Annotated in this window: 61 protein-coding genes, 1 tRNA gene and 2 pseudogenes (2 of these 64 running past the window's edge); 23 read left to right on the forward strand and 41 right to left on the reverse strand. The window is 64.3% G+C overall.

Going from position 1 to position 54,105, the window contains the following annotated elements; translation table 11 throughout:
• From AAFG16_RS20440 to AAFG16_RS20465, 6 genes are all read right to left on the reverse strand, one after another.
• Positions 1-49 carry the beginning of a peptidase gene (locus AAFG16_RS20440; protein WP_283086071.1) on the reverse strand. It extends 710 nt beyond the left edge of the window, so the window shows 49 of its 759 coding nt (coding positions 1-49); the start codon lies at positions 47-49; its stop codon lies beyond the left edge, outside the window.
• Between the two features lie 138 nt (positions 50-187).
• The gene (locus AAFG16_RS20445; protein ID WP_283086072.1) at positions 188-595 is read right to left on the reverse strand and encodes a carboxymuconolactone decarboxylase family protein; all 408 of its coding nucleotides are present in this window, start codon (positions 593-595) and stop codon (positions 188-190) included.
• Between the two features lie 54 nt (positions 596-649).
• Entirely contained in the window at positions 650-1,849 is a 1,200-nt protein-coding gene (locus AAFG16_RS20450) for an acyl-CoA dehydrogenase family protein (protein WP_283086073.1), read from the reverse strand.
• A gap of 106 nt (positions 1,850-1,955) precedes the next feature.
• Entirely contained in the window at positions 1,956-2,804 is an 849-nt protein-coding gene (locus AAFG16_RS20455) for a transglutaminase family protein (protein WP_283086074.1), read from the reverse strand.
• A gap of 115 nt (positions 2,805-2,919) precedes the next feature.
• A complete protein-coding gene (locus AAFG16_RS20460; RefSeq protein ID WP_342740337.1) occupies positions 2,920-3,864 on the reverse strand; it encodes an alpha-E domain-containing protein in 945 nt (314 codons plus the stop codon).
• Between the two features lie 5 nt (positions 3,865-3,869).
• Entirely contained in the window at positions 3,870-5,288 is a 1,419-nt protein-coding gene (locus tag AAFG16_RS20465) for a circularly permuted type 2 ATP-grasp protein (RefSeq protein WP_283086075.1), read from the reverse strand.
• Positions 5,289-5,370: 82 nt separating this feature from the next.
• Here AAFG16_RS20465 and AAFG16_RS20470 point away from each other — a divergent pair, with 82 nt between their 5' ends.
• The 4 genes from AAFG16_RS20470 to AAFG16_RS20485 all read left to right on the forward strand — a co-directional run bounded on the left by AAFG16_RS20470 (position 5,371) and on the right by AAFG16_RS20485 (position 7,712).
• On the forward strand, positions 5,371-5,514 hold the full coding sequence (locus tag AAFG16_RS20470; RefSeq protein ID WP_283086076.1) for a hypothetical protein: 144 nt from the start codon (positions 5,371-5,373) through the stop codon (positions 5,512-5,514).
• Positions 5,511-6,248, forward strand: coding sequence for a molybdopterin-binding protein (locus AAFG16_RS20475; protein WP_283086077.1), 738 nt, complete (start codon positions 5,511-5,513; stop codon positions 6,246-6,248). Before AAFG16_RS20470 ends, AAFG16_RS20475 begins: the two co-directional genes overlap by 4 nt.
• 125 nt (positions 6,249-6,373) lie before the next feature.
• Entirely contained in the window at positions 6,374-6,901 is a 528-nt protein-coding gene (gene gpt / locus AAFG16_RS20480) for a xanthine phosphoribosyltransferase (protein WP_211414695.1), read from the forward strand.
• A 154-nt stretch (positions 6,902-7,055) separates the two neighbouring features.
• On the forward strand, positions 7,056-7,712 hold the full coding sequence (locus AAFG16_RS20485) for a hypothetical protein (RefSeq protein WP_283086078.1): 657 nt from the start codon (positions 7,056-7,058) through the stop codon (positions 7,710-7,712).
• Between the two features lie 82 nt (positions 7,713-7,794).
• Here the strand turns inward: AAFG16_RS20485 and AAFG16_RS20490 are convergent, their stop codons facing one another.
• Positions 7,795-8,031: a hypothetical protein gene (locus AAFG16_RS20490; RefSeq protein WP_342740338.1), complete on the reverse strand. Its 237-nt coding sequence runs from the start codon at positions 8,029-8,031 to the stop codon at positions 7,795-7,797.
• A complete protein-coding gene (locus AAFG16_RS20495; protein ID WP_283086080.1) occupies positions 8,028-9,050 on the reverse strand; it encodes a methionine synthase in 1,023 nt (340 codons plus the stop codon). Before AAFG16_RS20495 ends, AAFG16_RS20490 begins: the two co-directional genes overlap by 4 nt.
• A gap of 147 nt (positions 9,051-9,197) precedes the next feature.
• On the opposite strand from AAFG16_RS20495, the gene AAFG16_RS20500 reads away from it, so the two are divergent.
• The 3 genes from AAFG16_RS20500 (at position 9,198) to AAFG16_RS20510 (ending at position 11,624) form a co-directional block, all read left to right on the forward strand.
• Positions 9,198-9,899, forward strand: coding sequence for a glutathione S-transferase N-terminal domain-containing protein (locus tag AAFG16_RS20500; RefSeq protein WP_283086081.1), 702 nt, complete (start codon positions 9,198-9,200; stop codon positions 9,897-9,899).
• Positions 9,900-10,038: 139 nt separating this feature from the next.
• Positions 10,039-10,647, forward strand: coding sequence for a 2-hydroxychromene-2-carboxylate isomerase (locus AAFG16_RS20505; protein WP_342740339.1), 609 nt, complete (start codon positions 10,039-10,041; stop codon positions 10,645-10,647).
• Positions 10,647-11,624, forward strand: a complete 978-nt coding sequence (locus tag AAFG16_RS20510) for an NADPH:quinone oxidoreductase family protein (RefSeq protein WP_342740340.1) — start codon at positions 10,647-10,649, stop codon at positions 11,622-11,624. Before AAFG16_RS20505 ends, AAFG16_RS20510 begins: the two co-directional genes overlap by 1 nt.
• 105 nt (positions 11,625-11,729) lie before the next feature.
• Here AAFG16_RS20510 and AAFG16_RS20515 read toward each other — a convergent pair whose 3' ends face one another.
• From AAFG16_RS20515 to AAFG16_RS20555, 9 genes and pseudogenes are all read right to left on the reverse strand, one after another.
• Positions 11,730-12,620 (reverse strand): crotonase/enoyl-CoA hydratase family protein, encoded by an 891-nt coding sequence (locus AAFG16_RS20515; protein ID WP_342740341.1) that lies wholly within the window; start codon positions 12,618-12,620, stop codon positions 11,730-11,732.
• Positions 12,621-12,770: 150 nt separating this feature from the next.
• A complete protein-coding gene (locus AAFG16_RS20520) occupies positions 12,771-14,189 on the reverse strand; it encodes an amidase (RefSeq protein ID WP_342740342.1) in 1,419 nt (472 codons plus the stop codon).
• A 2-nt stretch (positions 14,190-14,191) separates the two neighbouring features.
• A complete protein-coding gene (locus AAFG16_RS20525) occupies positions 14,192-15,355 on the reverse strand; it encodes a M20 aminoacylase family protein (RefSeq protein ID WP_342740343.1) in 1,164 nt (387 codons plus the stop codon).
• A gap of 92 nt (positions 15,356-15,447) precedes the next feature.
• Positions 15,448-15,792: pseudogene (locus AAFG16_RS20530) on the reverse strand (M20/M25/M40 family metallo-hydrolase); the annotation flags it as partial.
• Between the two features lie 14 nt (positions 15,793-15,806).
• Positions 15,807-17,312: a M81 family metallopeptidase gene (locus tag AAFG16_RS20535; RefSeq protein ID WP_342740344.1), complete on the reverse strand. Its 1,506-nt coding sequence runs from the start codon at positions 17,310-17,312 to the stop codon at positions 15,807-15,809.
• Between the two features lie 295 nt (positions 17,313-17,607).
• On the reverse strand, positions 17,608-19,257 hold the full coding sequence (locus AAFG16_RS20540) for an ABC transporter ATP-binding protein (protein WP_342740345.1): 1,650 nt from the start codon (positions 19,255-19,257) through the stop codon (positions 17,608-17,610).
• Positions 19,258-19,384: 127 nt separating this feature from the next.
• On the reverse strand, positions 19,385-20,272 hold the full coding sequence (locus AAFG16_RS20545; RefSeq protein WP_283086088.1) for an ABC transporter permease: 888 nt from the start codon (positions 20,270-20,272) through the stop codon (positions 19,385-19,387).
• Positions 20,273-20,289: 17 nt separating this feature from the next.
• Entirely contained in the window at positions 20,290-21,231 is a 942-nt protein-coding gene (locus AAFG16_RS20550; protein ID WP_283086089.1) for an ABC transporter permease, read from the reverse strand.
• 222 nt (positions 21,232-21,453) lie between these two features.
• A complete protein-coding gene (locus tag AAFG16_RS20555; RefSeq protein ID WP_342740346.1) occupies positions 21,454-22,584 on the reverse strand; it encodes a M20/M25/M40 family metallo-hydrolase in 1,131 nt (376 codons plus the stop codon).
• A gap of 267 nt (positions 22,585-22,851) precedes the next feature.
• Between AAFG16_RS20555 and AAFG16_RS20560 the strand changes: the two genes are divergently transcribed.
• Positions 22,852-24,459, forward strand: coding sequence for an ABC transporter substrate-binding protein (locus AAFG16_RS20560; protein WP_342740347.1), 1,608 nt, complete (start codon positions 22,852-22,854; stop codon positions 24,457-24,459).
• A gap of 147 nt (positions 24,460-24,606) precedes the next feature.
• Entirely contained in the window at positions 24,607-26,214 is a 1,608-nt protein-coding gene (locus tag AAFG16_RS20565) for an ABC transporter substrate-binding protein (protein WP_342740348.1), read from the forward strand.
• A gap of 34 nt (positions 26,215-26,248) precedes the next feature.
• Here AAFG16_RS20565 and AAFG16_RS20570 read toward each other — a convergent pair.
• The 3 genes and pseudogenes from AAFG16_RS20570 to AAFG16_RS20580 form a co-directional block, all read right to left on the reverse strand.
• A pseudogene (locus tag AAFG16_RS20570) lies at positions 26,249-26,371 on the reverse strand (IS5/IS1182 family transposase); the annotation flags it as partial.
• A 66-nt stretch (positions 26,372-26,437) separates the two neighbouring features.
• Positions 26,438-26,857: a Rid family hydrolase gene (locus AAFG16_RS20575; protein ID WP_342740349.1), complete on the reverse strand. Its 420-nt coding sequence runs from the start codon at positions 26,855-26,857 to the stop codon at positions 26,438-26,440.
• A gap of 36 nt (positions 26,858-26,893) precedes the next feature.
• Complete coding sequence (locus AAFG16_RS20580) at positions 26,894-27,859, reverse strand: hydrolase (RefSeq protein WP_283086094.1); 966 nt, start codon at positions 27,857-27,859, stop codon at positions 26,894-26,896.
• Positions 27,860-28,113: 254 nt separating this feature from the next.
• Between AAFG16_RS20580 and AAFG16_RS20585 the strand changes: the two genes are divergently transcribed.
• Positions 28,114-29,709, forward strand: coding sequence for a glycosyltransferase family 39 protein (locus AAFG16_RS20585; protein WP_342740943.1), 1,596 nt, complete (start codon positions 28,114-28,116; stop codon positions 29,707-29,709).
• A gap of 3 nt (positions 29,710-29,712) precedes the next feature.
• On the opposite strand, the gene AAFG16_RS20590 is transcribed toward AAFG16_RS20585, so the two are convergent.
• The 3 genes from AAFG16_RS20590 to AAFG16_RS20600 form a co-directional block, all read right to left on the reverse strand.
• Positions 29,713-29,853, reverse strand: coding sequence for a hypothetical protein (locus tag AAFG16_RS20590; protein WP_342740350.1), 141 nt, complete (start codon positions 29,851-29,853; stop codon positions 29,713-29,715).
• Between the two features lie 54 nt (positions 29,854-29,907).
• Entirely contained in the window at positions 29,908-31,158 is a 1,251-nt protein-coding gene (locus AAFG16_RS20595; protein ID WP_283086095.1) for a multidrug effflux MFS transporter, read from the reverse strand.
• A gap of 115 nt (positions 31,159-31,273) precedes the next feature.
• The gene (locus AAFG16_RS20600) at positions 31,274-31,861 is read right to left on the reverse strand and encodes a TetR/AcrR family transcriptional regulator (protein WP_342740351.1); all 588 of its coding nucleotides are present in this window, start codon (positions 31,859-31,861) and stop codon (positions 31,274-31,276) included.
• A gap of 86 nt (positions 31,862-31,947) precedes the next feature.
• Here AAFG16_RS20600 and AAFG16_RS20605 point away from each other — a divergent pair, with 86 nt between their 5' ends.
• Positions 31,948-32,727, forward strand: a complete 780-nt coding sequence (locus AAFG16_RS20605; RefSeq protein ID WP_342740352.1) for a crotonase/enoyl-CoA hydratase family protein — start codon at positions 31,948-31,950, stop codon at positions 32,725-32,727.
• Between the two features lie 99 nt (positions 32,728-32,826).
• On the opposite strand, the gene AAFG16_RS20610 is transcribed toward AAFG16_RS20605, so the two are convergent.
• The 3 genes from AAFG16_RS20610 to AAFG16_RS20620 form a co-directional block, all read right to left on the reverse strand.
• On the reverse strand, positions 32,827-33,258 hold the full coding sequence (locus AAFG16_RS20610; RefSeq protein WP_283086098.1) for a hypothetical protein: 432 nt from the start codon (positions 33,256-33,258) through the stop codon (positions 32,827-32,829).
• Between the two features lie 339 nt (positions 33,259-33,597).
• On the reverse strand, positions 33,598-34,230 hold the full coding sequence (locus tag AAFG16_RS20615; protein ID WP_342740353.1) for a hypothetical protein: 633 nt from the start codon (positions 34,228-34,230) through the stop codon (positions 33,598-33,600).
• 19 nt (positions 34,231-34,249) lie between these two features.
• A tRNA-Leu gene (locus AAFG16_RS20620) sits at positions 34,250-34,338 on the reverse strand.
• A 173-nt stretch (positions 34,339-34,511) separates the two neighbouring features.
• Between AAFG16_RS20620 and AAFG16_RS20625 the strand changes: the two genes are divergently transcribed.
• Positions 34,512-34,937 carry a twin-arginine translocation pathway signal gene (locus AAFG16_RS20625; RefSeq protein ID WP_283086100.1) on the forward strand — a complete coding sequence of 142 codons (426 nt, stop codon included), beginning with the start codon at positions 34,512-34,514 and terminating at the stop codon, positions 34,935-34,937.
• Positions 34,938-34,958: 21 nt separating this feature from the next.
• Here the strand turns inward: AAFG16_RS20625 and AAFG16_RS20630 are convergent, their stop codons facing one another.
• Together AAFG16_RS20630 and AAFG16_RS20635 are read right to left on the reverse strand one after the other, a co-directional pair.
• Positions 34,959-36,161, reverse strand: a complete 1,203-nt coding sequence (locus AAFG16_RS20630) for an FAD-dependent monooxygenase (RefSeq protein ID WP_283086101.1) — start codon at positions 36,159-36,161, stop codon at positions 34,959-34,961.
• Between the two features lie 19 nt (positions 36,162-36,180).
• Positions 36,181-36,426, reverse strand: a complete 246-nt coding sequence (locus tag AAFG16_RS20635; RefSeq protein ID WP_007602543.1) for a zinc-finger domain-containing protein — start codon at positions 36,424-36,426, stop codon at positions 36,181-36,183.
• Positions 36,427-36,745: 319 nt separating this feature from the next.
• Here AAFG16_RS20635 and AAFG16_RS20640 point away from each other — a divergent pair, with 319 nt between their 5' ends.
• Positions 36,746-37,882, forward strand: a complete 1,137-nt coding sequence (locus tag AAFG16_RS20640; RefSeq protein ID WP_342740355.1) for a hypothetical protein — start codon at positions 36,746-36,748, stop codon at positions 37,880-37,882.
• 116 nt (positions 37,883-37,998) lie between these two features.
• Positions 37,999-38,754 (forward strand): alpha/beta hydrolase, encoded by a 756-nt coding sequence (locus AAFG16_RS20645; RefSeq protein ID WP_342740356.1) that lies wholly within the window; start codon positions 37,999-38,001, stop codon positions 38,752-38,754.
• Here the strand turns inward: AAFG16_RS20645 and AAFG16_RS20650 are convergent.
• On the reverse strand, positions 38,740-40,128 hold the full coding sequence (locus AAFG16_RS20650; RefSeq protein ID WP_342740357.1) for a hypothetical protein: 1,389 nt from the start codon (positions 40,126-40,128) through the stop codon (positions 38,740-38,742). The genes AAFG16_RS20645 and AAFG16_RS20650 overlap by 15 nt on opposite strands.
• Positions 40,129-40,417: 289 nt before the next feature.
• On the opposite strand from AAFG16_RS20650, the gene cysE reads away from it, so the two are divergent.
• Both cysE and AAFG16_RS20660 read left to right on the forward strand, forming a co-directional pair.
• Complete coding sequence (gene cysE, locus AAFG16_RS20655) at positions 40,418-41,242, forward strand: serine O-acetyltransferase (protein WP_027560093.1); 825 nt, start codon at positions 40,418-40,420, stop codon at positions 41,240-41,242.
• Between the two features lie 122 nt (positions 41,243-41,364).
• Complete coding sequence (locus AAFG16_RS20660; RefSeq protein ID WP_007602550.1) at positions 41,365-41,583, forward strand: DUF3126 family protein; 219 nt, start codon at positions 41,365-41,367, stop codon at positions 41,581-41,583.
• Between the two features lie 126 nt (positions 41,584-41,709).
• On the opposite strand, the gene AAFG16_RS20665 is transcribed toward AAFG16_RS20660, so the two are convergent.
• Positions 41,710-42,105: a PaaI family thioesterase gene (locus AAFG16_RS20665; RefSeq protein WP_342740358.1), complete on the reverse strand. Its 396-nt coding sequence runs from the start codon at positions 42,103-42,105 to the stop codon at positions 41,710-41,712.
• A 126-nt stretch (positions 42,106-42,231) separates the two neighbouring features.
• Here AAFG16_RS20665 and AAFG16_RS20670 point away from each other — a divergent pair, with 126 nt between their 5' ends.
• Positions 42,232-42,741 carry a GNAT family N-acetyltransferase gene (locus AAFG16_RS20670; RefSeq protein ID WP_342740359.1) on the forward strand — a complete coding sequence of 170 codons (510 nt, stop codon included), beginning with the start codon at positions 42,232-42,234 and terminating at the stop codon, positions 42,739-42,741.
• Between the two features lie 271 nt (positions 42,742-43,012).
• On the opposite strand, the gene AAFG16_RS20675 is transcribed toward AAFG16_RS20670, so the two are convergent.
• Positions 43,013-43,354, reverse strand: coding sequence for a cupin domain-containing protein (locus AAFG16_RS20675; RefSeq protein WP_342740360.1), 342 nt, complete (start codon positions 43,352-43,354; stop codon positions 43,013-43,015).
• Between the two features lie 676 nt (positions 43,355-44,030).
• On the opposite strand from AAFG16_RS20675, the gene AAFG16_RS20680 reads away from it, so the two are divergent.
• Positions 44,031-44,219 carry a hypothetical protein gene (locus AAFG16_RS20680; protein ID WP_342740361.1) on the forward strand — a complete coding sequence of 63 codons (189 nt, stop codon included), beginning with the start codon at positions 44,031-44,033 and terminating at the stop codon, positions 44,217-44,219.
• Positions 44,220-44,500: 281 nt separating this feature from the next.
• Positions 44,501-44,836: an ABC transporter substrate binding protein gene (locus tag AAFG16_RS20685; protein ID WP_342740362.1), complete on the forward strand. Its 336-nt coding sequence runs from the start codon at positions 44,501-44,503 to the stop codon at positions 44,834-44,836.
• A gap of 250 nt (positions 44,837-45,086) precedes the next feature.
• Here the strand turns inward: AAFG16_RS20685 and AAFG16_RS20690 are convergent, their stop codons facing one another.
• From AAFG16_RS20690 to AAFG16_RS20700, 3 genes are all read right to left on the reverse strand, one after another.
• Complete coding sequence (locus tag AAFG16_RS20690; RefSeq protein WP_283086110.1) at positions 45,087-45,485, reverse strand: VOC family protein; 399 nt, start codon at positions 45,483-45,485, stop codon at positions 45,087-45,089.
• 86 nt (positions 45,486-45,571) lie between these two features.
• On the reverse strand, positions 45,572-46,066 hold the full coding sequence (locus AAFG16_RS20695) for a PaaI family thioesterase (protein WP_342740363.1): 495 nt from the start codon (positions 46,064-46,066) through the stop codon (positions 45,572-45,574).
• 194 nt (positions 46,067-46,260) lie between these two features.
• Positions 46,261-46,968 carry a hypothetical protein gene (locus AAFG16_RS20700; protein WP_342740364.1) on the reverse strand — a complete coding sequence of 236 codons (708 nt, stop codon included), beginning with the start codon at positions 46,966-46,968 and terminating at the stop codon, positions 46,261-46,263.
• 218 nt (positions 46,969-47,186) lie between these two features.
• Here AAFG16_RS20700 and AAFG16_RS20705 point away from each other — a divergent pair, with 218 nt between their 5' ends.
• A complete protein-coding gene (locus tag AAFG16_RS20705; protein WP_235545387.1) occupies positions 47,187-47,516 on the forward strand; it encodes a hypothetical protein in 330 nt (109 codons plus the stop codon).
• Positions 47,517-47,602: 86 nt separating this feature from the next.
• Complete coding sequence (locus tag AAFG16_RS20710) at positions 47,603-48,133, forward strand: gamma carbonic anhydrase family protein (RefSeq protein WP_247327069.1); 531 nt, start codon at positions 47,603-47,605, stop codon at positions 48,131-48,133.
• Here the strand turns inward: AAFG16_RS20710 and AAFG16_RS20715 are convergent.
• Positions 48,130-48,345, reverse strand: coding sequence for a hypothetical protein (locus tag AAFG16_RS20715; protein WP_283087171.1), 216 nt, complete (start codon positions 48,343-48,345; stop codon positions 48,130-48,132). The genes AAFG16_RS20710 and AAFG16_RS20715 overlap by 4 nt on opposite strands.
• A 96-nt stretch (positions 48,346-48,441) precedes the next feature.
• Between AAFG16_RS20715 and AAFG16_RS20720 the strand changes: the two genes are divergently transcribed.
• Both AAFG16_RS20720 and AAFG16_RS20725 read left to right on the forward strand, forming a co-directional pair.
• A complete protein-coding gene (locus AAFG16_RS20720; RefSeq protein ID WP_283086114.1) occupies positions 48,442-48,741 on the forward strand; it encodes a hypothetical protein in 300 nt (99 codons plus the stop codon).
• A 103-nt stretch (positions 48,742-48,844) separates the two neighbouring features.
• Positions 48,845-49,264 (forward strand): hypothetical protein, encoded by a 420-nt coding sequence (locus AAFG16_RS20725; protein ID WP_283086115.1) that lies wholly within the window; start codon positions 48,845-48,847, stop codon positions 49,262-49,264.
• A 183-nt stretch (positions 49,265-49,447) separates the two neighbouring features.
• Here AAFG16_RS20725 and AAFG16_RS20730 read toward each other — a convergent pair whose 3' ends face one another.
• From AAFG16_RS20730 to AAFG16_RS20755, 6 genes are all read right to left on the reverse strand, one after another.
• Positions 49,448-49,942 (reverse strand): hypothetical protein, encoded by a 495-nt coding sequence (locus AAFG16_RS20730; protein WP_283086116.1) that lies wholly within the window; start codon positions 49,940-49,942, stop codon positions 49,448-49,450.
• A 286-nt stretch (positions 49,943-50,228) separates the two neighbouring features.
• Positions 50,229-50,420: a hypothetical protein gene (locus AAFG16_RS20735; RefSeq protein WP_027560085.1), complete on the reverse strand. Its 192-nt coding sequence runs from the start codon at positions 50,418-50,420 to the stop codon at positions 50,229-50,231.
• Between the two features lie 114 nt (positions 50,421-50,534).
• On the reverse strand, positions 50,535-51,266 hold the full coding sequence (locus AAFG16_RS20740; RefSeq protein WP_283086117.1) for an aspartate/glutamate racemase family protein: 732 nt from the start codon (positions 51,264-51,266) through the stop codon (positions 50,535-50,537).
• Between the two features lie 11 nt (positions 51,267-51,277).
• A complete protein-coding gene (locus AAFG16_RS20745) occupies positions 51,278-52,156 on the reverse strand; it encodes an ABC transporter permease (protein WP_342740365.1) in 879 nt (292 codons plus the stop codon).
• A 3-nt stretch (positions 52,157-52,159) separates the two neighbouring features.
• On the reverse strand, positions 52,160-53,119 hold the full coding sequence (locus AAFG16_RS20750) for an ABC transporter permease (RefSeq protein ID WP_342740944.1): 960 nt from the start codon (positions 53,117-53,119) through the stop codon (positions 52,160-52,162).
• A protein-coding gene (locus AAFG16_RS20755; protein ID WP_342740366.1) for a PotD/PotF family extracellular solute-binding protein crosses the window boundary here: on the reverse strand, positions 53,119-54,105 show its 3' portion. 300 nt of this gene lie beyond the right edge of the window; the window shows 987 of its 1,287 coding nt (coding positions 301-1,287); its start codon lies off the right edge, out of view — the gene reads right to left on this strand; the stop codon is at positions 53,119-53,121. Before AAFG16_RS20755 ends, AAFG16_RS20750 begins: the two co-directional genes overlap by 1 nt.

Below are 54,105 nucleotides of genomic sequence, written 5' to 3' on the forward strand. Positions count from 1 at the left end.
CGATCATCACCAGACCGTCCCGAACCAGGATTCCGCAGCAATAGGTCATTTCCAGTCCCCGAACGCGTTTGCGCGGAATTACTAACCAATTTCGGGGAGGCATGAAACCCCCGATTCCCGGGGGATAGGCCGTCATTCCGGGCGCGCGTCAGCGCGAGCCCGGAATGACAGCAGCTAGCTCTGTCGCTCAGTCCGCTGCATCCACCAGAAACGCCGCATCGACGGGGACGCCGAGCGCCGTGACCAGCCGGTTCGTCTCGGCGGCCATGCCGACGATGGCGAGCAGCTCGCCATATTCGGCTTCGGTCATGCCCTTGGCCCGGGCGGCGGCGGTGTGGGAATGGATGCAATAGCTGCAGCCATGCGCGATCGACACCGCGACATAAAGCATCTCCTTGACCTTGGGATCGAGCGCGCCCGGACCCATCACCTCCTTGAGGCTCTCCCAGGTCCGCCGCAGCGTCTTCGGATCATGCGCCAGCGCGCGCCAGAAATTGTTGACGAAGTCCGATTTCCGCACCTTGCGGATATCGTCGAAAACGGCGCGCGCCTCGCTGGAGAGCTCATCGTCCGAAAGCAGCTTCACGGTCGCCATGGAATACCTCGCGGGGTCAGGTCTGATCCCGCGAGTGTAGCACGGCTCACGCGGTCAGCCGGCATGCGCAGCCGAACGCCGCAAGGCCAGCTTTCCGATGTCGACATACTGTCTCTGCTGCGCGTGAGCGTGCTGAGCCGCGACATGAAGATCGCGCAGGCGCCGCTGCAACGGCGAAGTGTCGTAGATCGCGCTGCTTCCGGCCAGCGCAAAAGAGGCATCCGCGATGCGGACGCAGGTCGTGGCGAGCCAGGTCGCGGATTGGGCCCCCTCGATCACGAGGTCTTCGTCGTTCAGCGTTCCCGACTGCGCGTGACGCCAGTGGCTGGCGGCCTGGGCCTCTTGAAACGCCCGTGCGGCCGCGAGGTCGGCGGAAATCCGGCCGAGCTCGTATTGGAAGGTCTCGGATTCCCGCATCGGCACGGTCGCATGCAATTGCTGCTTCCCGGTACCGGCGAGCGCGAGCAGTTCATCGACGGTACCCTCCGCCACGCCCACCGCGAATGCGCTGTGCACCAGGGGCAGCCATTGCATCAGCGCCTGATAGAGCGGACCCGGCTGCTGCGGGCCTGCACCAAGATCGATGAAATCGGCCTCGGGAACCAGCGTCTCCTTCAGCGTGACGTGATGGCTGGCGGTGCCCTTCAGTCCCGCCGCGTGCCAGGTGTCCTCGATCTCCCAGTCGCGCGCCGGCAGCGCCACGACGCGAACCTGCGGCTTGCCCTGCTCACCCGGGACCGGTTTGCCATTCTCGGTGACAATGCAGAACCCGCCGATCCAGTCGGCATGGGTGCAACCGCTGACAAACGGCCAGCGGCCCTTGACGCGATAGCCGCCGTCCACGCGCTCTGCCGTTCCACCTGGTTGGGACGAGCCGCAGATCGCCGTATCGGGTCCGTCCTGATAGATGCGCTTGTACAGTTCCGGGCGTGACGCGGCGACGAACAGGCTGCTGGCTCCGGCCACGACCGAGATCCAGCCGACCGAGCCGTCGAGACGGCTAAGTGCCCTGATGACCTCCATTCCGGCCGGAAAATCCAGCTCCAGCCCGCCATGGCTTCGCGGCACGAACATGCGAAAGACACCGATCGACTTCAGCCGCTCCACGATATCAGGCGAGACGCGGCGCGCGGCTTCCATCTCCGCGGCGCGAGCCTTGATCGACGGCGCCAGTTTCTGGATGCCCGCAAGCATGTCCTTGTGGGGATCGCGCAGTTGCACGGAATGTGTCTTGGTCTTTTCTTGAAGCCGCATCTGTCTCAACCTCTGTTGCGGAAACGGATCGCAACGGAGGTTGAACAGAGAGCGCTACGGCGCGGTTTCAGCGCGAGGATCGTCGATTACAGCTGTAACGCTGCGCCTAGCCCTGCCGCTGGGACTGCGATTGCGACTGCCCGCCGCGCCCGGCCTGATCGACCTTGACCGCAACCGTCAGCGTCTCGGAGCCGCCGCCGTAACGGGTGCCGCGCACGGGTGCTGCGCCGAGATAATCGAGCCCGATGGCGACGCGGACATGGGCGTCGGTGGCGCAGATGCTGTTGGCGGGATCGAAGCCGACCCAGCCGAGGTCAGGCACGTAGGCCTCCGCCCAGGCATGGCCGGCGTCCTGGTGCACGGTGCCGTCGGCCCGCAGGAAATGGCCGGAGACGAAGCGCGCCGGCACGCCGCCGGTGCGCGCGCAGGCGATGAAGATGTGCGCGTAGTCCTGGCAGACGCCGCGCTTGAGCGTGAAGGCTTCGGCCGCCGAGGTGCCGCTGTTGGTCGGATCCTCGTCGAAGGTCATGTGCTCGCTGATCTGCGTCATCAGCGTGTGCAGGAAGCCGAGCGTGTCGCTCTCGGCCTCGCTGCGCAGCTGGCGCGCCACCGCCGTCATCGCCGGATTGACGGAGGTGAGGTCGGTCGTACGCAAAAACATGCCGGCCGGAAAACGCTCGTCGGCGCCGCGCAGCACGCCGCCGGTGTCATGGGTTTCGATCAGGCCCTCGGCTGTGATCCTGATGTCGCCGACGGGTCCGCAGGACAGCACGTGGGTGACGTTGCCGAACGCGTCCTCATGGGTGTCGAGCTTGGTGTCGGTGGAGACGTCGATCTGCCACTCCGCCACATATTGCCCGTCATGGCTGCCGGGCGTCATGCGCAGGATCTGGATCACGCTGGTCGCCGCCGGCTCGTAGCGATAGGTCGTTGTGTGCTGGATTCGCAGGCGCATGGTGTTTGATTCCGTCATTCCGGGGCGGTCCGTTAGGACCGAACCCGGAATCTCGAGATTCCGGGTTCGCGCTGCGCGCGCCCCGGAATGACGATGAGTGAGAGTCCCTGTTCGACTAGATCAAATACTGCTTCGTGATGATTTCGCCCAGCCTGGAATTATCAGCGATGAATTCCTGAATGAATTCATGCACGCCGTGCTGGAAAATGTCGTTCATGTTGCTGTGTTCCAGCCGGTTGCGGATGCCGCGGGCGTGGCGCTGGGCCGGGCCCTGGCGGCCATAGGCGACGCCGATCTGGTCGAGGTTGCGCACGAGATTGCCGTAGCAGCTCGCGAGCGAGCGCGGCAGCGTGTCGTTGAGGATGAGCAGGTCCGCGATCAGCCAGGGCTTCAGCGTCTCGCGATAGACCCAGTGATAGGCCGTCAGCGCTGAGACCGAGCGCAGGATCGAGCTCCACTGGTAGAAGTCGAGCGGGCCGCCGACATGCTCCTCCTCGGGCAGCAGCACGTGATACTTCACGTCGAGGATGCGCGCGGTGTTGTCGGCGCGCTCCAGATGCACGCCCATCCGCGAGAACCAATAGGCGTCGTTGCGCAGCATGGTCCGGTAGGCCGAGCCGTCGAAGCGCAGCGAGGTCTCCTGCACGAAGCGCAGGAACTTTGCGAGGTCCTCGCGCGTCGAGGTGCCCTTGCTCCAGACCGCCTGCAGCTCGATCCAGGCCGAGTTGATGGTGTCCCACATCTCGCTGGTCAGCGCGGTGCGCACCGAGCGCGAGTTCAGCCGTGCCGCCTCGATGCAGTTCCGGATCGAGGACGGGTTGTTCGCGGAGAACGAGAGATAGTCGACGACGTTGTGCTCGTTGGCTTCCTCGTAGGTCTGGTAGAAGCTGGCGGCGACGCCGGCGGTAAGCAGCGCGGAGTCCCATTCATTGGTCTTGCCGATATAGGCGGCCGGCAAGGCTGTGACGCGCAAGGTCGCATCGATCGTGCGCGCGAGATACTCGGCCCGTTCGACGTAGCGGGCGAGCCAGTAGAGGTTTTCGGCGGTACGCGACAGCATTCTCTCTACTCGTCCAGAATCCAGGTGTCTTTGGTGCCGCCGCCCTGGCTCGAATTCACCACGAGCGAACCTTCCTTCAGCGCAACGCGCGTCAGCCCGCCCGGCACGATCGTGGTGCGCTTGCTGCCGGTGAGCACGAACGGTCTGAGGTCGACGTGGCGCGGCGCAAGGCCGGCGGCCGTGCAAGTCGGGCAGGTCGAGAGCGCCAGCGTCGGCTGGGCGATAAAGCCTTCCGGCTCGCGCTTGAGCTTTTCGCGGAAGGCCTCGATCGTCGCTTTCGTCGCGGCGGGGCCGATCAGCATGCCGTAGCCGCCGGAGCCGTGCACCTCCTTCACGACCAGTTCGCCGAGATTGTCCAGCACGTAAGCCAGATCCTTCGGCTCGCGGCAGCGCCATGTCGGCACGTTCTTCAGGATCGGCTCCTCGCCGAGATAGAATTTCACGATGTCAGGCATGTAGGAGTAGATCGCCTTGTCGTCGGCGATGCCGGTGCCGACGGCGTTGGCGAGCGTGATGTTGCCGGCCGCATAGGCCGACATCAGGCCGGGCACGCCGAGCACCGAGTCGGGGCGGAAGGTGAGGGGATCGAGGAAGTCGTCGTCGACGCGGCGATAGATCACGTCGACCCGCTTCAGCCCTTCCGTGGTCCGCATGAACACTTCGTTGTTCTTGACGATGAGGTCGCGGCCCTCGACGAGCTCGATGCCGAGCTTGTCGGCCAGGAACGAGTGCTCGTAATAGGCGGAATTGTAGACGCCCGGCGTGAGCAGCGCGACGGTCGGTTCGCCGGAGGCGCTTTGCGGCGCGACCGAGCGCAACGCCGCGAGCAGCTCGTCCGGATAGCGTTCGACCGGCGCCACCTTGTGGCGGGCGAACAGATCCGGAAACAGCCGCATCATGATCTCGCGGTTTTCCAGCATGTAGGACACGCCCGACGGCGTGCGCGCATTGTCCTCCAGCACGATGAAGTCCTCGGCGTCGACCCGGACGATGTCGATGCCGGCAATGTGCACGTAGACGTCGTGCGGCACCTGCTGGCCATTCATCTCGGGGCGGAAGACCGGGTTCTGGAAGATCAGATCGTCGGGCACGACCTCCGCACGCAGGATGTCGCGGCCGTGATAGATGTCGCGCAGGAACATGTTGAGCGCGCGCACGCGCTGCTTGAGGCCCTTCTCCAGCAGCGCCCATTCCTTGCCGGACATGATCCTGGGGATCACGTCGAACGGGATCAGTCGCTCGGTGGACTCGGCCTCGCCATAGACCGCGAAGGTGATGCCGATCCGGCGAAACAGGAGCTCGGCCTCCTGGCGGCGATATTCGAGCGCCTCGGGAGGCGTCTCCTTGAGCCAGCGTGCCAGCTCCTGATAGGCGGGGCGAAGGTCCCCGCCGGGAATATTCATTTCGTCAAACGCGACTGCCATAGATCCCGACTGTTCTCCGTGGCCATGCGGCAAGAGTGCATGACTTTCATGCGGTAGCAAGGGCCGGGCCAGCGCGATAAGCATGGACTGGCAGGATTTGCCGGGGATGACTGGCGGCTTGCCTGAAAAAATGGCTGAGGACTGCTTATTTCGGCAGCAAAACCGCGTGACTTCAACGCGTTACCTCGGCAAAGTCGAGACGACAGGTGAGGGACTGAAGGCATGAGCGAGATCGTCACGGCGGGCATTCTGGTCATCGGGGATGAAATCCTGTCCGGCCGGACCAAGGACAAGAATATCGGCTTCATCGCCGAATACCTGACCAATATCGGCATCGACCTGAAGGAAGTCCGGGTCGTCTCCGACGACGAGGCCGACATCATCGCCGCGTTGGATGCACTGCGGCATCGCTACACCTATGTCTTCACGACGGGCGGTATCGGGCCGACCCATGACGACATCACCGCCGACAGCGTCGCCAAGGCGTTCGGCGTCGGCATCGACCATCACCCGGAGGTGGTCGCCCGTTTCCGCGAGCGCTGGAGCGAGCAGGACCTCAACGAGGCCCGTCTGCGCATGGCCCGCATTCCCGATGGCGCCGAGCTGATCCAGAGCGCGACCATCCTCGCGCCCGGCTTCAAGATCGGCAATGTCATCGTCATGGCCGGCGTGCCCTCGATCATGCAGGCGATGATGGACATCGTCTCGCCCAAGCTGAAATCCGGCGTGCGGATGCTGTCCGAATCGGTGCGCGCCAATGCGCGCGAGGGCGACATCGGCAGCCCGCTGCGGGCGATCGCCGAGGCCCATCCCGACACCATCATCGGCAGCTATCCCTTCATGGACGAGGAGCAGAAGCCGAACACCAATCTGGTGGTGCGCTCGCGCGATGCGGATAAGCTCGCAGCGGCAATGTCCGCGGTGAAGGACATGCTGGCGGGATTGAACATCACCCGCTAAAGCGCCGCGCCCGGCGCTTTAGCGTTTTATTGGAGCATGATCTTACCGGAAAACCGCTGCACACTTTTCCGGATCATGCTTTTAGCGGCCGGCTTGCCGGACGTTTGATGAAGCAGGAGACGACAATGGCTGGTGAAGCACCGGAACTGAATGCGCAGGAAAAGGCCGGCAAGGCCTTCCCGGTGTCGTGGGACCAGTTCCACCGGGATTGCCGGGCGCTGACCTGGCGCCTCAACGAGGTCGGCCCGTTCCACGCGGTGATCGCGATCACCCGCGGCGGCCTGGTGCCCGCCGCGATCGTGGCCCGTGAGCTCGGCGTGCGCGTGATCGATACGGTCTGCATCGCCAGCTACGACCACAACAAGCAGGGCGAGCTTCAGGTGCTCAAGGGCATTTCCGAGGCGGCCATGAAGCTCGGCAACGGCACGGGCAAGGGGCTCTTGATCGTCGACGACCTCGTCGACACCGGCAAGACTGGCCGCCTGGTGCGCGAGATGCTGCCTGATGCGCATTTCGCCACGGTCTATGCCAAGCCAATGGGACGTCCGCTGGTCGACACCTTCATCACCGAAGTGTCGCAGGACACGTGGATATTCTTCCCGTGGGACACGGCGCTCTCGTACCATCCACCGCTGCGTGACGGGGCGGCGTAGTTTTTCTTCGCCTCTCCCCGCGTGCGGGGAGAGGCCGCGCCGTAGGCGCGGGTGAGGGGGACTCTCCGCGAGTCCAGCTCTCACCGAGTTTGCAGAGGCTCCCCCTCATCCCGACCTTCTCCCCGCACGCGGGGAGAAGGAGAAGAGCCGCACCATGCCCCTGCAAAACCGCGTCACCCCCACCGGCGACATCATCGCCACCCCGCATCGCGGCATGTTCACCGGCAATCGCGGCATCATCCATGATCCCGCGACCAAGACGCTTCTGAAGAAGCGCTGGTCGACGCCGGCCTGGCTCACTTGCGCCTGTGAATTCCGCGGCCGCCGCCGCGAGGTGATGGCGCAGCGAAGCTGGACCGAGCTGTTCTTCCTTGACGAGGCCACCGCGCTCGCCGCCGGCCATCGCCCCTGCTTCTACTGCCGCCGTGACGAGGCCAATCAGTTTCGGACCGCATGGGAGCAGGGCAACCGCGTGCATGACGTCCGCATGCACGACATCGACACGGTGCTGCATCACGAGCGGCTCGACCAGGGCAGGAAGCGCCTGCACGCGCTGCTGGTGCCGCTCGACCAGCTCCCTGACGGCGCGATGGTGCAGCAGGGCGATGAGAGTTTTCTGGTCGTGCAGGGCAGGGCGTTGTTGTGGTCGCCTGCGGGTTATGTTGCCGATGTGCGCGAGCTTGAAGGCGCGCAATTGCTGACGCCGCCTTCGACGCTGCGCGCCATGAATGCCGGCTATCAGGCAACGCTCCATCCCAGCGCACTCTGCGCTCCCTCCCCCCTTGCGGGGGAGGGCGGGGGAGAGGGGTAGCCACGGGCGAGAGCGGAGCTTGTGGCCACCCCTCTCCCTAACCCTCCCCCGCAAGGGCGGAGGGGACGCACCGAACGCGTAGCTACTTCAGCGGCCGTCCCTGTTCGTCGACCGTCGTGCGCGCGTCGCGCAGAGCCCATTCGCGGATGATCTGGCGGCAGCGGGTGAGTTCGGCTTCGCTGACGCTGCCGGCCTGCTTCTCCGCGCGCTCGATCATGGCTTTGCAGTTGAAGAGCACCGAGCGGTCCTCCGCGCAAGCAGGCAGAGTGGTCGCCGCAAAGGCTGCGGCGACGAGCACCGTCCGAACGTCCACCATCATCCGAGCTTCTCGCGCGCCAGCGCGGCGCCGGCGCCAAGCGCCATCAGCTTGGCTTCGGCGATCTCGCGCCGCATCGGCGCCATGCCGCAATTGGTGGTGGCGATGATGTTGCTCTTCGGCACGAACTTCGAGACGGCGTCGATCACCTGCACGACGTCCTCGGCCGTCTCGACCGTGTCGCTGGCGACGTCGATCACGCCCGCCTGCACGATCTTGTTCTTGAGGAGCGCGAGCAGGTCGAGCGGCACCTTCGAATTGCGGCACTCGATCGCGACCTGCTGGATCGGGCTCGCGTCGATCGCGGGGAAGATCTGCTCATACTGCCGCCATTGCGTCCCGAGCGTTTCCTTCCAGTCGGTGTTGGCCTTGATGCCGTAGCCGTAGCAGATGTGCACGGCGGTGGTGCAGGTCAGGCCCTGCGCGGCGCGCTCCAGCGCCTTGATGCCCCAGTCGTTGACCTCGTCCATGTAGACGTTGAAGGCGGGCTCGTCGAACTGCACGAGATCGACGCCGTCGGCCTGCAAGGCCTTGGCCTCTTCGTTCAGGAGCTCGGCGAAGGCAAATGCCATCTTGACGCGGTCGCCATAGTAACGGTCGGCGATGGTGTCGATGATGGTCATCGGGCCGGGCAGGGTGAATTTCAGCTTCTTCTTCGTGTGCGTGCGCGCCACTTGCGCCTCAAAGGCGTGGACGCGGCCCTTGAGCCGGAGCGGCGCGACCACCTGCGGCACCATCGCCTTGTAGCGGTCCTTGCGGATGCCCATCTCGACCTTGTGGGCGAAATCGATGCCCTCGATCTTCTCCAGAAAACCGTGCACGAAATGCTGCCGGGCCTGCTCGCCCTCAGTGACGATGTCGATGCCGGCGTCTTCCTGGATCTTCAGCCAGATCAGCGTCGCGTCGCGCTTGGCGCGGAGCAGCTCGTCGCCTTGGGACTTCCAGGGCGCCCAGAGCATGTTGGGCTCGGCGAGCCATTCGGGCTTCGGCAAGGAGCCGGCGATCGTGGTTGGAAACAGCATGGCGGCCCTCCCGGCAGGTTGAGTTGCGCCCCTTCCTGCCATGTCCTAACGTCGAGGTACAGAACAACGAAAGTCGCTCTCTATTCCAGCGGCGGCGCCAGGGAAGGCCGAAGGGAAAGGCCCAAAGGGAAGGCCAGAGGACAGGTCATGATCGACCTCTATTACGCGCCGACGCCGAACGGCTGGAAAATCTCGATCATGCTGGAGGAACTCGGGCTTCCCTACACGGTGAAGCCCGTCAATATCCGCGCCGGCGAGCAGTTCAACCCCGAGTTTCTCGCGATCTCCCCCAACAACCGCATTCCCGCGATTGTCGATCATGACCCGGCCGATGGTGGTGCGCCGTTCTCGGCATTCGAGACCGGCGCAATCCTGATTTATCTGGCGGAGAAGTCCGGCCGTTTCTTGCCCACCGACCTGCGCGGCCGCTCCACCACCATCCAATGGGTGATGTGGCAGATGGGAGGGCTCGGGCCGATGCTCGGCCAGCACGGCCATTTCGCGCTCTATGCCGCCGAGAAGATTCCCTATGCGATCGAGCGCTACCGCGATGAGGCGGCGCGGCTCTATGGCGTGCTCGACCGGCAGCTCGGCAAGACCCTCGCTTATGTCGCCGGCGACTATTCCATCGCCGACATCGCCTGCTTCCCCTGGACCATGACCCACAAGGCGCAGGGCTTTACCCTCGACGACTATTCGAACGTGAAACGCTGGTACGCCGAGGTGCGGGCAAGGCCGCAGGTGCAGGCGGGACTTGCGATCGGAAAATTCGTGAAAGAGCCGTTCGACGAGGAATCACGCAAGATCATGTTCGGCCAGCGTGCGAAGGAAGTGCTGGGAAGGAAGTAGCCACAGCTGCCTCCTCGTCATTGCGAGCGAAGCGAAGCAATCCAGACTGGTTCTGTGGAAAGAGTCTGGATTGCTTCGTCGCTCCGCTCCTCGCAATGACGGGGGAGAGATCGAGACAAACACGACACAAGGAAACCCCATGATCGAATTCTTCTTCGACTGCTCCAGCCCCTGGACTTATCTCGCCTTCCACAACATCCAGCCGCTGGCAAAGGAGGTCGGCGCCGAGATCGCCTGGCGGCCGATCCTGGTCGGTGGCATCTTCAACACGGTCAATCCGAGCGTCTACGCCCAGCGCGAAAAGCCCGTGCCGCTGAAGGCGCGCTACATGAAAAAGGACCTCTCGGACTGGGCGCGCTCGGCCGGCCTGTCGATCAAGATGCCGCCGACGGTATTTCCGGTGAACAGCGTCAAGGCCATGCGCGGCTGCATCTGGCTCGGCAAAGAGACGGTGCCGTTCGCGACCGCCGTTTTCGAGACCTATTGGGGCGACGACAAGGACATCTCGCAGGACGCGGTGCTCGCCGAGATCTGCAGGAAAGTCGGCATCGACGAGCAGAAGTTCTTTGCCGGCATTTCCGAGCAGGGCATCAAGGACCAGCTCAAGGCCAACACCGAAGAGGTCGTCGCGCGCGGCGGCTTCGGCTCGCCGACGATTTTTGTCAACAAGACGGATATGTATTTCGGCAATGATCGCCTGCCGTTGATCCGCGAGGCGCTTCTGCGCAGCAAGGCGAGCGCGGCCTGATGGTGCGCGCTGTCGTTTGCCGCGCGCTCGGCGCGCCCGAAACCTTGCAGCTGGAGGAGTTTCCATCGCGCGCCCTGAAACAGGGCGAGGTGCGCGTTGCGATCCGTGCCGCGGGGTTGAATTTCCCTGACGTGCTGATGGCGGCCGGCGAATATCAGCTCAAGCCGGAGTTGCCGTTCACGCCGGGCATGGAGGCCGCCGGCGACGTCACCGAGGTCGGCGCGGAGGCGAGGGGCATTGCCGTCGGCGACAAGGTCATCGTGAAGATGCGCCACGGAGCCTTCACCGATGAAGCCGTGGTGACGCCGTCGCAGCTCACGCCGATGCCGTCCACCTTCGACTATGCCGAGGCCGCGACCTATCTCGCCGGCCACGGCACCGCCTATCACGCGCTGATCGATCGCGGCCGGGTCGAGCCCGGCGAGGTGCTGCTGGTGCATGGCGCCGGCGGCGGCGTCGGCCTTGCTGCCGTCGAGATCGGCAAAATGCTCGGCGCAACCGTGATCGCGACCGCCTCCAGCGACGAGAAGCTTGCGATCGCGAAATCGCGCGGCGCCGACCATCTCATCCGCTATGACCGCGAGCCGTTCCGCGATGCGGTCAAGCGCATCACCGACGGCCGCGGGGCGGACGTCGTGTTCGATCCCGTCGGCGGCGAGGTGTTCGAGAATTCGATGCGCTGCATCGGGTGGGGCGCGCGGCTGCTGGTGATCGGCTTTACGGGCGGCATCGGTTCGGCCAAGACCAATCTGTTGCTGATCAAGGGCGCCAGCGTGCTCGGCGTGCGCGCTGGCGAAGCGGTACGGAAAAATCCCGCGCTGGGCGAGGTGCGCCTGAAGGCGCTCTTGCAGTGGGCGGAGGAGGGCAAGCTGCGCCCGAACGTCTCGCATCGCCTGCCGCTGGAGGATTACGCGAAGGCGATGCGGCTCTTGATCGACCGCAAGGTGATCGGGCGCGTGGCGCTAACAATGCGGTGACGATGCCGTAGGGTGGGCAAAGCGAAGCGTGCCCACGATTTGGTTTTGGTTACTGACAGATGGTGGGCACGGCGCAAGAGCGCCTTTGCCCACCCTACAAGAGCGTTATTTGTATTCCCGCTCCGTCCACCACGGGAAATAGTCCGGCATATCGCTGGACACCTTGTTCTTGAACTGCGCCGGCCGCTTCTCCAGGAACGACACCACACCTTCCTTCACATCGTCCGAGCGGCCGCGGGTGTAGATGCCACGGCTGTCGACCTTGTGGGCCTCCATCGGATCGTCTGCGCCCATCATGCGCCACATCATCTGGCGGATCAGCGCCACCGATACCGGGGCGGTCTTGGCGGCGAACTCCTTGGCGAGCGCGCGGGCGGTCGGCAAGAGATCATCGGGAGCGACGACCTTGCTGACGAGGCGGCCGGCAAGGGCCTCCTGCGCCGGGAAGACGCGCCCCGAATAGCACCACTCCAGCGCCTGCGAGATGCCGACGATGCGCGGCAGGAACCAGCTTGATGCCGCCTCCGGCACGATGCCGCGCTGGGAGAACACGAAGCCGAAGCGCGCAGCGTCGGAGGCGATGCGGATATCCATCGCGAGCTGCATGGTGACGCCGATGCCGACCGCAGGTCCGTTCACCGCGGCGATCACGGGCTTCAGGCATTTGAAGATGCGCAAGGTCACCTGGCCGCCGCCGTCACGCACCTGCGGATCGCTGTAATCGACCTTGCCGTCGGCGAAGCGCTTCACCAGTCCGCGCCGCGCGTCGCGATCGAACGTGTCGGCGCCCGACGACAGATCAGCGCCCGCGCAAAAACCGCGGCCGGCGCCGGTGACGATGATGGCCCGGACATTGTCGTCCTTGTCGGCAGCGTCGAACGCGTCGATCAGCTCGGCTTGCATCTGCGCGTTGAAGGCGTTGAGCTTGTCGGGCCGGTTCAGCGTGATGGTGAGGATCTGCTCGGCGACCTCGTATTTGATCGTCTCATACGCCATAGGTGGTTTCCTTCCTTTGTTTCTTGTTCCCTCTCTAGCACGTCATTCCGGGGCGCGCCTCTTGGCGCGAGCCCGGAATCCATACTCATTATGGTGGTTATGGATTCCGGGCTCGTCGCTTCGCGACGCCCCGGAATGACGAGAGGCTGGTTACTTCGCCGGCGGTTTCGGCCAGGGCCTCTGCGCCCCGCGCAGGCCCTCAAAGGCCTTGGCCATGCCGAGCACGCCGATATCGTCGAAGCGGCGGCCGACGATCTGCACGCCGATGGGAAAACCCTTGGCATCGAAGCCGCCATTGATGGAGACGGCTGGATTCTCCGACATATTCCACGGCAGGGTATAGGCGATGTGCTCGAACGGCTTCATCGGATCGTTGATCGGCGAGGCCCATTCCGCCGGAAAATTCACGTTCGGCGCGGTCGGCGAGATCACGTAATCGAGCTCGCAGAACAGCTTTGAGGCCGCCGCGCGGATCGCCATGGTCTGGTTGAAGCCGCGGATGACGTCGACGCCCGACAATTTCGCGCCGGACTCGCCCCATTTGAAGATGTAGGGCAGCACCTTTGCCTGTTCGGTCGGCGTCAGCTTCGACAGATCGTCCCACATCCGCGCGCGCCAGAAATTGTCGAGGCCGTCGAGCATCTCGCGGGTGAGGATGCCGTCGACCTCGGTCACGACCGCGCCCGCGGACTCGAACGCCTTCGCGGCCTTTACCGCGACCTCACGCACCGGCTCCTCCAGCGCCATGCCGCATCCGGGATCGAGCATCAGGCCGATGCGCAGCTTGCGCGGCGACTTCTCCGGCCCTTTCCAGTTCAAAGGCTCGGCGGGCAGGCTCATGCCGTCGCGCCGGTCGGGCTTTGCGATCACGCTCATCATCAGTGCGCAATCATCGACGGTGCGGGTCATGGGACCGGCGACGCGGCCGACATAGGTGGGATCGATCGGCACGCGGCCAAAGCTCGGCTTCAACCCGACGAGGCCGCACCAGCCCGCGGGCAGGCGCACCGAGCCGCCGATATCGGTGCCGAGATGCAAGGGACCATAGCCGGCGGCTGCAGCGGCGCCTGCGCCCGCGCTGGAGCCGCCGGGATTCTTGGAGAGGTCCCAGGGGTTGCGCGCGAGCGCATGGAAAGAGGAGAGCCCCGAGGACAGCATGCCGTAATCGGGCATGGTGGTCTTGGCGAAGATCACGGAGCCTGCCTCGCGCAGCCGCGCGGCGGGCGGGGCGTCCTTCTCAGCCGGCACCAGCTTGACGCTGGCCGCGCCGAGCGGGACGGGCACACCCTTGGTCGCGATGTTGTCTTTCATCGTGACCGGCACGCCATCGAGCGGCCCGGAAGGTTCGCCGCCGGTCCAGCGCGCGGTCGAGGCCTTGGCGGCCTCGCGCGCGCCGTCGGGATCGAATGCATAGAGCGCCTTCAGGTGCGGCTCCCACGCAGCGACATGCGCGAGCACGTCCTCCAGCACCTCGCTCGGCGAGAATTGTTTTGCGCGATAGCCCGCGATCAGGTCGACCGCGGACAGATCGTGCAGCGAGGTGACGGCTTCGTCGACGCTCTTGTGCATTGCTAGCTCACCGGCATGCGCGTTTCGATGATCCGGGCGAACATGCTGGCGCCGATCGGCAGGATCTTGTCGTCGAGCACGAAGCCGGGATTGTGCACCGGCACCGAGCCGTCATGGCCGACCCAGAAATAGGCGCCGGGAATGGTCTGCAGCATGTCGGCGAAATCCTCGCTGCCCATCTTCGGCTGCGCGCGCGTGATCACGTTGGCGGGATTGACCACGGTGCGCGCGACTTCCTCGACCACCTTGGACTGCTCGACCTGGTTGACCAGCACGCCGAAGGTGTCGCGGATGTCGGCCTCGATCTCGCACTGATACGCTGCCGCGATGCCGGCGCAGATCGTGCGGATGCGTTGGCTGATCAGGGCGCGGACTTCATCCGAGAAGGTGCGGATGGTGCCGCAAAGATGTGCTTCGCCGGGAATGACGTTGTAGGCAGAACCTGCATGGATCTGGGTGATCGATACCACCGCAGCCTGGAGCGGTTCGACGTTGCGGCTGACGACCGTCTGGATCGCCTGCGCCAGCGTGGTGGCGATGATCACCGCGTCCTTGGAGCGCTCGGGCATGGCGCCATGCGCGCCATAGCCGGTGATGCGGAGGTCGAAGAAGTCGGCGCCGGCCATCGCCGGGCCGGGCAGGATCGCGATCTCGCCATGATTGAGGTCGGGCGCGTTGTGCAGGCCGTAGAGCTCGTCGCAGGGGAACTTCTCGAACAGCCCGTCCTTGATCATCGCACGGGCGCCGCCGAGGCCTTCCTCGGCCGGCTGGAAGATCAGGTGCACGGTGCCGTCGAAATTCCTGGTCTCGGCGAGATAGCGCGCGGTGCCGAGCAGAATGGTGGTGTGGCCGTCATGGCCGCAGCCATGGAAGCGGCCGGGGATCTTCGAGCTCCATTTCAGATTGGTGTTCTCTTCCATCGGCAGCGCGTCCATGTCGGCGCGCAGGCCGATGCGCTTGCTGCCCGAGCCCTTGCCCTTGATGACGCCGATCACGCCGGTGCCGCCAAGGCCGCGATGCACCTCGACGCCCCAGCTCTTCAGCTTGTCGGCGACGATGCCGGAGGTGCGCACTTCCTCGAAGCCGATCTCGGGATGGGCGTGGAGGTCGCGCCTGATGGCAGTGAGTTCGTCGGCGTAGCCGTCGATGCGCTCGATCGTGGGCATGGGTTCCTGTCCGGTTAGCGTGAAGGGGGATTGAAGACGGGGCCGTTCGGCCTGATGCGGATGCCCGGCCGCAGGCGCGTCCAGGGCAGCGAGGCGGTGCCGAGCAGAATGGTGGTGTGGCCGTCATGGCCGCAGCCATGGAAGCGGCCGGGGATCTTCGAGCTCCATTTCAGATTGGTGTTCTCTTCCATCGGCAGCGCGTCCATGTCGGCGCGCAGGCCGATGCGCTTGCTGCCCGAGCCCTTGCCCTTGATGACGCCGATCACGCCGGTGCCGCCAAGGCCGCGATGCACCTCGACGCCCCAGCTCTTCAGCTTGTCGGCGACGATGCCGGAGGTGCGCACTTCCTCGAAGCCGATCTCGGGATGGGCGTGGAGGTCGCGCCTGATGGCAGTGAGTTCGTCGGCGTAGCCGTCGATGCGCTCGATCGTGGGCATGGGTTCCTGTCCGGTTAGCGTGAAGGGGGATTGAAGACGGGGCCGTTCGGCCTGATGCGGATGCCCGGCCGCAGGCGCGTCCAGGGCAGCGAGGCGGTGTCGGCCGGCATCGCGCCGGGCGCGGCGCAGATCATCAGCTTTTCCGCGATCGGCTCGAAGTCGGCGCGGAAATGCACCGAGCTCTTGTTGACCAGGATCTTCTCCTGCGTCGGCTCGATGCCGACATAGCGGTACATTGCCTGGTCTGCGAGCTGGGCCTTGTGCGAGGAGACGACGACGCGGACGTCGCCGATGCGCAGGCACGCCGAGGGGCCCATCTCCATCTCACGGCCGCCATAATAGGGGCCAGGCGCGATGAAGCGGCCGTCGGAGAGTTGTTCGACCACGAAGGTCTCGCGATAGGGCTCGTCGCCGGGAATGCCGGACTTGCCGCCGAGCGCCAGAGTCACGGTGGCGCCGACGCCGGCCGCATGCGCGGCCCTGGCCGATTCCGGATCGTAGATCGCGCCGGTCGCGGCGCTGGCCTTGTTGCGCACCAGCGCGCGCAGCATGCCCGTCGTGTCGGAATCGCCGCCGGCGCCAGGATTGTCCTGGGTGTCCGCGATGATGATCGGCTTGCTCGCGGTCCTCGACAGTTCCATGGCGTGGCGGACGCCGTCGTCGGGCGACCAGATCTTGCCGTCGAAATCGTCCTCGTGGCCTTCGATCAGCTTGACGATGGCATCGGCGGCGCGATCGGCGTCCGCTTGCGTCCTGCCATAGGCGAACACGCTCGGGCCGCAGTGGCGGAAATCGGCCGCCGGAAAGCCCGGCGCGAAGGAGAGGGTGGGAACCGCATCGCTCTCGACGGCGGCGAGCTTCTCGTAGATGCCCTTGGTCGGTTGGTCGTTGGTGCACTGCCAGCTGATCGGGATCAGGAACGGCAATTGCCGGAACGCCTTGGCAAAACGCTGCTTCGTCTTCAGCAGCAGCGCGAGATGGCGCGCGGCGGCGCGGCCGGTGTCGGCCATGTCGACATGGGGGTAGGTGCGGTAGGCGATCAGCGCGTCCGCATGCTCCATCATCTCGGGCGTGACGTTGGCGTGCAGGTCGAGGCTCACGACCAGCGGAACATCCTTGCCGATGACGCGGCGCACGCGCGCCAGAATCTCGCCTTCGCCGTCGTCGAGATGCTCGGTCACCATGGCGCCGTGCAGGTCGAGATAGACCGCGTCGATCGGCCCGGCGGCTTTGATGCCGTCGACCATGACCTTCACGATGCGCTCGAAGGCGTCCCTGGTGACATGCGCCGAAGGGCTCGCGCCGCAGGCGATGGTCGGGATGAGTTCCCAGCCACTGGCCTCGGTGCTGTCGGCGAAACCGGCGAGCCCGACATTGATGCGCCGCATCACCTTCAGCACGTCGGCACCTTCAGTCATCGCCGGCCAGCCGCCGCCATGCTGGAAGTCCGCAAACGTCGCCTTGGTCGGGGCGAAGGTGTTGGTCTCGTGCAGGAAGCCGCCGACGGCGATGCGTGTCATCAATTCAGGTCCAGTCGATCAAGAAGGCGCGACGTTAGCCTCGGCCTTGCGAGGAGAGCAAGGTGGGAAGCACTCGCGCCGCGCATAGGGTCAAGCTGTTTTGGGAATGCTGCGGATGCGGTGGTTGTTGAGCCAGACGCTTCCACATTCTCAGTGTCGTCCCTGCGAACGCAGGGACCCATAACCCCAGGGAGGAGTTTGGCGAAGACCAGTCGTTCGGTACTCCTACCGAACGCAACCGATAGATTCCGCGGTATGGGTCCCTGCGTTCGCAGGGACGACACCGCACGTGTTGCTACACCGCGGCCGCCACTCCCTCCGCCGCCGGTCGGAAGTTCGCAAAATCCCAGTTGCGGCCCGGTGCCGCGTCCAGCAGCGCCCTGGTGTAGGCCTCCTTCGGATGCGTCAGCACTTCGGCGGCGGGGCCCTGTTCGACGACGCGGCCGTGCTGCATCACCACGACCTCGTCGCAGATCTGCGCGGCGACGCGCAGGTCGTGGGTGATGAACAGGATGGCGATGCCGAGCCGCTTCTGGATCTCGTCGAGCAGTTCCAGCACCTGGGCCTGCACCGAGACGTCGAGCGCGGAGACCGCCTCGTCCGCGACCAGCACATCAGGATCGAGCGCGAGCGCGCGCGCAATGGCGATGCGCTGGCGCTGGCCGCCGGAGAACTGGTGCGGATAGCGCGACACCGCGTCGGGGGGCAGGCCGACCAGCTCGAGCAATTCGCGCGCCCGCTTCATCGCATCAGCGTGCGAGATGCCGTAATTGATCGGGCCTTCGGCGATGCTCTCGCCGACGGTGACGCGCGGGTTGAGCGAGCGGTAGGGATCCTGGAACACGATCTGGATCTTCTGCCGGTGCGGCTGGAGCAGGCGGCGCGAGATGTCCGAGATCTCGCGGCCGGCAAGCCGCACGCCGCCGGAGGTCGGATCGATCAGGCGCACGATGCAGCGCGCCACCGTCGACTTGCCGGAGCCGCTCTCGCCGACGATGCCGAGGGTGCGGCCCTTGCGCAGCGTCAGCGTCACCTTGTCGGCGGCGACGACCTCGCGGCCTTTGCCGAAGAAGGCGCGCTCCTTGTAGATCTTGCTGAGGTCATTGGTCTCGAGCACGACGGGCTCGCGGCTCTCCTCGCGCGGCGACCGCGGCACGAGGCTCGGCACCGACGCCAGCAGATTGCGGGTGTAGTCCATCGAGGGATTGCGCAGCACGGTCTCGAGCGGGCCGGTCTCGACCAGCCGTCCCTGCCGCATCACCGCGACGCGGTCGGCGATCTCGGCGACCACGCCCATGTCGTGGGTGATGAACAGCACCGCGGTGCCGTGATCGCGCTGGAGGTCGCGGATCAACGTCAAAATCTGCTTCTGCGTGGTGACGTCGAGCGCGGTGGTCGGCTCGTCCGCGATCAGCAGCTTCGGCTCGAGCACCAGCGCCATCGCGATCATGATGCGCTGGCGCTGGCCGCCGGAGAGGCGATGCGGGTAGGAGGCGAAGATGCGCTCGACCTGGGGCAGGCGCACCTGCTCCATCATGTCGAGGATGCGTTTCTTGCGCGCCTTGGCGTCGAGATCGGTGTGGGCGCGCAGCACCTCGTCGATCTGGCGGCCGACCGGCACCACCGGATTGAGCGCGGTCATCGGCTCCTGGAAGATCATCGCCATCTGCGTCGCGCGCAGCTGCCGCAGGCGGCGGTCGGTCGCGGTGAGCAGCTCCTCGCCGACCAGCTTGATACTGCCGGAGGTCGGCACCAGCGTGCCCTTGGGCAAGAGGCCCATCGTGGTGAGCGAGGTCACCGACTTGCCCGAGCCGCTTTCGCCGACGAGGCACAGCGTCTCGCGCTCGCGCACCTGGATCGAGATGCCGTCGATGATCTTCGCGCCGCTCGGCTTCTTGCCGACGGAGACGACGAGGTTGTTGATGTCGAGAACGGGATTGGTCATCAGGTCACTCCGTCGTCATTGCGAGAAGCGAAGCGACGAAGCAATCCAGAATCTTTCCGCGGAGGCAGACTGTATTGCTTCGCTTCGCTCGCAATGACGGAACAAGGGGATGGGCCGGCGAAACAAATCACTTCCCCTCCCGCTGCTTCATGCGGGGATCGAGAGCGTCGCGGGCGGCGTCGCCGATCAGGTTGATGCTGAGGATGGCGATCGAGAGCAAAAGGCCCGGCCAGAAGATCAGCGACGGCTTGATCTGGAAGTACTGGCGGCCCTCGGCCATGATGTTGCCCCAGGTCGGCGTCTCCGGCGAGATGCCGGCGCCGAGGAAGGACAGGATGGCCTCGGTCAGGATCGCGGAGGCGCAGACATAGGTGCCCTGGACGATCAGCGGCGCGATCGTGTTCGGCATCAGATGCCGCCACATGATCTTCGGCAGGGACGAGCCGACCGAGATCGCAGCTTCCACATAGGGCTCCTCGCGCGCCGACAGCACGACCGAGCGCACCAGGCGCGCCACGCGCGGAATTTCAGGGATGGTGATCGCGACCAGCACGGTCCAGATGCTGGCGCCGGACAGCGACACCACGGCGATCGCGAGCAGGATGCTCGGCATCGCCATCAGGCCGTCCATGATGCGCATCATGACGGCGTCGACCAGCTTGAAGAAGCCGGAGACGAGGCCGATGATGAGGCCAATGGCGATCGACAGGATCGCCGAGCCGATGCCGATCAGCAGCGACACGCGGCCGCCATAGACGACGCGCGACAAGAGGTCGCGGCCGTAGGCGTCGGTGCCGAGCAGGTACTGCGCCGAGGACGGCTTCAGCCGCTGCGAGGGCGCAAGCTGGATCGGGTCGTGCGGCGCGATCAGCGGCGCCAGGATCGAGATCAGCACGATCAGGGCGAGCAGCACCGTGGCCACCGCGATGATCGGCGTCGAGGTGAGGAATCCGAATCGCGGCCGCAGCGGCGAGGTGATCGGAATGGAGGACCGGGGAAGGCTATCGACAGACATTGTTGTTATCCTTAGCCCTAGTACCGGATCCGGGGATCGAGCAGCGTGTAGGCAACGTCGATCAGGAGGTTGACGACGACATAGATCAGCGACGTCAAAAGGATCATCGCCTGGATCACCGGATAGTCGCGCGCCAGCACCGCATCGACGGTGAGGCGGCCGATGCCTGGGATGTTGAACACGCTCTCGGTGACGACGACGCCGGAGATCAGCAGCGCAAAGCCGGTGCCGATCACGGTGATCACGGGCACGGCGGCGTTGCGCAGCGCGTGCCGCATCATCACCGCGACCTCGTTGATGCCCTTCGCGCGCGCCGTGCGGACGTAGTCCTCGCCGAGCACGTCGAGCATGGCGGCGCGCGTCATGCGCGCGATCAGCGCGATGTAGATGAAGGAGAGGGCGCAGGTCGGCAGGATGATGCGCTCGAAGAACGGACCGAAGCCGTTCGAGATGCTCTTGAAGCCCTGTACCGGCACCCAGCGCAGGTCGATGGCGAAGACCTCGATCAGGATGTAGCCGACCACGAACACCGGCACCGAGAAGCCGAGCACCGACAGGCCCATCACGAAACGGTCGATCCAGGTGCCGTGCTTCCACGCCGCGATCACGCCCAGGGGCACGGCGACGATGACGGCGAGGATGATGGTGCACAGCGCGATCGAGATCGACGGCTCGACGCGCTGGCCGATCATCTTCATCACCGGCAGGTTGGAGATCAGCGATGTGCCGAGGTCGCCGTGCAAGAGCTTGTTCACCCAGGTGATGAACTGCACGATCAGCGGCTCGTTGAGGCCGAGCGAGGCGCGGATGCGCTCCAGCCGTTCCGGCGTCGCGTTGTCGCCGGCGAGAATCGCGGCGGGATCGCCGGGGGTGAGGCGCAGCAGGAGGAAGACGAACAGCGCCACGACGCCCATCACGGGCACGGCGGCGAAAATTCGGCGAACGAGATATCCCAGCAAGTTGGATCCGTCAGATTAGAGACAAATTGTGGCAGGGCCTTCGGCAGGTTGCCATCAGCCTAACATTTCAGCAATTCCCGTGCCATCCGGGCCACAGGTTTTGCGGTACCGGTCTTCGTAGGGTGGGCAAAGCGGAGCGTGCCCACCACAGAGCTTGCAAGGTGCAGAATGGTGGGCACGGCGCTCCGCGCCTTTGCCCACCCTACAGGACCTGCAAATTCCTCACTCCAGCGTCGCCAGCAGGCCCGCCATCAGCCGGCCGCGCTCAACCAGGCTTTCGACCTCGATATACTCTTCCAGCGTGTGGCCGTTGCCGCCACGCACGCCCAGGCCGTCGAGCGTCGGAATCCCCATGGCGCCGGTGAAGTTGCCGTCGGAGCCGCCGCCGGCGCTGGCATGCGGCAGCTCGGCGCCGAGCGACTTGGCGACGCCGCGCGCCTTTTCATAGAGCGCCATGGTGCCGGCATCCGGTTCCCACACCGGACGCGTCACGCCGCGCGTGACCTTGAAGGCGACGTCGTTGGTGGTGCCAGACAGCGCCAGCATCCGCTCGACGCCGCGATCGAGATCGGCCTGGCGCTTGGCCATGGAGAGTGCTTCGCCGGTCGCGGTCGTGGCAACGCAATTGACCCATTGTCCGCCATGCACGACACCGACCGAGAAAGTGCAATCCTCCGTCGTCATCGCGTCGATGGCGAGGATCTGCCGGGCCATCTCGCGGATCGCCGAGCGCCCCGCCGACAATGTCGCGCCGGCATGGCTCGGCCGGCCCGTCGCCTCGAGATTGAATCGTGCGATGGCGTAACGTCCGGTGGTGACGCCGTTGTCGGCGCGGCCAGGCTCGGGCACCAGCACGTATTTGTTGCGCGCAGCTTCCGCCTCGATGATGTCACGCGTCGAGGGCGTGCCGACTTCCTCATCCGGCGTGAACAGCACGGTGATCGGCAGCGGCGTGGTGAAGGCGGCGCGCGCCAGCTGCCGGATCGCTTCCAGCGAGAGGTAGTTGCCGCCCTTCATGTCGTAGATGCCGGGGCCGTAGCACTTGTTGCCCTCGCGCCGCCATTTCAGCTTCTCGATGGTGCCGACCGGGTGGACGGTATCCATGTGGCCGGCGATCAGGATGCCGGGCTCGCCCTGCTTCGGGTGCGGGAAGCGCGCGCGGATGACGCCGCCGAAGCCCTGGCGGCCGACGATGCGTTCGATCGTCGCACCCATGATCGCCATATCCCGCGCTGCGATATCGAGCATGCGGTTGACCGCATCTGCGTCCCATGTCGGGCTTTCGCACTCCACCCAGGTGCGCAGGCCCGCGAGCATGGCCTCGGAATCGAAGGGAAGATTGGCTGGATTCATCTCAATGTCTCTCAGGCTTCGAAAGTGGAACGCGCATTGCATCGGTGCAGCGGGACGAACGGAGAGAGTTGTAGAGCCAAATCGATCCTTGTGGAGCCCGTGCGCGCGCCGCCAGGGCTTGCAGTGAAACCGGATTGACGGGCTCAAGACTGTCTGCAAGTCTCGAAAAGATAAAGGCATTGCATGAGGTTGGTTCGCCCAAAGAACGGACCGGATGCTCAACCAATAATCTGCCTTTGAACAGTTTCACGTCAGGAGAAACTTTCCATGTTCCACTTCATGCGCCGGAGGCCTCGCGCGTTCGCCTCCAAACTTGCGTTGTCGGTCGTCGCGCTTTCGGTCGGCCTGGCTTCGCCGGTGCTTGCGGCCGACAAGACCATCACGGCCGTGATGCATTCGGACCTGCGCATCATCGATCCGATCTTCACCACAGCCTATATCACGCGCGACCACGGCTACATGGTCTACGACACGCTGGTGGCCACCGATTCGAACTTCAAGGTCCAGCCGCAGATGGCGGACTGGAAGGTCTCCGACGACAAGCTCACCTACACCTTCACCCTGCGCGACGGCCTGAAGTGGCATGACGGCGCGCCGGTGACGGCGGAAGACTGCGTCGCCTCGCTCAAGCGCTGGGCTGCGGTCGACGGCATGGGCCAGAAGCTGATGGACTTCACCGCGAGCCTCGAGGCGACCGATGCCAAGACCATCACGCTGAAGCTCAAGGAGCCCTATGGCCTCGTGCTGGACTCCATCGGAAAGCCTTCCTCGCGCGTCGCCTTCATGATGCCGAAGCGTCTTGCCGAGACGCCGCCGGACAAGCAGATCCCCGAGCAGATCGGCTCCGGCCCCTTCAAGTTCGTGCAGTCGGAATTCCAGCCGGGCGTGAAGGCGGTCTACGTCAAGAATACCGACTACGTGCCGCGCAAGGAGCCGTCGAGCTGGACCTCCGGCGGCAAGGTGGTGAAGGTCGACCGCGTCGAGTGGATCACCATGCCGGACTCGCAGACGGCCGTGAACGCGTTGCAGTCGGGCGACATCGATTTCGTGGAAAATCTGCCCTACGACATGCTGCCGGTGCTGGAAGCGAACAAGGAGCTCATGATCGACGTCTCCAACAAGTTCGGGTACCAGACGCTCGGGCGCATGAACTTCCTCTATCCGCCCTTCGACAACGTCAAGGTGCGCCGCGCCGCCTTCCTGGCGATGAACCAGAAGGACGTGCTCGACGCGCTGATTGGCAACGCCAAATATCAGAAAGTCTGCGGCGCGTTCTTCGTCTGCGACACGCCGCTCGCGACCGACGTCGGCGCCGAGAGCCTGATCAAGGGCAACGGCATGGCGGAAGCCAAGAAGGCGCTTGCCGAATCCGGCTATGACGGCACGCCGGTGGTGATCATGGGGCCCGGCGACGTCACCACGCTGAAGGCGCAGCCGATCGTGGCGGCCCAGCTCCTGCGCGAAGCCGGCTTCAAGGTCGACTTCCAGGCGACCGACTGGCAGACCGTGGTGAGCCGCCGCGCCAGCCAGAAGCCGCCGAAGGAGGGCGGCTGGAACATGTTCTTCACCAACTGGGTTGCGGCCGACGTCTCCAACCCGATCGCCAATCTCTCGATCGGCGGTCAGGGCAAGAAGGGCTGGTTCGGCTGGGCGGAAAACGCCAAGATCGAGCAGCTCAAGGATGCCTTCGTCCGCGCGGCTTCGCTCGACGATCAGAAGAAGATCGCGGCCGAGATCCAGAAGGAGGCCTATGACCAGGTGATCTACATTCCGCTCGGTCAGTATCTTCTGCCGAGCGGCTGGCGCAAGTCGCTCACCGGCGTGCTCGACGGCCCGGCAACGCCGGTGTTCTGGAACATCGACAAGTCCGAGTGAGGCGAGGGCACGCCCCGCATCCTTCGTACCGATCGTCACGCGGCGCCGCTGTCACCGGCGGCGCCGCTCGCCAGGAGAATTTCCAGGCGAACTTCCCAAGGAGAATTTCCCAAGAGAGCCTCAAGAAAACTTGCCAGGAGAACTTCAGTGTTCCAACTCATGCGCCGGCGGCGTCGGGCGTTCGCCTCCATACTTGCGATTTCAGTCGTGGCGCTTTCGGCACTGGCCTCGCCAGCTCTTGCCGCAGGCAAGACCATCACCGCCGTGATGCATTCGGACCTGCGCGTCCTCGATCCGATTTTCACCAGCGCCTATATCTCGCGTGATCATGGCTACATGATCTACGACACGCTGATCGCGACGGATGCGAACTTCAAGATCCAGCCGCAGATGGCGGACTGGAAGATCTCCGACGACAAGCTGACCTACACCTTCACGCTGCGCGATGGCCTGAAATGGCATGACGGCACGCCGGTCACCGCGGAAGATTGCGTTGCTTCGCTGAAGCGCTGGGCCGTTGTCGATAGCATGGGGCAGCAGATGATGCTGTTCACCGCGAGCATCGAGGCGACCGATGCCAAGACCATCACGCTGAAGCTGAAGGAGCCGTACGCGCTCGTGCTGGAAGCGATCGGCAAGCCGTCCTCGCGGGTGGCTTTCATGATGCCAAAGCGCCTCGCCGAGACGCCGGCGGACAAGCAGATCTCCGAGCAGATCGGCTCCGGCCCCTTCAAGTTCGTGCAGTCGGAATTCCAGCCCGGGGTGAAGTCGGTCTACGTCAAGAACACCGATTACGTGCCGCGCAAGGAGCCGGCGAGCTGGACCGCCGGCGGCAAGGTCGCGAAGGTCGATCGCGTCGAATGGATTACGATGCCGGACCCGCAGACAGCGTTGAACGCGCTGCAGTCGGGCGACATCGATTTCATGGAAAATCCCGCGATCGAAATGTTGCCCACCATCGAAGCCGACAAGGAGCTCAAGCTCGAGATCCTGAACAAGTTCGGCTTCCAGACGGGCGCTCGGATGAACTTCCTTCATCCGCCGTTCGATAACGTCAAGGTCCGTCGCGCAGCACTCCTGGCCGTCAACCAGAAGGACGTGCTCGATGCGCTGATCGGCAATCCCAAGTACTACAAGGCTTGCGCGGCGGTCTTCATCTGCGACACGCCGTTCGCGACAGAGGTTGCCGGTGAGACCCTTGCCAAGGGCGGCGACATGGCTGCGGCCAGGAAGGCGCTCGCCGAGTCCGGTTACGATGGGACGCCCGTCGTGCTCATGGCGCCGGGCGACGTGCTGACACTGAAGGCCCAACCGATCGTGGTGGCCCAGCAACTGCGCGAAGCCGGCTTCACGGTCGATTTACAGGCCACCGACTGGCAGACGGTGGTGAGCCGGCGCGCCAGCCAGAAGCCCCCGAAAGAGGGCGGCTGGAACATGTTCATCACCAACTGGGTCAGCGCCGACGTGTCGAACCCGATCTCCAACATTGCTGTCGGCGGGCAGGGCAAGAAGGGCGGCTGGTTCGGCTGGGCGGAGGATGCCAGGGTGGAGCAGCTCAAGGACGCCTTCGTTCGCGCGGCCTCGCTCGACGATCAGAAGAAGATCGCGACCGAGATCCAGAAGGAGACCTATGACCAGGTGCTCTACGTCCCGCTGGGCCAGTTTCAGGCGCCGAGCGCGTGGCGCAAGTCGCTCTCCGGTGTGATCGACGGTCCAGCAACGCCGGTGTTCTGGAATATCGACAAGTCCGAGTAGGACTTGGGCCGACAAGGCGCAGCCGTGGCCTGATCGAGGCAAGCTGAACGAAAGCGAGGTCGTTCGCTGCCAGCTTGTCGTAGCGTGTTGCAACCCGACGGCAGAGACAAGGACTGAAGCAGATCTGGTCGTTGCGATTCCTTTTCGGCGGGATGTTGGCCCATGCGCTCTTTTTCATGGCCAGTCCCCTGATCCAGTCGGCGATCATAGCCACGATCGGCAATCAGCCGTTTCGCGCCAGGAAAACTGCAGAAGGCTCCACCTCGATGAGGAACTCATCCTTGGCCAGGTTTGGCACTCCGATCCAGGTTGTGCACGGTGGATTATCGCCGAACGCCGCTTTGAGGGCACCGCTAATTGCTTTGCCTTCGTGTAGGTGACTCTGCTTGATGTAGAGCCGCAACGCACCGACCTGATCGAGCTTCGCACCAACCGATGCAAGCGCAACGCTAAGATTCTCTAGGCTCTTGCTGAGTTGACGGCCGATGTCGCCAGCGCCAACGACGTTCTGTTCTGCGTCCCAAGCAACCTGGCCGGACACATACACAACGTCGCCAAACGGTGTGGGGACAGTAGCAACCTGCGCGAAACCGTAGCGCAAGCTATCGAAGATTCCGACAGGAACATGCACCGATCGGCTCATGAAGGCTCCCTTGGCGTTTGCTTGGCTTTTGTCGCATCACAGATGCTGCCGAAAGAATTGGACGACGCTTGCATTGAAGTCCCGGTGAAAGGCTGCTCGATCGAAGCCCGCCGGGTCTGTGCAGAAGCGCGGCAGCTCGGCGGCAAGCTCTGGCGAACACGGCGGGTGGAACGCGAAGTGGCCGGATGGCACGATATGAACCGCGGGTTGGCCAGGCAAAGCATTCAGGACGCGCGCAACGCCTTCCGGATCAACGCCTCGATCTTTGGCTCCCGATTCGGATCGCCAGACCTGCAATGGAATGTCGATTGATGACAACGTACTCCTTGTAAATGCGAAAGTCGGTGCAGGATCGGCAATGACGGCAGCCTTGATCCGAGTGTCTCGCGGCAGAGTCTTTGGGACATCGCCGCTCCGTACTTGCTCGCAGAAGCCAGAGTTGTTGGTGCAGGAAGACGCAGTCCTCTGGAAATCGAGACCGGCTCCTGCAAGCACCAACCCTGTGAACCCGCCCTTCGAAAAGCCGAAGAGGCCAATTTTGGACGAGTCGATTGCGTCGCGGTCTTTCCAGGACTTCAGCATAAAATCGATCAGGTGAACCATATCGGCCGGCCGGGAGGCCCAATTCGACAGACTCTCGCTCTGCGAGACATCGTTGCCGTTGTCCCCTGGATGACTGATGGCCGCGACGACAAAGCCGGCATCAGCCAACGCCTCTGCAGTGTCATGATGGAGGCCGAACCAGCCGCCTTGACCATGGGAGAAGACCACCAGAGGCAGCTTCGTGCCAGTCACGGGGCAATCCTTTGCTCCCTGTATCGTGTCGATGAACTTTAGCGTGAGTTTTCCGAGCGGCAGGGATTGCGGCTCTGCGGCGCACGGATACCAAACGGCGCCGGCCAGATTCGGATCAGAATCAAGAAGCTGGATGCCAGCCCCCCGCGCGGGACATTCCAAACAACAAAGCATCAGGTAACAAGCCAGCCATGTCTTGCGTCCCAAGGATGCCCCCTAGCTGCCAGATGTAGTTAACCGACGGCTCACCACAGGATTGTGTCGAAATCCGTTTTGTCCCGGACATCACGCGGCGTTGCTGTCATCAGCGGCGCCGCTTTGTTTTGTCAGCTTCGTGTCAGCTTTTAACCCTTCCAGTTTCTAATCATTGCTATTTGTTTCTGTCCTGAAATAGATGTGCGCAGCTTGCACACCACTTTCCTTCATAGCTTCCCGTGCCGATCGATTTTGCATTCCAGGCGATGGCCGAACGGTCGGATCGCGCGCCGGCGCCATGGCGCCGGCCATTCCTGCGTTGGCTCGACGCCGTCGAGACGGGCTGGGCCGTGCCGCTTCTCATTGCGTGCTTCGTTGCGATCTGGACGCTCTATCTCGCCATCGCCTATGCCGGAGGTGGCCTGCATCCCGACACGCTCGAGGCCTGGACGCTGGGCCGGAATTTCGAGTGGGGCTATCACAAGCATCCACCGCTGATGGGCTGGGTTGCCGCGAGCTGGACCTCGGTCTTTCCGCCGAGCGACTGGTCGCTGCAATTGATGTCGATGGTCAATGCAGGGGTGGCGTTGTTCTGCGTCGATCTGGTCGCGCGGCAGTTCGTGCCCGGGCACAAGCGCATCCTGGTGCTGCTGCTGTTGATGCTGACGCCGGCCTATCAATTCCACGCACAGCGCTTCAACGCCAATTCGGTGCTGCTCGCGATCTGGCCGCTCGCGACCTGGTGCTTCCTGCGCGCGTTCGAGACGCGTACGGCGCTGTGGGCATTTGCTGCGGGATTCACGACTGCGCTGGCGATGGTCGGCAAGTATTATTCGATCTTCCTGGTTGCGAGTTTCGCGTTTGCCGCGCTGGCTCATCCGGCGCGGCGCGCTTATTTCACCTCGGCTTCGCCCTGGATATCGGCCGCGACCGGGCTCGCCGTGCTGTCGCCGCACATCTACTGGCTCGCGACGACGGGCGCATCGACGTTCACCTATGCGCTGGCCCACGCCAACGGCAATGCCGCAAGCTCGCTCATCGAGGTGAAAAACTTCGTGCTGGGGCTGGCCGCGGCCATGGGCGTGTCGGCCGTGCTCTGGGTGTTGATCGCGGGGGCGCGGCTCAAGCAGTTTCCGGCCGACTTCGCGGCCATGAGTCCGGGCCTGCGGCTTCTCTTCTACATCGCGATCGGCACGATCGTGCTGCCGGTGCTGACGTCGCTCGCGATGGGATCGGATCTGCCCTCGCTATGGGCGCTGCAGGGATTGTTCCTGTTCGTCGTGCTGATCGTTTGCGGTGCGCGCTATCCGATCGAACGCTTCTACACCGTCAATGTCACGGTGTTCGTCATCGGCGTTGCGCTCGCCGCCGTTCTGGTCGCCGCGCCGATCCACGCCGTCTATCGCAACAATCACGGCTACGAAGAGGGGCGGAATTTCTATGCGCCGGCGGCAAACGAGCTGACGCGGCAATGGCGCGAGCTGACCGGCGAGCCGTTGAGCGCGGTGAGCGGCGACGATTCGCTGTCCTTTGCCACCGCGTTCTACAGCCCCGACCATCCCCGTTATGCGCGGCCGTTCGAGTATCAGTACAAATGGGGGCTTCCGCGCAAGACGACACTCGACCGCGGCTGGGCCGCGCTGTGCTTCAGCGACCAGGACAGTTGCGGCAAGTGGCTGGAATCGGTGTCCGGCCGAGCCGGGCACTTCGTCAAGCGCGAGTTCACCGTGCAGGCCACGCTGTGGGGAAGGCCCGGCGTCACGCGCGATGTTGTGGCGCTGATGGTGCCGCCGCGCGACAACAGTGCAGCGCCTGCGAGCACGGCCAACGAGTTCGGTGCCAGCAGGCGTCCCGCGCCTTAAGCTTTAGCAGTGGCTGTCGCGCACCTGCTCGAGGCCCTCGCTCGCAAACGGGGGAGTGAATGCCGCTTGATCGGCGTTCGGCACTGATTGCTTCGTCGCCTGACGATCCCGGTCGGTACGGTCTTCGCGATGTTCCAGTTCCATTGAGGCAGCCTTTCGAATTGCTGCAGTACAACATCGACGCGGCCGGGAAGTTCCTCAACCGACGGGACGGTGATGCGGCCGAAACAGCCGCCCCTTTTCCACCACCAGCACGATCGCGAGCGCGGCCAGCGTCGACAGGAAGAAGCCGATCGAGAACGGCAGCAGCGTGCCGTCAAAGCTCTGGCCGATCGCCATGCCGACCACGATGCCGATCAGTGTCGTGATCGAGCCGTAGAGCGAGGAGGCGGTGCCGGCGATGTGGCCCTGCGGCTCCATCGCCAGCGCGGTGAAGTTGGCCACCATCATGCCGAACGAGAACATCATCAGCGCCGAGAGCACCATGAACAGGGAGAGCGGCAGCACGCCGAGACTTTCCGTCAGCAGCATGATTCCGGCCACGGCGGCATAGAGGCTCAGCGCGCCGTGCGAGATCACGCGCATGCCGAGGCGTCCGACCAGCTGCGCATTGAGGAAGCCGGCCACCGCCGTGCCGGCCGCGATCGCGGCGAAGGCGAGCGGGAAGTAATCGCCGAGGTGATAGACGCCGGTGAACACCTGCTGGGCGCAGAACACGTAGGCAAACAGCGCGCCGATGACGCTGCCGGCGGCGGTCGCATAGCCGATGGTCTGGCGATTGGTGACGGTCTGCCGGAACGCCGAGAGCACGTCGGCCGGCGCCAGCGACCTGCGCTCCGACTCGGGGAGGGTTTCGGGGAGCCGCAGCACGCACCATGCGAGCGCGAGCAGGCCGTAGAGCATCAGCACGACGAAGATGCCGCGCCATGCCGTCACCAGCAGCACTGCCTGTCCGAACGAGGGCGCGATCACGGGCACCGCGATGAACACCATCATGGCGAGCGACATCACGCTCGCCATGCGGCGGCCGACATAGCAGTCGCGCACGATCGAGGTCGCGATCACGCGCGTTGCCGAGGTGCCGAGCCCTTGCAGCGCGCGCGCCAGCAGCAGCGTCTCGAACGACGGCGCGGCGACCGCCAGCACGCTCGCGACCGCATAGACGGCCATGCCGCCGAGCAGCACCGGGCGGCGGCCGAAACGGTCCGACAACGGGCCCATCACGAACTGGCCCGCGCCGAAGCCGATCAGGAAGGTCGACAGCACCAGCTGGAGATGGTTGGCGACAGGAATCTTGAAGGCTGCCCCGATATTGGGCAGCGCCGGCAGCATCATGTCCATCGCAAGCGGATTCAGCGCCATGATGGACGCGATCACGATGACGAATTCGGGAAAACCCATGGGGCGGTGTCCGGAGGACACCCAATCGTCGGCATTGACGTCGGACAAGCAGCTCACCTCTGAAAATCAGGGGCTTTTTGAGCGGTTATGCTGCGTCGCACAACCCATGTTTCGGGATGGCAGGCCGGCGGAACCGCGGCGGACACGACTTGGTGAAGCGGCTCTAGGCGTGACCCGTCTTCCGGGCCGCCTCGACCAGGCCGAGCGCCAGCGCGCCGGCGGTCTCGACATAAGCCAGATCGCGGTGGATCAGCATCACGGTCGTGGCGCCGTCGAGCAGGATCAGGAGCTGGCGCGCGAGCGCCGCCGCGCCGGGAATGCCATGCTGCGTCAGCTCCGCCTCTAGCCAGGCTTCGAAGCGTTTCTTGTGCGCGGCGCCGGCCTTCACGGCCGGATGGGCCGGCGTGTTGGCGAGCTCGGCGATGGTGCGCAGAAAGCCGCAGCCGCGCCAGCGCGGGGTGTCGACGGAGCGCCCGAGCTTGACGAAGAGGCCTCGGACCTTGTCGGCGACGGTGCCGTCGGTCTCGGCGAACCAGCGCTTGTAGAGCTCCAACGTCGGCTGGTCCCTCGCGGCGATGGTTGCGGCGACGAGCTCATCCTTGCTGGTGAAGTGATAGTAGAGGGTCTTCTTGGTGACGCCGGCCTTCTCGGCGACGGCGTCCATGCTCACCGCCCTGATGCCCTCGCCATAGAACAGGCGCGTCGCCGCGACGACGATCTGCTCGCGTGTGCTGTCACCCTTCTCGGACATCAGCAATGTATACTGCCCAGTGAGTATACACGACAGGCCGCTGTGGCTGACTTCCGGACCCTGTTCGACCTCGAAGGAGCGGCCACTTGTCCGACTTGATACTCTGCGAAACGCGCGGCGCCGTCGCGCTGCTGACGTTGAACCGTCCGAGCAAGCTCAATGCGCTGAGCTACGCGCTGATCGACCGCCTGATGGCGATCCTCGACCGCATCGAGGACGATGCCGCTATCCGCGCTGTCGTCCTGACCGGCGCAGGCGAGCGCGCCTTCTCGGCCGGCGCCGACATCGCCGAGTTCTCGGAAAGCGTGAAGTGCGGCCCCGACGCTGCGGCAAAAGCCTTCGTGCGGCGCGGGCAGGGCATGACGGCGCGCATGGAGGCGTTTCCGAAGCCGATCATCGCCGCCGTCAACGGCATCGCCTTCGGCGGCGGTTGCGAGATCACCGAAGCGGTGCATCTGGCGATCGCCAGCGAGCGGGCGAGCTTTGCCAAGCCCGAGATCGCTATCGGCATCACGCCGACCTTTGGCGGCACGCAGCGCCTGCCGCGGCTCGCAGGCCGCAAGCGCGCGCTGGAATATCTTTTGACCGGCGATTCCTTTTCACCGCAGCGAGCCCTGGAGATGGGATTGGTCAACCGCATCGTGCCGCATGAGCAGCTCCTCGACGCAGCCTTCGCGCTGGCCGACCGCATCACGCGGCACTCGCCTCTCGCGGTCGCCCGTATCATCACAGCCGCGACGCGGGGTCTCAACAGCTCGATCTCGGAAGGCCTCGCCATCGAGAGCGAGCAGTTCGCGCGCATGGCGGCGACGCAGGACACCCGCGAAGCGCTCGATGGCTGGCTCGCCGCCCGCGGCTCGCGCTAGAGCGCGTTTGCGCGGAGATCATGCTCAAACAATAACCTAAAGCGCGATGGTGATTCATCTTCATGCCATCGCGCTAGACGCAGTCTGGAAACCAGGGATTCACCATAACAGCGGCAACAGACCCTTAGGGAGATGAATCCGCAACGCATCCTGTCCAATGTGGCCTGACCGGACGCCGGTCAGGCGCCGAGGGAACGCGAGCCACAGGCAGGATTGGACGTGTCTGACGTTACCGGGACAGCACGATGGGTAGGGCCGGCGGGCATGGCCGGGAAGCGCAACGTCTGGCACGACTGCGTGGTTGCGCTGGTGGCGCTGCTGGTGCTCGGCAATCTCGTCAGCGATCTCACGCTCGATGTGAACTTCGGCTGGGACGTGCGCGTCAATTGCGCGGCGGTCGATGCCCATGTCGATGGGCTCGATCCCTACTTCGTGAAAAATCTGAAGGGTACGAAATTCTCTTATCCTTATCTGCCGGTGACGCTCGAGGCGTTCCGTCCGCTGTGCGCGGGCGGCTTTCTCGTCGGCCATCACCGCGGCGTGTTTCTCCTGCTCGCCATGCTCTGCGGCCTGCTGCTACCGGGGCTCGGCCGCGACCGCGGCGGCTTTCGCGATATCGGGTTGAGGGTGCTCTGGGCGCTCGGCGCCTTCGTCGGCTTCGAGTGGGTCTTGGCGTCGGGCAATTTTACCATCATGAGCGGCACGCTGAGCGCGGCCGCGCTGGCCCTGCTGCTGCGTCGTTTCCCTTTGCCGGACGCGGACGATGATCGAAGCTTCGGCCTGCGCATCGTCGGCGCTGCTCTGCTCGGCCTCGTTGCCTCGTTCAAGCTGGTGTACAGCCCGGTGCTGGCCGCGCTGTATTTCCTGCCGCTACCGCGCCGGCAGAAGATCGGCTTGATCGCGGCCGCGGCCGCAGGCCTGGCGCTGCCGGTCCTGCTCTCGATGGTCCTCTATCCCGATCTGTTTTCGAGCTGGCTGCTCGCGATCAGGGGGCAGATTCCCGACCAGCATTCGATCTATGTGATGGACACCACGCCGTCGCTGCTGCTGCTGGCGCAGAACGCGCTCGACCAATTCGGGCTCAGCGGCAGCAAGCCGATCGTGTTCGTGGCTTACGCGCTCGTGGCGTTCGCGCTGGTGCTTGCGCCGTTGGCTCTTGTGGTGCTGCGCCTGGCGAATGGACGAGCAAGTCGGGAAGGCGCTTTCCTGGCACGACTGGATCGCTGGCTGATCGACCATCCGCGCGAGGCCCTGCGCATCACTGTGCTGGCGATGTACGGGCTCTATCTCTGCGCGCCGCGCCTGAAGGAATATGCCTTCTTCGAGCTCGCGCTCTACGGCGCCATCCTCATCGTTGATCTCCCGGCCGCAGCCCTCGCCGCCGTCCTGGCCATCGGCGTCGCCGTTCCAATGCTCGCCTCGCTCGCGGGAATGTCGATCGAAAACAGCTTCGTGCAGATCGCGGTCGCGCTGGCGTGCTTCTGGATCATGCTGCGGGCGCAATCGGTGCCGTCAGCTCCAGTGGTGCGGGCAGCCGGGGTCGAACCGGCACAGCGCTTGCGCACCGAGGGATTTTAAGTCCCTTGCGTCTACCAATTCCGCCATGCCCGCTTGATCCAACGGGATCAAACACTTAAGTCCACCCCCGGCGGTCTGGAATTGGCGCTTGCGCAGCCGGAGGGGCGGTTCTTCCTTAAGCGAGCCGCGCGCACAAGGCAAAGCCTCAATCCGGACATCTGTTGCTGCTTTAGGCATTCTCAATCCACGGGGACTATTCATCCGGCATGGCTGCTTCGTTTTCCCACCGCCCGCGCTGCTGCGGCGCGCTTCTTGTGCTGCTCGCGGCGGGCGCCGCGCTGTCCGGCTGCGCCAGCATGAGCGAGACGGTCGCGCCGGCCTTTGCCGATCCCGGCAAGTACGAATTGTACGATTGCAAGCAACTCGAGACCGAGCGGAAGGCGCTGGCGGCCCGCACCGCCGATCTGCAGAGGCTGATGAACAAGGCGGAGACGGGGGCCGGAGGCGCCGTCGTGTCCGAGCTCGCCTATCGCAACGACTATATCGCGGTGCGCGGCTCGACGCAGCTCGCCGACGACGCCTGGCGCCGCAACCGGTGTCGGGAGACGCCGCCGAATGCGCCGCCGCAGGCCTCGACGCCGCAGCCGCCGGTCATCAAGCCCGCCCCGAAACCCGGCAGCGCCGCTCGCTGAGCCGGCGTAACCGAACCCGCATCACGGCCGCCAGAAGTAGATCCAGTCCTGCCGCGCCAGCATGCGCTCCGGGCCGAGCGCGCGGATCGCGACATCGCGCGCGAGCGCGAGCGGCCCGCCCAGATGGTAGATGCGGCCCTGCTGCCGCGCGGTCCGCTGCACCCGCCGCACGCGCGCCTCGCGCGCGCGGCCATATTGCTTCAGCGCCGCCGTGATGCCGGCTGCGCTCTCGGCGGCTTCGGGACTGAGATGGCGCGCCAGCACGGCGGCATCCTCGATCGCCATGCCGGCGCCTTGCGCGGCGAACGGCAGCATCGCATGCACGGCATCGCCGAGCAGCGCGACCGGGCCCTTGCTCCAGGGGCAGCCGTCGGGCACGCCGAACAGCGCCCATTTGCGCCAGCTATCGACCGCGGCGAGCATCATCCGCGCCGGCGGTGGCCAGCGCGGCGCGGCGAAGGCGTCCATCACCTCGAGGGGATCGCCGGGCGTGCTCCAGCCCGGCCTGTTCCAGGTGCCCGGCAGCACTGCGACCACGTTGATCTGGCGCCCGCCCGCGATCGGATAGGCGACGAGATGGGCATTTCGGCCCATCCAGAGCTGCACCCGGCGGGCGGTGTAGTCCTTCGGCAACTGCGTGGCGTCCAAGGTGCCGCGCCAGGCGATCAGGCCGGAGAAGCGCGGCTGCACCTCGGGAAACAGATGCTGGCGTACCGTCGACCAGATGCCGTCGGCGCCGATCAGCGCGCTGGCGAGATCGCTGCGGCGGATCGTGCCGCTGCGATGGACCACGGTCAGCCCCTTGGCGTGCGGCGCGACGTCCTCGAAGGTCGCCCCCAATTTCAGGTCGATGTCGGGATGATCTGAGACAGCGCCGGCCAGCGCCGATTGCAGGTCGGCACGGTGCACCACCCAATAGGGGGCGCCGGCGCGCGCCGACGCCGCTTCGCCGAGCGGCATGCGCAAGAGCTCGCCGCCGGCGCGCGCGCTCATGATCGAGACCGCCTCCGGCGTCACGGCGCGCAGCTTGAGGCGCTCGGCGAGGCCGAGCTCGACCAGCACGCGGCTGGCATTGGGGGAGAGTTGCAGGCCGGCGCCGACTTCCTCGAGCCGCTCGGTCTTTTCCAGCACGACGATGCGGAAGCCGCGGGCCGCGAGCGCCAGCGCGGCCGTCAGTCCACCGATGCCGGCACCGGCGATGACAATCGTTCGGGAGAGCGCCACCCCTGACCGATGGGAACGGTCAGGCCACCTTGTCCTTCAAGACGCATTCCGGCGGGCGGGCTTCGCCCGCCTTCAGGTCCGCCGCGAAGCGGTACAGCGTCGAGCAGTAGGGGCAGATGATCTCGTTGTCGTTGCCGAGGTCCAGGAAGACGTGCGGATGGTCGAACGGAGGATTAGCGCCCACGCACATGAACTCTTGCGAGCCGATCTCGATGACGGGAACACCGGCATCGTTATGGAAGTGCGGGACGACATGGTCGGACATCGTAGTTCATCCTGGAGTGGCAACGGCGGCAGATACAATCAAGAACTGACGCGGCATCTTTAAGGCGCCGCGGACCATAATGGTGGGTGCTGATGATTGCTAGTCCAGCGGAACCAAAAGGTTCGCAATGCCCCATGCTCATTTGCTCATGCAAATTCGACACAATCTTGCGGCCTGAGAGAAGCCCTTCTTTCGTCGGGGACGTTGTGTCGCAATTTTGGCATACTATGTCTGGGGACGAGCGCGATTTGCGACGAAAGACGAACCATCAGGCGCAAGACGATTTCAAGACGATTTCAGGACCATCCAGGCTTTCCGCATGAAGTGGCTGCGAATCACCACAGCGTTGACCGGGATCGCGGCATGCAGCTTCATGCTGGTGCAGGTAGCGCCGCATGCCCGTGAGGCCGGCGCGATTCTCTCCGCCCAGGACGATCCGGCCGCGCTTTCAGAGCTCAAGCTCGATGCGCTGCTCCGGCAGAACGACCATCTGGTTCAGGACAATATCGAGGCCGCGCTCGCCGCCGGCGATGCCGATCTCGCCGACAGTTTCGTTGCGCTCGCGCGTGACCGCAACCTCGCACTGCCCGACGACCTCATCAATCGCGTCAGCGATGCGGTCAAGGCCGAGAACTCCACCTCGCATTTCGCCAAACGGTTTGCCACCGGCCTCATCACCGGCAACGCCGACGATGTCGCAAGCCTGTCCGGAACCGTCGCCGGCGATCTGTTCGTGATCGGCGACATCAGGGATGTCGTGCGCGAGGGCAAGCATCTGGCGATGGGCGAGGACACCGATCGTCTTGTGCTGGGCCTGGCGACCGCGGGCCTTGCGGTGACGGCCGTGACCTATGTCTCCGTTGGCGGTGCTGCGCCGGTTCGCGCCGGGCTGACGCTGGTGAAGGATGCCCGCAAGGTCGGGCGGCTCGGCGAGGGCCTCGCCGCATGGGCGGGCCGGTCCGCGCGCGAGGTGGTCGATGCGCCGATGCTCCAGAACGCCGTCGCCAAGGGTTCGGTGTTCCGCCCCGGCGAGACCGTCAGCGCGATCAAGGCCGCATTCCGGGCCGAGAAGGCTGGCGCGCTGGTTCGGCTCGGCAAGGACGTCACGCGCGTTGCCGAAAAGACCGGCGCGCGCGGCGCCATGGATAGCCTGCGGATCGCCGAGGGTCCGAAGGATGTCGCGCGCGCGGCGCGGCTTGCGGAAGCGCAGGGCGGCAAGACCCGCGCGATCATCAAGCTGTTCGGCCGCGGAGCGCTGCTGCTGGTCGGCGGCGCGTTCAATCTGGCGCTCTGGCTGCTCAGTGCGGCACTGACGCTGTTCGGCCTTCTGTCCTCGATCAAGGCGACCACCGAGCGCCTCACGCAGGCCTGGTGCGATCGCAGACGGGCGCGGCGCCTCCGCCGTGCCCAGATCGCAGCCCAGGCTGCTCTGGCGAACACGGCCCTCACGGCCTGAAGCGCAACGCGCTTCAGGCTATTCTTTGAGCATGATCTTGCCGGAATACCGCTGCACACTTTTCCGGATCATGCTCTAAGATCACCCATTCCCCCTCAAGACTTGCGGAACTGATGATGCCGAGCTTTCACAACGGCGCCGTTGAAATTGCCTATCTCGACGAAGGCGAGGGCGATCCGATCATCCTGGTGCACGGCTTTGCCTCCGGCAAGAACGTGAACTGGGTCTATCCGACCTGGGTCTCGGAGCTGCGCAAGAACGGCCGCCGCGTGATCGCGCTCGACAATCGCGGCCACGGCGAGAGCGCAAAGCTCTACGATCCCGCGCAATACTCGATCCCCACCATGGCCGGCGACGTGCTCGCGCTGATGGACCATCTCGCCATCCCGCAGGCCGACATCATGGGCTATTCGATGGGCGGACGGATGACGGCCTGGCTCGCCCTCAACGAGCCGCAGCGCCTGCGCTCGGCGATCCTCGGCGGCATCGGCATCGGCGGCCTGATCGAAGGCACCGGCCCCGGCGAAAACGTCGCCAAGGCGCTGGAAGCTCCCTCGCTCGACGACGTCACCGATCCTGTCGGGCGTACCTTTCGCGCGTTTGCCGATCAGACCCGATCCGACCGCGTGGCGCTTGCCGCCTGCCTGCGCGGGACGCGAGATATCATGACGAAGGACGAAGCTGCGCGCATCGACGTGCCCGTGCTGATCGCGGTCGGCTCGACCGACGATGTCGCTGGCTCGGCCAGCGCGCTCGGCGCCATCATCGCGGGTTCGGAAGTGCTCGATATTCCGGGCCGCGACCACATGCGCGCGGTCGGCGACAAGGTCTACAAGACCGGCGTACTCGACTTCCTCTCACGCCGCGGCTGACACCTCGTTCGCCGACTCGTCATCGTCAAAGCGGCGTGTCAGCGCGATCAGCACCACGAAGGTCGCGACCCACACCATGCGCGCGCCGTAACGATCGTGCGGTCCTGAGATCACGCCGCAGATGAAGGCGTTGCCGAGCAGGGCCAGCGTCACGCCAGCCGCCAGCAGCGTCAGATCGTCGAGCCTTCTGTTGGCCAGTGCATGTCCGAGCAGCGCGAGCAGTCCGAGCATCGAGACCAGCGCGACGGGGACGTGTAGCCAGTTGACATAGTCGAAATCGAGGCCCCAATTCTGCTGGCGCGCCGCGCGCATCGGCGCGACCTGTGCCGGGATGTAGCGCTCGATGATGCCGTAGGTGTGCGGGATCCAGACACTGGCGCCTTCGCCGGTCGCCACATGCAGCAATTGCTGGCCCATCGCGCGCAGCGCCGCGCCGGCCTGCCAGGCCGGATAATCGGCGAACGAATGCACGACGATATAGCCCATCTCGTCGTTCATGCCTTCGAAGCGGCCGAGCGTGTTGAACATGCTCTTGCCCCACAGGAATTCGTCGGCGGTCGCCGGCAGCTCGTTGCGATAGGGACAGAGCTTGTAGCGCTCGCGCGGGCAGTGGTCGTTCAGGTAGCGCGCGACGATGCCGTCCTGCATCATGCGGCCGAAGGCGACGCCATAGCCGCCGGGCGTCCACGCCCATTGGCCCGACAGCGCGTGGTTCGCCGAGACCAGCATCACACCGCCTGCGATGATCGTCAGGCTCGCTTGCGCCAGTCCGGCAATCGGCAGGTGTCGCCCCAGCAGCGGCCGCGCCATCCAGCCGGCGGCGCAGAGCCCGAGCAGCACGCCGAGTGTGGCGCTGTGGGTCGCGGCGGCAAAGGCGGTGAAGACGAACAGCGAGATCTTTTCGAGCAGCGACGTGCGCTCGCCGCCGACGATCAGCAGGAACAGCGACAGCACCGAGAGCCCTGCGAAGATGTCGGTGAGCAGCATGCTGGCGAGCCAGGGCAGGGCGGTCGACAGGATCAGGAGCAGGCTGATCGCAACGAAGCGGAAGGTCTGCATCAGGCCGAGCACGCGCAGGGTGAGCTGCAACAGCCACAGCGTCGCCAGCGACTGGACCGCGAGGTTGTTCCAGAAACCAAGATTCTCGCCGTAATGCAGGTAAAGGCCGAACACGGTGGAGCGGCTGGGGACGAGATAGCCCTCGTACCAGCGCGCCAGATAGCCGCCGGTATCCCATTGCAATAGCGGATAGCCGTTCCACGACGCGGGCGCGATCAGGAGGAGGGGCAAGACAGGGGGCAAGGCCACCGCCGCCAGCCGCAGCCAAAACGAGCCCGCGGCGCGCGCGCGCAATTGATCGGTGGTGATGCTCAAGATTGCTCCGTCGTCCCCCGGGGACCATGCCCGCAATAACCGTCGAGACGGAATTCACCAATAGTTTGACCCCGCCCGGCTTGAATTTGGCCAAACCCTGACCATTTTGAGCCGACCTTGCCGCTTGGGGGCGTCAAAAGAAACCCTTGTGTTTCAAGGCGTTGGCATGCCCCCGCGGGGCAAGGCGCTGTTCACTCTCAGGCAAGCCCGTCAGGACTTTGTCGCCTACACTGTGCTATAGAGCAACAAAACCAGCCCATTCGAAAGAGCAGATCCCAGAGAGAAAATCATGGCAGTGCATCAGGTCAATCCGGGAGGAAAGCTCGCATCGCTCGATCCGATCTGGGACCGGATCCGAGGCGAGGCGGAGGACATCGTCCATCGCGAGCCCGAGCTTGCAACCTTCATCTATTCGACGGTGCTGCATCACAGCCGCCTCGAGGATTCGGTGATCCATCGTCTTGCCGACCGGCTCGATCACTCAGCGCTGTCGGGCGATCTGGTGCGCCAGACCTATGACGAGGCACTGCGCGACGATCCCGATCTCGGCAACGCCTTCCGCGCCGATCTCGTCGCCGTCTATGACCGCGATCCCGCCACCGCGCGCTTCATCGATCCCTTGCTCTACTTCAAGGGTTTTCACGCGATCCAGACCCATCGTCTCGCACACTGGCTCTACCTGAAGGGCCGCAAGGATTTTGCGTATTACCTCCAGAGTCGCGCCTCCGCGGTGTTCCAGACAGACATCAATCCGGCCGCGCGCATCGGCCGCGGCATCTTCCTCGACCACGCCACCGGCTTCGTCTGCGGCGAGACCGCTGTCATCGAGGACGACGTCTCGATCCTGCACGGCGTCACGCTCGGCGGCACCGGCAAGGAGAACGAGGACCGTCATCCGAAGATTCGTCACGGCGTGTTGATCGGCGCCGGCGCAAAGATCCTCGGCAACATCGAGATCGGCCATTGCGCGCGCATCGCCGCCGGCTCGGTCGTGGTCAAGCCTGTGCCGCACAACGTCACGGTCGCGGGCGTGCCCGCCAAGATCGTCGGCGAGGCCGGCTGCGCCGAGCCGTCACGCACCATGGATCAGATGATCAACGCGATGGGGCTTTGAGCCCGCGAGCAGGCGCCGGATTTTCCGGCGCTTGTCGTCCCCAAATTCTTTGGCAATTCATGCTGGCGGTTCGTCGCGTCTCGTCCTAAAACCCGCCGACCAATTTCGATCGGAGACTTGCCGTGGACGTCAAAGAAGTCAGAAAGCTGGACGCGTATCTGAAGCGCGTATTCGGCAATCCCAAGATCCGCGTCGTGCCGCGGCCGAAGAAGGATGATTCCGCCGAGGTCTATATCGGCGAGGAATTCATCGGCGTGCTCTTCGTCGACGACGAGGACGACGATCGCTCGTTCCAGTTCCAGATGGCGATCCTCGAGGACGATCTCGTCGATCAGGAATAGCCACTTTTGTCGTTGCGAGCGCAGCGAAGCAATCCAGGCTGTCTCCGCGGAGGGACTCGGGATTGCTTCGCTTCGCTCGCAATGACTGATGAGGCCCGAGGTTGCGGATGCCGCTGCCTCGGGGGCTTATTTCTTCGCGATAATGCGTAGCCGCGCCGTTGCGTCGGCGACCGTGATGCCTTCCGCATCGACCAGTTCGGCTTGCACGACCATGTCGCGCTTGGTCTGCTCGATCATTGGCGCACGCGCCGTGATGGACCCCACCGCCGCAGGTTTCAGGAAGCGCGTATCCAAGCTCCTGGTGACCACGGTCAGGTCAGGCGACAGCTTCGCGAGCGCGCAAATCCCGGTCGCGGAATCCAGCATCGCCGCCAGGAATCCGCCCTGAACGGTCCCGTGCCTGTTGGTGAACGCGGGCTGCGCCTGAAAGCGGATCAACGCTTGCCCGGCCCCGTCGAAGCCGAGCCATTCGCGTCCGAGCAATTGGACGCCGGGTGGCAGATTGGCTGTCGCGTCGCTCACATCGGTCTCCCCCGGCGTTTTCCTTAAAGAAGAGGGTACCAAGCAGCCGATCCGGTGCAAGGCTTGGCGGCACTGATGCCATCGGCAACAATCTGTGAGTAGGGCGCGTAATCACGCGTATGTAGAGTGACAACGCTCCCAGATCATTGGCCCGATATGCACGCAGACTCTCTCGAGATTGCCCGCCTCACCGAAGAGTCGGGTCTGTCGAAGACAATCGCCGCGCTTCAATTTGCGTTTTGGGGCCCGCTGACAGGGTATGGCTCGGCCGCCGACTATGAGCAGTTTCTTTGCCATGCGGCTCGTTCGCACCATCTGCCGGAAATTCTGGTCGCCCGGTGCGGCACGACCTTTGTTGGCTCGGTCAATCTGCTCGCCAGCGAGATGACGATACGTCCTGCACTTTCGCCGTGGATGGCGCAGCTGTTCGTGCCCGACAGCGCGCGGAGTCAAGGTGTCGGAAACGCGCTCATTGAAGCTGCCGTGGCAAAGGCTGCGGCGCTGGGCCATCGACGGCTATATCTCTACACCTCGGGGACTTTGCCGGGCTACTATGCTTCCCGCCGCTGGCAGCCGGTCGAGGAGGTCGAATATCTCGGCAAGAGGCGCGTCATCATGGCTTACGATCTGGCTTGATAGCAAAAAAATGCACTCAAGCTGTCCTGCTGGCGTGAGCCGTACGCCCGTGGCCCTTGCGTTCGACCAATTCAACGCCGATCTCTTGAGTTGCGCACGGTTCTCCGTCACGCGCCCACCGCTACGAGCATGTCGGGGATCGTGACGAATTTCTCCCGCGGCTAGCCGAGCAGCGCTTCCCTGCGTTTCTCGGCCGCGTCGATCGTGCCCCAATCCGGATAGCTCACGATGCGTGCCACGCGGCCGGTGCTGATCCGATTGCGATAAGCGCTCACTCGAAATGGACGGCGAGCCAGACCGTTGGCTGTTGCGGCTCCGTCCACTCGACGCGATGGCGTTTCCTTGCAGGGATGAAGACGTAATCCCCCACGCCCAGCGATCGCGCGGCAAGCTTATGTTCGAACTGCAATGTGGCGCGCCCTTTCAGCACGATCACCCACTCGTTCCACGCCTGATCATACCAGAAGCCCGGCGGACTAGTTTGCCCCTGCGATATAATGCGCTCGATCTTCAAGCCAGGCCGCGCGAGGATTTCGCTGAACGCCTCTTCCCCTATGTTGGCGGCCGAAACATCCGCCACATCCGTGAATAGATTGCCTGGCTGGATTGTCATCGATATTCCCACGCGTTTCCAGAGCCGAATTACCTACAAGCCCACGTAGCGCCCCATTCAGGTCCGTTCAACGGCGCATAGCGGACTGGATTTGCTCACGTTGAGTTCTTCGCATTTTGACCCGAAGCGGACGTGTTGGCTCACCAAAGCGGTTTAATGCGGATGCCATCCGTGGCTCCCCACTGGAACATTGACTGCCCATGGCTCATATTCGGCACCATGGGTTTTCTGAGATTTTCGTTTAAGTCTAGGCGGCGCGCCATTGCCTATTACGCGGTGGCCATACCTATGATGATTTTGTTCATCTACGGTGCAAGCCGGTTTGGAGATGGGCCTATACGTGAGTGCGCGACCGGCAACTGTCTCCCGCACGATTGTCGTAGCGCCTATTGTTCAACACGCGGCTATCCCCATACTGCCGATGAATATCGGGCGTTCAAAGACTGGGAGACAACCATCTTTGTTGTCTGGCCGATTGGCATGATTGCGTTGGCCCTTCTGAGATGGACAGATAAACGAAGGCAATGATTTCCATTCGCAAGTAGCTCCTGCTGGTTGTCTATTCGTATCAATCCTGAGAAGTCGCCTGTTGGCCCATCGGCGAAGTTGCGCCGCGCCCAGCGCCCGGCGGATCGCGATCCTCTGGGATTCGACATACGAGCAGCATAAGGTCGCGATGCCGTCGATCGAGGCGGCGGCGCAGAAGCTGGCGGTCACATTGCAACTCGTGCCCGCCAGAACGGCCGAGGAGTTTGATGCCGCGTTCGCTAGCGCTGCCGTTCCCGCTCTATCTCGTATCTTTGCCCTTGCTGTTGAATACGCTGCTGCTCTTGATGCCGCAGGTATTCAAGGTATTGATTCCTGATCAGTTGCTTCTGTGAGTCCGATACAAAAGGATTGGAAGGGTCTAAGGAACGTTCAACCTGCTCACGGTAGGCGTTCTCGTCGCGGTAAGCGAGTCCGGACCAGGATTGCTGGCGGATAGTCCTGTTCCAATCCGAAGATTGGGCATGAACAGGCGATAGTGTGATCAGGACAAAGACTAGGGCTATCGTAACACGATTCATTACTATTCCTCTCCTCTGCTTTCACTACCAGTGCCCCACCCGCAACCACAGGCAATAGTGACGTATCTGCCATTCCGCGATGGATAGGGCGCACGCCGAAGCCGTGGTGGCGCTTGGCTCGTCGCTTACTTACAGACATCGGGCGCGTTTGGGCGACCTTGCGCGCGAGCACCGTCTGCTGAGCGTGCTTCTTAGCGATGCAGGCGGTCTCTTGAGTTACATGCCTAACATCAAAGCCATTTTCGGCCAATGCGCCGGTTACGTCGACAAGAAACCTAAGGGCGCCAAGCCTTCCGATCTGCCCGTCCAGGAGCCGACCAAAATTGATCTGATTGTCAATCTAAAGATCGCCAAGACGCTGGGTATCACAATCCTGCGTTCGATCCTCGCCCGCGCCGACGAGGTGATCGAGTGAACCTTGTATTTCCGGTTATGGCCCTTAGCGTCGAACCTCAATCCTCATCTTGGCGTCAGCTCTTTGGCGTAGACCGGACCTGGTCATGGTCCCAGCTGATCGACGAGAATGACCCCGAACAGACATTGCATGCGTGCGCCCATTTGATCGAACGCGTAGAAGTGCGGCTAGTCTCGGGGACTGCAATTGACGGGCGCCAATGGCGGGCGTGAGCGACCGATACGCAGCTAAATTATCTCGACTTGTCCGCTTACCGAGATCCAAACCGCTGTTTGGCAGCGTCGGTAACGGGAGTATACAGGCTAACCAGCGTGCCCTCGGGGTCACGGAATTGAACTGCGCGATTGCCCCACGGCAAATTCTTCGGTTCGTGAACGACTTCGACTTGGCCCTTCAATCGTTCAAACTCGGCATCAACGTCCGTCACTTGAAATTCGATGATTGCCGTACGGTTGGCGGCGGGTTCGGCGCTTCCTTCCTTGAAGAGAGCGACAGTCTCCGCGCTTCCGACGGCGACTGCGGCTGTTGGAGTCACGATCTCGGCGAAGACGGGTGCGAGCCAATCGGCCGTCTTGCCTGTTACCTCTTCGTAGAATCCGACCACGGCTTTGATGTCGCGGGCGATCAGACGTATTGAGGCGAAGTTCATGAACCCAGTTCCTTCTGAATGTTTCAGCGCTTCCGTCGAGCAGTATCGCCCCACTGCTGACAGCATGCTGTCAGCAGCCTCCTGCTTCACGGCAGTGACGTTTTACCCGCGGCCTTCGGAGGAGCCTTTCGTCCGGCAGCGCGGTCGCTGTGCCTTTGCCACTGGTTGCGCCTGCGGCTTCGAGATCTACTTCTTTGCAAGAATGCGCAGCCGCGCGGTGGCGTCGGCGAGATGATGCCCTCGGCATCGACGAGCTCGGCGTGTACGACCATGTCGCGCTCCGTCCGTTCGGTAACGCGCGCGCGTGCGATGATCGGACCGACCGATGCGGGCTTCAGGAAGCGCGTATCGAGACTTCTTGTGACGACGGTCAGTTCGGATGTGAGCGCCGCCAGCGCGCAAATCCCGGTGGCGGAGTCCAGCATCGCAGCAAGAAAGCCGCCCTGGATCGTTCCGTGCCTGTTGGTGAAATCGAGCTGCGCCTGGAAGCGGATCAGTGCGTGCCCGCTCTCGTCAAAGCCAAGCCATTCGCGTCCGAGCAACTGGGCACCGGGCGGGAGAGGTGTTGCCGCGTCATTCACGTCGATCGCCCCATGATGACATCATGCCACTGTTTTGCCCGACGGGGCAAGTTCTTCTTCGAAAAATACGAATTCATGAAAATACGAAGCCATGACAGGCGCTTGGCTACTGTGCATGGGGTTGTTTTCAATTTTTTGTCGGGAGGCTCCCGGCTCGTCCCAAGCCGATCCCGCGGCGGGCAGGGAAGCCGCGCTCAGCCCTTCGGCCCGCGCAGCTGCGTCGTCAGCTTCTCCATCGCCTCTGCCACCTCGCGCCATTGCGACAGCCAGCCGCGCGGAAAGCGGAAGGTGAGGTCGGCGCCGCCGACGCGGCGCTCGGAGAGGCACATGCCGGGGGTGGAAGCATCGCGGGTGCAACGCGCGGTCAGCGCGGGGTTTGTCGCGGAATAGAAATCCTCGCTGCCGTAAGGTGTGTCGGCGCGGAACATCCGCATCGTCAGACCATCCTCGGGCTGGGTGGTGGCCTGGTCGAGATAGCGCGGATAGATCGTGGTCGTTCGCTGCTCGGGCGAGAGCGCATCGTGGTGGGCTGCGATCGACAGGAAGATGCGGTCGATCGATTGCACCGCCGCTTCCACCGTGTCGGCGGTAACGTGCTTCGGCGCGCCGGGCGGTTCCAGCGAGGGATAGAGGAAGTCGAGATCGATGCGCTCCTGCGGCCCGGTGTGCCGCTGGATCTTCATCCGGATCGCCGCCGCCGGCAGGTTGAACAGCGTGCCGCCGACGCTGACCGGCAGCTTGTCCGGCGCACTCGCGCCGCCCGCGCCCCAAGTCGGCCACAGCAGGTAGGCCACCAGCGCGACCGCGCCCGCCGCAGCAATGCCGCCGAGCACGATCGGGACGACATGCGCCAGGGTGCGCGTCCGGGGAGACCTAAGGGGAGCTGCCGAAAACATCGTCATGGGTTGCGCGAGCCGGAGGTCGGCCGCTGGCCGACGAATCAGCGGCGAATATGCCATGCGGCGGCGATTTCGCGCAGCGTCCCCCGCCTGCGGGGAACGGGAAGGGCCCTGCGCGGGCCGGCCGGCGGCGTTAACCTTCCCTTAAGGATAATGTAGCGTTAACCAGCACTTTTTGTCACAGGAAGGCTCCTCGCGTTGCGTAAGGGCGGACTGTTCCGATGACACCTGAAGCTCTCAATACCTTCTTCTCGATCTGCATCGGTTTCGCGCTCGCCGGCGCCCTCGTGAACGGATATCAGGCCGCCACGCAGCGGCCTGCCGGATTCGGCCTGTTGCAGGCCGGCGTCGCGCCGAAGACCTTCGCGGCCGTGCCGTTCCTGGTGTTCGCGGCGCCCTTCATCATCATGCGCAACACGCTGCGCGGCATGCGGCTGGAAAGCCGCCGCCTCGAGTTCGTGATGATGGCGACCCTCATCGCCGCCTTCTGGAGCATGATGAGCGGCACCTTTTTCCTGATGACGCTGCGCGCGGCGGGCGTGCTGGCCTGAGGCCTTGCAGGGCTGCGTGGCGCGGCGGCCCTTTGCCTCCGCGTCGCCGTTTGGCTATGCCAGGGTCAACGCGACAGGAGACCTTCATGGCGATCTACGAGCTCGATGGGCAGGCGCCCGATCTTCCGGCTGACGGCAATTATTTCATCGCGGAGACCGCGACCGTGATCGGCCGCGTGCGCCTGAAGCCGGGCGCCAGCGTCTGGTTCGGCGCGGTGCTGCGCGGCGACAATGAATGGATCGAGATCGGCGAAGGCGCCAACGTGCAGGACGGCTCGACCTGCCACACCGATCTCGGCTTTCCGCTTGTCATCGGCCGGAACTGCACCGTCGGCCACAACGTCATCCTGCACGGCTGCACGATCGAGGAGGGCGCACTGATCGGCATGGGCTCGATCGTGATGAACGGCGCGAAGATCGGCCGCAACAGCATCGTCGGCGCCGGCTCGGTCATCACCGAGGGCAAGGAATTTCCCGAACGCTCGCTGATCATCGGCTCGCCCGCGCGCGTGATCCGCACGCTCGACGACGCCCAGGTCCAGAAGATGGGAAGTGCGGCAAAGTTCTACGTCGCCAACGGCCCGCGCTTCAAGAAGGGCCTGAAGCGGATCGGCTAGCTGCCTTCGGACTCGCGGGCTTCCCTGGCGCTTGCGACTTTCTCGTGCCCCGCCGACCACAGCGCATGCTCGTCGCTGCCGTCTGAATAGGGGTTGGCTTCAGGCGGAATGTTTTCGCGCGCGGCGCGTTCGCCTTCTGCAAAAGGGTCGCGATCGGTCATCGTGACGTTGCCTTCCCATTGGTCCGAGGTCGCGGCGATCAGCTCGCGCATGAGCGCGCCTGTCTCCCGGTTCAAGCCGATGGGACCGTCATTTGTTCCGGAACCGGTCTTTGCCGGGGCGGTTGGTCAACCAAAGGAGCGTGTCCGATGGCCAGATCGCCAACCGTTTCAATGAAGACCTTGATCGTGATCCTCAGTCTCGCGGCGATGCCGGCTGCATCGTTCGCGCAAGCAACCGGCGGCACGGGTTCTGCCGGATCGACCGGCGGCGTCGCCAATTCGCCAGCCCCGCCGCCCGGGACAAATAGTTTGGGGACGGCTCAATCATCCGGCCCGGGCTCGGGAGCCACCACCGGCACCGGCAGCGGTGGATCGACCGATGCCGCCGTCAACGCTGAGAACCGCATGCTCGACAAGAAGCTCAAGAGTATCTGTCGCGGCTGCTGACGCTCGCGCGGAAGTGAGACAGTGTGGCTGTCGGGAATGCCCAAGTGACGGTAGCTTGATCCTGCTTTGAAGCGTGGAGCGTGTCCACGCGGAGGATCGAGTGATGTTACGCAAGATGATCATGGCGGCGCTGGCCGTCGCGGCAGTCGGGCTGTCGGCGCCGCAGGCAGCTCGAGCTGCGGGCGGTTTCGGACATGGCGGCGGCTTTCACGGCGGTGGCGGCTGGCACGGCGGTGGCGGCTGGCACGGTGGCGGTGGCTGGCATGGTGCTGGCGGCTGGGGCCGTGGCGGCCACTGGCATGGCGGCGGCTTCTGGCCCGGCGTTGCCATCGGGGCGGGAATTGCCGGCGCCGGCCTTTACGGCGGCTACTATGGCTACGGTTACGGATACCCCTATGACGGCGACCCCTCCTATTATGGGACCGGCTACGACGACGGTGGTTATGGTGGCTGCTACGTCGCGCGCAAGCGCGTGATGACGCCCGCGGGATGGCGATACCGAAGCGTCGACGTCTGCGAATAGCCGGGCGGCCGGCCGAACCCATAAAAAACAAGGCCGTTGACGCAGTATACCGTCAACGACCTTGCCAGCCCCGGATATTGAAATCGGCTCACGCCATCCGGTGACGGCAAGCATGGCGCGGAATCATACGGGGGAATGTGATCCAGTTCACAAGTGCCGAAAATAAAGTCGGGCCGTGGCTGCTCAGCCGCGCGAGCGTTTGCGCGCGCTGACATGCACGCGGTGCCGTGCCGGTTTCCGCCGAGTAACCGAGGGCGTTTCCCCCTCTGTCGCCCGCGCGCTGGCGTAGGACTGCCGCAGGCCGTCGATCGACTCGTTCAGTGTTGCGACCTGTTCGGAGAGGCGCTTGGTGTCGGCCTGCTGCGCCGCCATCAGCCGCTTCATGGTCTGGAGCTGGTCCTGCACGACCTGGAGCTGGTCGATCGATTCCTGCTGGGTGGCTTCCAGCCCCCTGGTCTTCTCGACGAGCTGCTCGGACGCCTGGGCCGTGCGGGCCTGGAGCTGCCGCGAGGCCACCACCCGGTCCGTCTCCGGTGCAGCGCCGGTATAGGCGCGCCAGATCGCCATCGAGGTCACGCCGGCGACGAGCAGGAGGAGGGCGGCGGCGGTCAGCGCGATAGGCTGGGCGCCGAGACGAAGGAGGGGGTTGGAGGATGTGTCCTTTGCGAGATCGATCATCGCTGACAAAACCCAAATTGAAACTTGGTGAGTGGCGAAGACCGGCAACCCAAGAACGCAGAACAAGCGGCGGCCGGGGATGTCCCGAAAACGTTACGTTTCCGCAAGGAATGGGACCAAAAAGAGGCCGTGAGCCGGAAAACGTAATTGTTCCAAGCCCGGCGGCTTCCCGGGACCGGGATCGGTGTGCCCAAAAAAAGCCCGCCCACGCCGAATTCGGCATGAGCGGGGTATCGAATTACGATGAGCCGTCCGAGGACGGCCCTGTGTTCATGCAACGAATCCGCTAGGGACGGGCGGCCTTCATCGAAGGCTGGATCGTCATGCGGTAGGCGATGAACGCGCTGCCATCGAAGGTCTCCACGACCTCGTCACAGGCGGGACAGCGGTACTCGCCCTTGTTGGCCGGCGGTGTCGACAGCTCCAATCGCCGAAAGCCGGCCCCGCACGCGGAACACGTCACGTCATTCTTTTTCATATAGGCCCCGTAGAACTACTGGTGCGGCTTCCTAGCACGGGGTTGGCGCGAAAACACCGCGCTCTATGACAGAAACATAAAAGTTGATCGGGATTGCCGGTCGCGGGTTGAGGCTCACGGCTGGAACGGCGCGAACGGGCCGGAATAGGTCTTCGATCGCGGCGCGGCGTAGGGCCCGAGCCGCGACGTCTTCAGCCCGAGCCGCACCAATCCTTCCGCCAGCGTGACCGCCGCGGCGACGCCGTCGATCACGGGCAGGCCATGCGCGGCGGCGAGTTCAGCGGCGAGGTCGGCCATGCCGGCACAGCCGAGCACGATGGCCTCGGCACGATCGGCGCGGATCGCGGCGGTGATCTCCGCGGAGATTTTTCCAAGCGCATCAGTGTTGCGCTCCTCGAGCGCGAGCACCGGCACCTCGGCGGCGCGGACGCGAGCGCAGCGCTCGGCGAGGCCGTATTTCCGCAAGTTGTGCTCGATCGGCACGATGGAGACACCGAGCGTCGTCACCACGGCAAAGCGCGCCGCGATCAGGCTCGCCATGTGGAAGCCGGCCTCGCCGATGCCGATCACTGGCGTCATCGCCGCGGCGCGTGCGGCATCTAAGCCGGTGTCGTCGAAGCAGGCGATGATGTGCGCATCGGCGCCATCGCGGTCGGCCTCGCGGATGCAGCCGAGCATGCCGGGCACCGCAAAGGCCTCGTCGTAAAAGCCTTCGATCGAGACCGGGCCCATGTTGGGCTGGCGCGCGTCGATCACGGTGCCGGGCAGCGCAACGCCGCGCGCGGCAGCAGCGATCTTCGCCGTCATCGAGGCGGTGGTGTTGGGATTGACGATGTGCAGCCGCATCGCGATCCTTCTCAGACAAGTCCCTTGCCGGCGTCCGAGCCCTTGGCCGCCTGCCGCTTGTTGAGCATGTGGATGGTGCCGAGCGCAAGCGTGATCACCGCGAACGACACCGCCGAGATCACGGTGCCGAGCGCGTAGATGTCGGGCTTGGTCACGGTGGTGGTGAGGCCCTGCAGATCGAGCGGCAGCGTGTTCACCGGGCCGATCGCCTGGCTGGAGCGGGCGAGTTCGTCCCAGGACAGCGTGAAGCCGAACAGGCCGATGCCGATCACCGACGGCAGGATGATCGGCAGCACGACGTAGCGGAAGGTCTGCCACGGCGTCGCGCCGAGATCGCGCGCGGCTTCCTCGAGGCGCGGGTCGAAGCGGTTGAAGATCGCGAACATGATGAGCAGGCCGAATGGCAGCGTCCAGGTCAGGTGCGCGCCCAGGCCCGAGGTAAGCAGGCCCATCGAGGTTTCGAAATTCTCGTTCCAATGCGCCTTGATCAGATCGTCGATGATGCGGAATTCCAGCGAGATGCCGAGTGAGGTGATGATCGAGGGCACGATGAGGCTTGCGATCGCCGAGTAGAACAGGATGCTCTGTGCCTTGAATTTCCTGCGGAACGCCATGCCGGCGGCGACCGACAGCACGACGGTGACGACCATCACCACGAGGCCGAGCAGCAGCGAGCGGCGGAAGGCGGCGCCGAGATCGACGATGCCGGTCCCCTCGAACAGCTTTGCCAGCCAGAAGGTGGAGACGCCGTTCATCGGAAAGGTGAGTCCGCCCTGCGGCCCCTGGAACGACAGCACGTAGATCGCGATCATCGGGCCGTAGAGGAACAGCACATAGGCCGCGAAGAAGATCGCGAGCACGTAGAAGCTGCGCGGGCGTCCTTCCTTCATGCTCTAGAGCTCCTTCCTGATGTCGACGATGCGCGACATCATGGTGATGATCAGGAAAGTGATGGCGAGCAGGATCACGGCGTTCGCCGCGGCCGCCGGGAATTGCAGTGCGTTCAGCCGCGTCTCGATGATCTTGCCGGCTGCCGCGATCTGCTGGCCGCCCATCACGCCGATGGTGATGAAGTCGCCCATCACGATGGTGATGACGAAGATCGAGCCGATTACGATGCCGGGTTTTGCCAGCGGAATGATGACGTTGACCAGCGTCTGTAATCCGGTGGCGCCGGCATCATAGGCAGCCTCGATCAGCGACTTGTCGATGCGGATCATCGAATTGAAGATCGGCACCACCATGAAAAAGGTGAAGAGGTGCACCAAGGCCAGCACCACGGAGAATTCGGAGAACAGCAGCCATTCCACGGGCTGGTTGACCAGGCCGGTCTTCATCAGGCCGGAGTTGACGAGGCCGTTGCGTCCGAGCAGCGGGATCCAGGCGATCATGCGGATCACGTTGGAGGTCCAGAACGGGATCGTGCAGAGCAGCGACAATCCCATCTGCCAGGTCTTGGACTTGACGTGGAAGGCGAGGAAGTAGGCGACCCAGAATCCGATGAAGAGCGTGATCGCCCACACCAGAAAGCACAGCTTGAGCGTCTTCAGATAGGTCTTGCCGATGGTGCAGAGATCGGGGAGTTGCGCGATGCAGCCTTCGAACGTATCGGTGTAGCCGCGGCCGGAGAAAGCCGGCAGCAGCTGGTATTCGTTGTAGTCCCAGAACGAGACGATGACGACGAAGACGAGCGGAATGAGGAAGAAGGCTAGAAACACCAGCATCATCGGCCCGGCCTGGAGCCAGGAGATGAAGGAAGGCGACAGGCGCGTCGGCTTCGCGGCGCGCGCTGTGCCCGACCCCGGGATCAAGCCCGGAGACGCCTGTTGCAGGACTTCTTCCGACATGTCCATCACGCCGCGATGAACTCGTTCCACTTGCGGACCATGTAGTCGTTCTCGTCCATCACCGCGTTCCAGCACGCGACCGCGCCCATGCGGTCCTCGTAGGAGCCGCCGTCGCGCACCGCGCCGGCCTTTTCGAGCAGCGAGCCGTCGGGCGCCTTGATGTCCTTCTCGGCCGGCTTGCCTTCCATCCAGTACGCCCACTCATAGGGCTCCATGTGGGCCTTCGCGGTGGAGAGCACGGCGGAGTAGTAGCCCTGGCGGTTGAGATAGGCGCCGGCATAGCCGGACAGGAACCAGTTCACGAACTCATAGGCCCAGTCGAGCTTCGCGCCCGACACGCCCTTCGACACGCAGAACCCCGAAGCCCAGGAGCGATAGCCTTCCTTCAACGGCTGGAAGGTGCAGGCGATCCCCATCGAGCGCACCTTCGTCACCGCCGGCGACCACATCGATTGAATGACGGTCTCACCCGACGCCATCAGGTTGACGCTCTCGTTGAAATCCTTCCAGAACGCGCGGAACTGGCCGGCCTTCTTGGCCTCGGTCATCACCTTCATGGTGAGATCGATCTCTTCCTTGGTCATGTTGCCCTTGTCGGCATATTTGTATTTGCCGCTGGCTTCCACGACCATCGCGGCATCCATGATGCCGATCGAGGGGATGTTGAGGATCGAGGCCTTGCCCTTGAACTCGGGATTGAGCAGCTCGGACCACGAACTGATCGACCGCTTGATCAAATCGGGACGGATGCCGAGCGTGTCGGCGTTGTAGACGGTCGGGATCAGCGTGACGAATTCGGTCGCCGAGGTCGCGAACTTCTTGGAATCCTTGCCTTCGAGATAGAGCACCTTCCACGGCGCGGTGCCCTGGCCGCCGATCTTCTTGCCGCCGGGCGTCTCGCCCTTGGTGAAGACTGGGGTGATGTTGTCGAATTGCTTGATCTTCTTGGCGTCGAGCGCAAGGATGTTGCCCGACGGCACGATCTTCTTCAG

It is taken from the genome of Bradyrhizobium sp. B117 (assembly GCF_038969555.1).
Classification (GTDB): domain Bacteria; phylum Pseudomonadota; class Alphaproteobacteria; order Rhizobiales; family Xanthobacteraceae; genus Bradyrhizobium.

Bases quoted from the DNA above. Each gene is read 5' to 3' on its own strand.
- AAFG16_RS20445 (WP_283086072.1), bottom strand. From the start codon at position 595: ATGGCGACCGTGAAGCTGCTTTCGGACGATGAGCTCTCCAGCGAGGCG.
- AAFG16_RS20450 (WP_283086073.1), bottom strand. From the start codon at position 1,849: ATGCGGCTTCAAGAAAAGACCAAGACACATTCCGTGCAACTGCGCGAT.
- AAFG16_RS20455 (WP_283086074.1), bottom strand. From the start codon at position 2,804: ATGCGCCTGCGAATCCAGCACACAACGACCTATCGCTACGAGCCGGCG.
- AAFG16_RS20460 (WP_342740337.1), bottom strand. From the start codon at position 3,864: ATGCTGTCGCGTACCGCCGAAAACCTCTACTGGCTCGCCCGCTACGTC.
- AAFG16_RS20465 (WP_283086075.1), bottom strand. From the start codon at position 5,288: ATGGCAGTCGCGTTTGACGAAATGAATATTCCCGGCGGGGACCTTCGC.
- AAFG16_RS20470 (WP_283086076.1), top strand. From the start codon at position 5,371: ATGGACTGGCAGGATTTGCCGGGGATGACTGGCGGCTTGCCTGAAAAA.
- AAFG16_RS20475 (WP_283086077.1), top strand. From the start codon at position 5,511: ATGAGCGAGATCGTCACGGCGGGCATTCTGGTCATCGGGGATGAAATC.
- gpt (WP_211414695.1), top strand. From the start codon at position 6,374: ATGGCTGGTGAAGCACCGGAACTGAATGCGCAGGAAAAGGCCGGCAAG.
- AAFG16_RS20485 (WP_283086078.1), top strand. From the start codon at position 7,056: ATGCCCCTGCAAAACCGCGTCACCCCCACCGGCGACATCATCGCCACC.
- AAFG16_RS20490 (WP_342740338.1), bottom strand. From the start codon at position 8,031: ATGATGGTGGACGTTCGGACGGTGCTCGTCGCCGCAGCCTTTGCGGCG.
- AAFG16_RS20495 (WP_283086080.1), bottom strand. From the start codon at position 9,050: ATGCTGTTTCCAACCACGATCGCCGGCTCCTTGCCGAAGCCCGAATGG.
- AAFG16_RS20500 (WP_283086081.1), top strand. From the start codon at position 9,198: ATGATCGACCTCTATTACGCGCCGACGCCGAACGGCTGGAAAATCTCG.
- AAFG16_RS20505 (WP_342740339.1), top strand. From the start codon at position 10,039: ATGATCGAATTCTTCTTCGACTGCTCCAGCCCCTGGACTTATCTCGCC.
- AAFG16_RS20510 (WP_342740340.1), top strand. From the start codon at position 10,647: ATGGTGCGCGCTGTCGTTTGCCGCGCGCTCGGCGCGCCCGAAACCTTG.
- AAFG16_RS20515 (WP_342740341.1), bottom strand. From the start codon at position 12,620: ATGGCGTATGAGACGATCAAATACGAGGTCGCCGAGCAGATCCTCACC.
- AAFG16_RS20520 (WP_342740342.1), bottom strand. From the start codon at position 14,189: ATGCACAAGAGCGTCGACGAAGCCGTCACCTCGCTGCACGATCTGTCC.
- AAFG16_RS20525 (WP_342740343.1), bottom strand. From the start codon at position 15,355: ATGCCCACGATCGAGCGCATCGACGGCTACGCCGACGAACTCACTGCC.
- AAFG16_RS20535 (WP_342740344.1), bottom strand. From the start codon at position 17,312: ATGACACGCATCGCCGTCGGCGGCTTCCTGCACGAGACCAACACCTTC.
- AAFG16_RS20540 (WP_342740345.1), bottom strand. From the start codon at position 19,257: ATGACCAATCCCGTTCTCGACATCAACAACCTCGTCGTCTCCGTCGGC.
- AAFG16_RS20545 (WP_283086088.1), bottom strand. From the start codon at position 20,272: ATGTCTGTCGATAGCCTTCCCCGGTCCTCCATTCCGATCACCTCGCCG.
- AAFG16_RS20555 (WP_342740346.1), bottom strand. From the start codon at position 22,584: ATGAATCCAGCCAATCTTCCCTTCGATTCCGAGGCCATGCTCGCGGGC.
- AAFG16_RS20560 (WP_342740347.1), top strand. From the start codon at position 22,852: ATGTTCCACTTCATGCGCCGGAGGCCTCGCGCGTTCGCCTCCAAACTT.
- AAFG16_RS20575 (WP_342740349.1), bottom strand. From the start codon at position 26,857: ATGAGCCGATCGGTGCATGTTCCTGTCGGAATCTTCGATAGCTTGCGC.
- AAFG16_RS20585 (WP_342740943.1), top strand. From the start codon at position 28,114: ATGGCCGAACGGTCGGATCGCGCGCCGGCGCCATGGCGCCGGCCATTC.
- AAFG16_RS20590 (WP_342740350.1), bottom strand. From the start codon at position 29,853: ATGGAACTGGAACATCGCGAAGACCGTACCGACCGGGATCGTCAGGCG.
- AAFG16_RS20600 (WP_342740351.1), bottom strand. From the start codon at position 31,861: ATGTCCGAGAAGGGTGACAGCACACGCGAGCAGATCGTCGTCGCGGCG.
- AAFG16_RS20610 (WP_283086098.1), bottom strand. From the start codon at position 33,258: ATGGCCGACGAGAAAGCCGCCCGCGCACAGCGGACGGAACGCCTCGAG.
- AAFG16_RS20625 (WP_283086100.1), top strand. From the start codon at position 34,512: ATGGCTGCTTCGTTTTCCCACCGCCCGCGCTGCTGCGGCGCGCTTCTT.
- AAFG16_RS20635 (WP_007602543.1), bottom strand. From the start codon at position 36,426: ATGTCCGACCATGTCGTCCCGCACTTCCATAACGATGCCGGTGTTCCC.
- AAFG16_RS20640 (WP_342740355.1), top strand. From the start codon at position 36,746: ATGAAGTGGCTGCGAATCACCACAGCGTTGACCGGGATCGCGGCATGC.
- AAFG16_RS20645 (WP_342740356.1), top strand. From the start codon at position 37,999: ATGCCGAGCTTTCACAACGGCGCCGTTGAAATTGCCTATCTCGACGAA.
- cysE (WP_027560093.1), top strand. From the start codon at position 40,418: ATGGCAGTGCATCAGGTCAATCCGGGAGGAAAGCTCGCATCGCTCGAT.
- AAFG16_RS20675 (WP_342740360.1), bottom strand. From the start codon at position 43,354: ATGACAATCCAGCCAGGCAATCTATTCACGGATGTGGCGGATGTTTCG.
- AAFG16_RS20680 (WP_342740361.1), top strand. From the start codon at position 44,031: ATGCCGTCGATCGAGGCGGCGGCGCAGAAGCTGGCGGTCACATTGCAA.
- AAFG16_RS20685 (WP_342740362.1), top strand. From the start codon at position 44,501: ATGGATAGGGCGCACGCCGAAGCCGTGGTGGCGCTTGGCTCGTCGCTT.
- AAFG16_RS20690 (WP_283086110.1), bottom strand. From the start codon at position 45,485: ATGAACTTCGCCTCAATACGTCTGATCGCCCGCGACATCAAAGCCGTG.
- AAFG16_RS20700 (WP_342740364.1), bottom strand. From the start codon at position 46,968: ATGACGATGTTTTCGGCAGCTCCCCTTAGGTCTCCCCGGACGCGCACC.
- AAFG16_RS20705 (WP_235545387.1), top strand. From the start codon at position 47,187: ATGACACCTGAAGCTCTCAATACCTTCTTCTCGATCTGCATCGGTTTC.
- AAFG16_RS20710 (WP_247327069.1), top strand. From the start codon at position 47,603: ATGGCGATCTACGAGCTCGATGGGCAGGCGCCCGATCTTCCGGCTGAC.
- AAFG16_RS20715 (WP_283087171.1), bottom strand. From the start codon at position 48,345: ATGCGCGAGCTGATCGCCGCGACCTCGGACCAATGGGAAGGCAACGTC.
- AAFG16_RS20720 (WP_283086114.1), top strand. From the start codon at position 48,442: ATGGCCAGATCGCCAACCGTTTCAATGAAGACCTTGATCGTGATCCTC.
- AAFG16_RS20725 (WP_283086115.1), top strand. From the start codon at position 48,845: ATGTTACGCAAGATGATCATGGCGGCGCTGGCCGTCGCGGCAGTCGGG.
- AAFG16_RS20730 (WP_283086116.1), bottom strand. From the start codon at position 49,942: ATGATCGATCTCGCAAAGGACACATCCTCCAACCCCCTCCTTCGTCTC.
- AAFG16_RS20735 (WP_027560085.1), bottom strand. From the start codon at position 50,420: ATGAAAAAGAATGACGTGACGTGTTCCGCGTGCGGGGCCGGCTTTCGG.
- AAFG16_RS20740 (WP_283086117.1), bottom strand. From the start codon at position 51,266: ATGCGGCTGCACATCGTCAATCCCAACACCACCGCCTCGATGACGGCG.
- AAFG16_RS20745 (WP_342740365.1), bottom strand. From the start codon at position 52,156: ATGAAGGAAGGACGCCCGCGCAGCTTCTACGTGCTCGCGATCTTCTTC.
- AAFG16_RS20750 (WP_342740944.1), bottom strand. From the start codon at position 53,119: ATGGACATGTCGGAAGAAGTCCTGCAACAGGCGTCTCCGGGCTTGATC.